The sequence below is a fragment of the Streptomyces alanosinicus genome, assembly GCF_014650595.1.
Lineage (GTDB): Bacteria > Actinomycetota > Actinomycetes > Streptomycetales > Streptomycetaceae > Streptomyces > Streptomyces alanosinicus.
In genome coordinates this window covers 1-57,472 of the sequence record NZ_BMVG01000042.1, presented here as the reverse complement: position 1 = coordinate 57,472, position 57,472 = coordinate 1, and the positions used below count along the sequence as shown (strand labels likewise).

Below are 57,472 nucleotides of genomic sequence, written 5' to 3'. Positions count from 1 at the left end.
CATCCCCGGCGCCGCCCCGATCGACCAGACCCTGATCGCCGACGACCAGAACATGTACCTCTTCTTCGCCGGTGACAACGGCAAGATCTACCGGGCGAGCATGCCGATCGGGAACTTCCCGGGCAACTTCGGCTCGTCCTACACAACGGTCATGAGCGACACGACGAAGAACCTCTTCGAGGCGCCCCAGGTCTACAAGGTCCAGGGCCAGAACCAGTACCTCATGATCGTCGAGGCCCGGGGTGCGAACGAGCAGCGCTACTTCCGCTCCTTCACCGCCACCAGCCTGAACGGTCCCTGGACCCCGCAGGCCGCCAGTGAGAGCACCCCCTTCGCGGGCAAGGCCAACAGCGGCGCCACCTGGACCAACGACATCAGCCACGGTGACCTGGTCCGCAACAACCCCGACCAGACCATGACCATCGACCCCTGCAACCTGCAATTCCTCTACCAGGGCAAGTCCCCCACCGCGAGCGGCCCCTACGACCAACTGCCGTGGCGGCCTGGCCTCCTCACCCTGCAGCGCTGACCGACCCCACCGAAACGACCCGGGGAACCGCCCTTGACATGCGCTGACGCCCGCTGACCACGCGGCCCGCGGGTTTTCCGCGTCACGGAATCGGGTTCGACGGGTCATACACCGTCCGAACCCACGTACGTCTTCACCGAATGATCACTGTTACGCTTCCGGATCTCCGTCCGGGCACACCCTCCGGATGTTCGCATGTCATTCCCATGACACTCACAGAGTCGCACCGAGAAGAGGTCGCCCGTGGGCACAGTCGTCGACGACGCCGCCTCGGTGGAGTTCCATGCCTTCTTCGAACGCCACTACGCCGAACTCGCCCGATTGGGAGGCCTGTTGACCGGTGAGGCGGACGCCGCCGACGATCTGGCGGCGGATGCGCTGCTGGCGCTGTGGCACCGCTGGGACCGGGTGCGCGCGGCCGACCATCCGGTGGCGTACGCGCGGGGCGTGGTCGCCAATCTGGCCCGCACTCGGATCCGCGGCGCGGTGCGCGAGCGCCGGCGGATCGCCCTGTTCTGGTCGCATCGCGAGGAGCGGACCGAGAACCCGGACGTGGCCGGGGTGGTGGACGTCCAGGAGGCGCTGCGCAGGCTGCCGTTCCGTAAACGGGCGTGTGTGGTGCTCCGGCACGCGTTCGACCTCTCGGAGAAGGACACCGCGCTCGCCCTCGGGGTGTCGGTGGGTACGGTGAAGAGCCAGACGTCCCGGGGCATGGCCGAACTGCAACGGCTGCTCGGCACCCAGGGTGCGGAGCGGAAGGTGCACGCGGCGATGACCCGGGGCACCAGCGAGAGCGGAGGAAGGAACCGATGAGGCAGCAGGACGTGCACGACGAGCTGCGCGCCCGGCTGCACGAGGCGGCCGGGGCCCATGAACCCGACCGCGCGCGCATCCTGGCCCGCGTGGAGCGCGGCATGGCCGCGCCGTCCCGCCCCGGCCACCGGGCCACGCGGCCACCGCTGTTGGGCTGGGTACGGCTGGTCAGCGCGACCGCGGCAGTTGCCGGAGTGCTCACCGTCGGCGGGTACGCGGTGGCGTCCGCGGTGAAGCACCGCCCCCCGACGCAGGACCGTACGGTCGGCGCCTCCCCCACGCCCCGCACCTCACCGGACGCCACCGCGAGCCGTCCGCCCGCCCGCACCGCCGCCCCGGCGCCCGGTGCGGGCACCACGCAGCCGTCCGGTGCGCCGAGTACCGGTCGGTCGCCGAGCGCCGGGGCCTCCGCCCAGCCGCCCGCGGCCCACGGCGCGCAAAGCGGCCCGCTGTGGTCGGACGGCTCCGTGGACCCGCACAGCAACGGCTTCTGGTCCCAGAGCGATGTCACTCTCAAGACGACCAAGCAACTCACCGCGCTCACCGTCCAGTTGAAGATCTCTCAGACCGGCGGCGTGTCCTCCACCGGCGCCTGGCGCTCCCTGCCCCAGACGGACTTCACCCAGACCGTCCAGGAGCAGAACGGCTTCCTCGTCTACACCTGGACGCTCAAGGACGGCCGTACGGTCCCGGCGGGCCAGTGGGTCTTCGCCGGGCAGTACAACCACCAGCAGGGCGGCCGGGACGCCAAGGACGACAGCTACACCGTCACGGGGACGGCCGACGGCCACGCATACACCGTGGGCGGGGAGTTGGCCACGCAAACGAGCGCAGGCGGGGCCTCCTAGAGTTCTGCTCTTTGGCCTGCGCGTCTCGCTTGCGGCGGCGTCCCCATCATGATCGAAACCACGAAAGTGCCTTCTGAACTGGGGCGATGAGGCTTGTCCAAGGTCCCCGTCCGCCCAGCGGGAAGGCACTTTCCGCGTGCACACTACGGGGTCACGTCCCCGGCTCGCCGTCTCCACCGACGGTGGACGTGAACTGCTCGGCCTGGTCCTGGACATCGATGCCACCCTGGTGACCTGCCGCTCCGAGAAAGCGAACGCCGCGCCGGCCCACAAGCACGGCTTCGGCTGCCACCCGCTGCCGTGCTTCCTGGACAACACCGGCGAGACCCTGGCCGGCCTGCCGCGACCGGGCAACGCCGCGGCCAACACCGCCACCGACCACATCAGTTGCTCGATGCCGCGCTCGCCCAGATCCCCGAAACCCACCACCACGGCACCGACATCCTCATCCGCGCCGACAGCGCCGGATCGGCCAAAACCTTCCTGACCCGCATACGAGCCCTGCGCCCGGCGGCATCCGCGCCTCCTTCTCCGTCGGACGGCCCATCATCGAGCCCGCCCGCCGGGCGATCCGCTCCCTGCCCGGCTCCTTGCCGCAGCTGGTGCTCGATCGACTGGAACAGCCTCGCCGCTGTCGTCGCCGCGCCTGTTGTGGATCACGCAAGAAATAGCCCTGTGGGCAACCGCACTGTGCGTTGCTGGTGCAGTTGGGGGAGTGCTCGGGGCGGTCTACTTCGGCTGGCGCTACATCCGCTCACGCAGGGATTCGCAGTCATGAACTGCTAGGACCGTTGCCGTTCGCGAAGCAAAGCCAAAAGTGCCCCTCCGGTACTCACGCCTGAGCACCGGAGGGGCACCTTTCACGTTTCCTTCAATTTCTACGGCGTGGACATCTTCGCCACCGGCTGGGTGCGTCTACTTGAGAGGCGTGCCACCCGAGTTGTGGTACGCGATCGTCTTGTTGATCAGGTTTCCGCCGTCGGTCTCGACCCCGGTCTGTTCCTGCTGGCCCGCACCGAACAGGAGGCCGGCGATGTGTGCGTCCGCCACCTGGTCCATGTGTCCGAAGAACCAGTCGACCTTGTCGTCCTTGTAATGGTTGAGGGTGTTGTTCTGCGCCATGTTGCCCACGGGGATCTGCCACAGGACCACCGGCTTGCCCACCGACTCGGCCATCGTCTTGTAGAACTTCAGCGCGGCAGCGGCCTTCTGGTCGTTCCAGTAGGTGTCACGGCCGCCGTGCTCCGGCAGCGCGTACCAGCCCGCGTCGCGGTCCGACACGTCGGTGGCCAGGAAGTCGGCGTTCGACGCGCCGAGGTCCTTGTAGTCGTCGACGCACTTCTGGACGTCGTTCTGCCAGTCCCAGCAGGTCAGGTGGAACCCGGCGCCCGTGTTCGGCGCGTACTTGTGCGCCATCGAGATCAGGCAGCGGGACAGGCCGGCGGCGCTGTTCTCCTGCGATCCGCAGTCCGTCGGATTCGAGGCCGTGACCTGGGCGGCGACCTTGTGCGGGTTGCCGAGCGACCGGACGTAGCCCCAGAAGTCGGGCTCGATGTCGATCATGTCGTGCGAGTTGCCGATCTTCTGGAGGAAGAAGCGGTAGTCGTTCATGTAGCGGGTGAGCAGGTCGGTCCTGTTGATGGCGACGACCTCGCCCGGACCGTCGCCCTGGCCCGCCGCATCCCCGAGGTCGCGCAGCGAGTACCAGGTCCAGAAGTTCTTCTGCGGGCGCGGCTTGCCCTGGTACGTCGCCTTGGCCACCTTGGCGTCGCCGTAGGTCACGTAAAAGCCGGGCGCCGTGGTGTCACCGGTCCAGCAGCCCCACCAGCTCGACCACTCGGCCTTGCAGCGCGATGCCGTGTAGTAGTCCGAGGAGGGCGCGGGCTGGCTGTGCACATAGGCGTACCGCACGTCGAACGGCGCGGCGGCTGCCGAGGCATCGGACATCGAGCCACCGATGAGCACCCTGTCACTGCCCATGAAACCTCTCGCCGAGCTGCCGCCACCGGCACCGCCACCGGCGGCCGGAGACGACGCCGAGGCCGACGGCGACGGCGAGTGGGTACCGCTCGGCGCCTGGCCTGTCGGAACGCTGCCGCCGGGCGTGGTGGGCGCGGTGGGCGTGGGGGTGCCCTCGACGCTCCCGGCCGGGACGAGCTTCCACTCCTGGTTGGCGCCGCCGCTGTCGCGGTTCTGGGCGACGCGGCCCCCGTCGGCCTTGGAGCCCTTCTGGACCTCAACGGCCATGCCGCTGAAGCGGTTGATCAGACGCACGTAGCCGTCCGACGACTTCTCCAGGTGGAACTGCTGGTTGGCGCCGTTGTGGTCGCGCCACTGCACCATGGCGGAGCCGGCGGTCTTCGACCAGCCGTAGTCGTCCAGCACCTTGCCGGAGTTCCGGTTCTGCAGCCGGTAGTTCCCGTCACCCGAGTCGATGAACCGCCACTGCTGGTTGGTCCCGCCGTTACGGCCCCACTGCACCACCGCCGCACCGTCGTACGTGGCGTAGGAGAGGCCGTCCAGCACCTCGCCGCTGTTGCGGTTGACCAGTACGTACCAGCCCTTCGTATCCACGACTCCCGCTGAGGCCGTGTTGACCAGGGCCACGGAACCGCCCACGACAGCCAGGCCGACGGCCGCCCACAGACTCCGACGCTGGTACAGCCGACGGCCACGATGCCCCTGCCGTCGCTCCGGAGCGGCTGAGCGGAACGACAGGCGACCACGGCGACGACGGTGGGCGCGACCGCCGCCGGGCGACGCCTCCGACGACGCGGATGGGCGAGGAAACATTTCGGTGCTCTCTTTCGGCCGTTGCCTCTGACCGGACCACCTGGTCCGGACAACACCCAGTTGCCACCGCCGCCGCAAAGGTTGCCCCGGACCGCGAGAATTTTTTCGGCCGCCCCGCACCGCGGCACCGGCCGCACAGCACTCCCCACCGAGCCGGGGCGCGGGCCGGTTGATCCTGGCCGACCGTTGAAGGCGGTTGAGGACGAGCGTTTCCAGGCGGTCGAGGGAGGGCTCAGCGTGCGCTGACCTTGATGGTGCTGGTGGCCTGCGCGGGTTCGGTGCGGGCGTCACCGCCGAAGACCGCGGTGAAGATCGTGTTCCTGGTGACCTTGTAGGTGATGACGAGCTTGCCGGCGCGGTCCACCGCGGCGGCCCGCACCAGCTTCTTCGCACCGCCCGCCGGTTGCGCGTAGACCGAGACCTTGCGCTCCTTCCACGTCCTGCCGAGCTTGGCGGTCAGTGTGGCCTTCTTCCCCGATGTGACGGTCTTGCCGTTTCCGTCCAGGGTCAGCGTCGTCCTGTTGCGCGGGACTTTGACCGTGGCGGTGACGGTCGCGGGGGCATGCGTGGCGTCGCCGGGGTAGTGGAGGGTGTAGGTGACCGTGCCGCCCGCGGCCGGGGTGTCCTCGATCTCGAACTCGCCGTCGCGCGACAGCCACACCGTGTGGGTGCCGAGCGACTTGCCCTTGGGTGAGGCGAGGTCGGTCCGTGTCACCTCGATCGGCAGGGTGTCGGGAAGCCGGGGCAGGGTGAGGTCGAATTTGCCGGTCAGGGTGAGCTTCTGGTCCAGCGGGGACTTCGCGGGCGCGCTGACACTGAGCTTGGTCATCGCCTTGGTGGCGTCGTCGAACGACCGCAGAACGAGGTTCTTCCCGCCCGCGCCGTCGCTGGTGAGGATGAACAGCTTGCTGCTGTCGGGTGCCCAGGCCAGACCGTGCGGCTGCACGGTGTTGTAGTCGCCGGTGCTGATGAACCGGGTCGCGCGGCTGTCTCCCGGCCGGTAGACGTAGGTGTCCACGTCCTTGCCGTACCGGACCCCCACGGCCAGCGCGCCGTTCGGGGCGTACTGGACGGCGTTCGGCTCACCCTGGATCTCCAGGGTCCTGGTGTCCTGGCCGCCGGAGAGGTCGGGGCGGAGGTGCGTCACGAAGTCGTCGACACCGTCCGCGGTGACGATCTCCTTCCCGTCCGGCGAGACGGCGAGGTCCTCCTGGCCGCCGAGGCTGTCGGGCATGATCTGCTTGCGGTAGGCGAGCTTCCGCGCCGTACCGGAGGAGACGTCGTAGACGGCGAGTTCCTCCGGGGAGCGGTCCTTGTTCCCCGCGACGAGGACTCCCTGGTCGCCGCCGGGGGCGGTGGTCAGCTGCGGTGCCGACTCCCAGGGCACCCCGCCCGACTGGTTCAGCGTGACGCCCGGCTTGGCAGCGGAGAGGTCGAGGAAGCCGATGTTGCCCCCGCCCTGGGCGTACGCGCCATAGCCGAACCAGAGCTTGCCGCCGGCGAAGGCCAGGTCCAGCGGGGCGGTGTGCGCGCCGGTGGCGTAGCGGGCGGTCTCCTTGAGCGTGACCGTGTCGACAGCGGAGATCGCGTCGGCGTCGGGCAGGGCGACGTAGAGCGTGGACGAGTCCTCGCTCAGCGCCATTCCGGTGCCGCTGGTCTCGGCGGTTATCCGGCCCACGGTCTTGCCCGTGTAGTCGGCGACGACGACGGAGTTGGTCTTCGGGTCGCTGATGAAGACGTGGTGGTGGACCCCGTCCACCACCATCTCGCCCCGCGGCCAGTCCGCCGAGATGGGCAGCGTCGCACTGCTGTCCGCGGCGGCGGTCTGGGTGCCGGCCCCGACGAGGCAGACGGATCCGAGCAGGATGGCGAGCGCCGCCGTTCCCGTGACGGCGGTACGAGAATTGGCATGACGAACACGCATGGTGTTGTGTCCCCGTTCACAATGTGCCCGGCCGGTGTTGCGATGGCCGGAATCGGTCGATGACGAGGTTATGTCATGCCTGGTACATGGAGTGCGGGCCCGTCCCGTCCCCGCGGTTACGTCCCCTCTGCGCATGAGGAGGCATCACCGACGTCGGCATCTCAGGGTGACGCCGGGTACCGCAGCATCGACAAAGCCGACAAGGAGACCGGGCAATCGCGGAGCCTACTCAGCGCTTAGTAGCTGAAACTCGGCCATCGGCATTCGTGGCCTATACGCCTATCTTCACTTATGGTGCGGCTCTTTGAATTTCCGGCTGGATGGCATGTGTAAGTGCCACCCAGCCGGACACAGGCTCTCTCACCGGCGCACGAGCCAGTCAACTGCTATTCACCACCTTTCTGCTGGCCGCGATGAGGCGCAGCGCCCTCGACGGAGCCATCCGAGGCACCGTCAGTGGTGATGGCAGTGGTGATGGCAATGGCCATGATGGTCGTGGTCGTAATCGTGGTCGTGATCGTGGCAGTGACTATCGCCGGTGCTGGGACCAGGGTCGGAACCCAGGTCGGAACCGTCGAGAGCGGGATCCGGGGCGGACTTGCCCGAGCCGGAGCTCCCCGAGCCGGAGCCCAAGTCAGAACCGCTGAGGGCGGGATCTGGGCCGGACTTGCCCGAGCCGGTGCTGCCTGAGCCGGAACCGCCCAGAGCGGGATCCGGGCCGGACACGCCCGAGGCCACCGAGTGAGGCATCGGAGAGGCCATTGCCACGGATGCCGGCAGGATGATGCCTCCAGCGATGGCGACCGAGGCAATACCGACTGCGAGACTGAAGCGTCTCCGCCTTGTACGGTCGACGTTTTCAACGCTACTTTCGCGGTTCATGATTTTCTCCCAAAAGTGAGAGGAGTTGTGTGACGAGTCCCATTAATTGGGGGCGCCATTTCCGGGCGGACCGATTACGGGCCACCGGAAATCTTCGACCAGGTAATCGAACGGATGTTCCGCATTGAATTCCGCCCCGGCCTGCTGCCTCGTTTCCTTTACTCGGCGAGGCTCGCATTTCCAGTAGGCCCGCGTGGTGCAGCTGCCGTCATGTTCCGAAGCTTCGGGACTTGACAAAAGGCAATGCGTCGGAATCGCCGGCCGCCCGAGTCTGGTGATGATCCGTCGATGGCGGAGCATGCCCAGCCCTGACCATCTCGCTTTCCGTAGCTCAGGCAGAACGGGGCGCCAGGCTCAGTTGGGGTCCATCCCTCGCGAAGGGCCAGGCCGACGGCGCGGGCGACGTCGGAGGGCAGCACGGGCTTGGGTCTCTGCATGCTCCACCGCGAACGAGCAAGGCTTCCATGCCAGCGCCTGAAAGTAGGTCGGCCTGCGTCGCAGCCGCCATCGGGTGCGAGCGAGCAAGCCGGCGTACTGACGACCAGGCTTGAAGGTGTGAGCCGTCGAATCGAAGGACAAGGGCGGATATTTTCTTGATCGAATCGATGAACCTAAGCCGAAACCGGCTTCTGACCTTTGAAGTTGCGATCCTGATTCGTGGTGGTCACAATCAACCCACCAGGCCCGCAAGGGCATTGAACGCAGGAGGCCACCCGCGTGTCCGTAGGAAGAGGCGCGGGTGGCCGATGGCCCAAGACAGGACCGGTTCAAGTATGAAAGATCGCTGGAGGCAATTCCAGGCACCCGCCCCGGCGGCGGGCGTGAGCATTGTCTACGTCTTCGCGCTCCTGGCCGGAGTGATCTTGATTTGCTCTGGACGGGCGTCGGTGCCGGAGGCCACCGGGTTTGTCACGCCCTTCCTCCTCGTCCATGAGCGGATGGTCTCGAGAGCTACGGATCAGAAGGTCATGCCCTCGGCGTAAGTGATCCGATGGCATCGCCGGCTTGGCGGCGAAGTTGGGCCAGCGGCCCACCGGCGGCGGCGAGGCGTGATCAGCTTGAGGTGCGGAGTCCATCATCGCCAGCGCCATAGCCGTCCTCGGAACCCTGCTCGGATCGGGGATCACTCTGGTGTTCCAGGAGCGCACCACCGACAGGGGCCGTCAGTTCACCCGCCGTGAAAAGCTTCGGCAGGAGCGACTCGATGCCTACTCCGCCTATGCCGGCGCGTTGGTCAACTACCGGCGCTGCCTGGTCCATCTCTGGTTCTGTGAACACGAACAGCCACCACCGGAGGACCCCGACGCCGTGCGCATCCGCGCCTACGACCTGCGCTCCACCGCCCAAGAGGCGCTGTTCCGGGTGCAGATGCTCACGGATGACGAGACCCTGAGCCAAGCCGCGGAAGACGTACTCGCAGACATCACGACGGTGTCCAAAGCTGAGAGCAGGGCCGAATACGGCGCGCTCAGGGCACAGACCCGTGACCACATCAGCCGACTGGTCAGCGCGGCCAAGCAACGCCTTTGAGCCGTACCTCCGGGCGTCAGGCGTTCCTGGACCCGGGGGCGGCAGGCGAAGTACTCGACGACGCGGCACGAGTTCGTCGTAGCCCACGTCGTTGGGGAAGGTGGTCAAGCCGAAGGGCGTGGGCTGGAGAGCTCGGCATACGCGCGGGCCATACGGCCGGGCCATACGGCCGGGCATGCCGCGCAGGGTCTCGGAGGCCGTCGAGATGCCGAGTGCCGGGAGGAACTGGCCGGCCGTGGCCTTCGCGGCGGCCAGGTCGACACCGTCGGGCTCATGGACGACCCGCAGGGCGGGCCGCCCTGGTGTCATCTCGTCCTCGTTGTACCGCTCTGTTCGGGCGGTGGCGCCGTTCGGGCGCTCGGTCGTGTCAGCCGCCGCCGATACCCAGGGCGGTGAGCAGCACCAGGACGAGGGTGACCACGGCGAGCAGACCGTGTGCCAGCACGACCGATACCGGGAAGTGCCGTTCGGCGGGGACGGATCCTTCGGCTCCCGGGCCCGCGGCGGCCGTGGCCGAGGCCGCAGCCGTGGCCGAGGCCGCAGCCGTGGCCGAGGCCGAGGCCGCAGCCGCTGCCGCTGCCGCTGCCGCACGGACGGTGGCGCGGTCGCGGTGGACCGAGATCCAGCGGGCCAGCATCACGAAGCCCAGCAGCGCGACCGGCAGCAGCAGGCCGAAGGCGGTCCAGGCCAGGGCACTCTTGTCGGCCACGACGTAGGTGATCCAGACCACCAGCCCGAGCGCGGCCAGGGCGAAGTGGCCGAAGACGACGGGGGCGGGGAGGCGGCTGGTGCCGGTCTGCTGCTGGCGGATTCCGCCACGTCGGATCCAGGTGCCGAGCATGTAGAAGCCGCCGAGAGCGGTGACCACCCAGGTGATCAGTGCGGCGATGTCCATGGGGAACTCCGAAGGGGACGGTGGTGAAGGCGGCCGGAGGACACCGGTCGCCGTGGTGGGGAGGGCATGCGCGAGCCGGTACCCCCGGTCAGACGGTCGAGGGGGTGGCGTTCTGGCCGCGGCCGGGGGTGTATCCCTCGGCCTGGGTGTTCTCGTCGGCGACCCGGACGCCGTAGCGGTAGGCGAGCTTGCCGCCCAGGAATCCCGAGACGCCCAGGACGGCCACGCTGAGCGCGGACAGGACCAGCCTGCCGATGCCGACGCTGCCGCCGTCGGCGTAATCACCGTGACGCCACAGGAAGTTGACGACGTAGGCGGCGGTCACCAGCAGGTTCAGCGTCATGTGGACCAGGGCGGTGCGGAAGGCCGGGGTGCCGGCCGGAATCGCGAACAGGTCGAGGAACCCGACCATGGCGGCCGACAGCGCACCGATCACCCCTACGGCGATCAACCACTCCGAGGTCCCCTTCCACCCGCTGGCCGCGAAGGCCCCGGAGCTGGTGTGCGGCATGAACCAGGCTTTCCTGTCCGGCTACCTCCACGGCCTGGAGGTCAACGGGGTGCGCGCGGTCCTGGCCCCCGAGCCCGGGGAGTGCTGCGTACGGCTCGGCCCGAGCGACACCGATCACGATGACGAGATGACACCGAACCCCTGACAGGACGACGGCCGGCCGCCCGCGCGAGCCACCGCCAAGCTGCACGACGCCGCCCCAACACGGCCACCACGGCAACCGCCGGAGCCCTTCCGCGGCTTCCCGTCCTCGGTGCCGGCTCGATCCCGAAGATCTGCCCCCACATGTCGGCTCGTCTGTTGAACTGCCCAGCCGGACCCTGCGTACCAGTCACTGCGGGCGGCACCGTGCCGCCTGGCGTACTGCCGGTAATGCCGGTACTGCCGGTACTGCCGGGGAAACGGGGCGGCGGGCACGCGCCTGCGCAGGTTGCACCGTGCGGCGACCGCGATTGGCGGGGTGCGGCGACCGCGGTCGGCGACGTGTGGCGCACGGTGCCCAGAGGGAGGGTCGAACGATTTCAGTGGATTCGAGCCGTCCGGTCAGCAGCGCTCTCGATGCAGCCGCGTCAGCGGGACGGGGGAAGGGGACGAGCGGACCACCCGTCCGTCGGCAAGTGCCGGGGTTGGTCCGTCGACAAGTGCCGGGGCTGGACGGCCTTCGCGGCCTGGCGGCACTGTATGTGGTCCTGTTCCACTGCTGGTTGTACAGCTTCCCGGGTTTTCCCGACAGTTCGGCGCCTGCGTGGCTGAACGCGCTGATGTTCGGGCGCCTCGCCGTCGTCTTCTTCCTGATACTGTCCGGCTTCTCCCTGGCGATCTCTCCGGCGCGTCACGAATGGCGCTCGGGCGGCGTCACCCGGTTCCTGCGCCGGCGCGCCTGGCGCATCCTGCCTCCGTATTGGGCAGCGCTGGCCATGAGCCTGATCATTTCCTGGCTCGTGGTACCGGCTTCGCACTACGGACAACCCACCGGCACATCAATCGTGGTGTACGGCCTCGTCGCTCAGGACATGTTTACCGCCCCGACACCGAACGGCGCCTTTTGGTCGATCGGAGTGGAGGCCGAACTCTATCTCTTCTTTCCCCTTCTCCTGTTTGTACGGCGCCGTTTGAGTGCGGTGGTGCTGGTCGCGTGCGTGGCACTACCGGTGATCGCCCGTGGGTTGATGGCTGCGGATGCGTCTCCTGTAGAGGGCAACAAATGGCTCACTCCGCATCTCGCTCCCGTGTTCGTTGCGGGCATGATAGGAGCAGGAGTCGTCGTTGCGTCGGACAGAGTGCAACGCCTGCCATGGGCATGGTTCGCCGGACTCGCCGCCATGCCCGTCCTGGCTCTGGGCCTCATCCAGGGTTCTGTGTGGACAGTGCGGCACTACTTCTGGGTGGATCTCGCTATCGCTCCCGCAATGACGATGCTGCTTGCCGCGGTTGCCACCGGCAGGCCCGCCATCCTCGTACGGCTCCTGACCACACGACCCATTCAGAGTCTTGGTGGCTTCTCCTACAGTCTCTACCTGATCCATCTGCCGATCGTCATGGCCGTGATTCACGGAGTGGCGCCGCGTTTTGTATCGCCCGGCCTGCCCACATTCTGGTTCACGCTTTTCCTCGCCCTGCCCGTTGCGGTGCTTGCGGCGTGGCTGTTCTCCAAGATCTTCGAGACGCCCTTCAAGCGGAACAGATCCTGGAAATCCTTGGTCGCAGCTTCAGGTTCAGATTCAGGTTCAGCGAGCAGGGCGATGGTCAAGACTACGTCATGTGATATCAGCGGCTGAGAATTCGGTGAGTCCCCCGACGTACCAAGGGAGTACGTAGATGCCACTCCCGACGAAGGGTGTTCCCTTGCGACGCGTTGTCCTTGCCTCGGCTGCGGGGCTCGTCTCCGGTCTCTTGCTGGGAGCGTGCGGCTCTTCGAATGACAACGCGTCCGACACCATGCCCGGCAGAGCCACCCCGGCCGTCACGGCCGCGTCGGTTCCCGCGACCTCCACACCGGCCGCTGGCGGAAACTCCGGGAGCGGACGCATGGCCATGACCACCATGGTGATGGCCAAGGCGGTGAAGGGAACAGGCGGTATCGTCACCGACGACAAGGGGATGACCCTGTACCGCTATGGCAGGGACCAGGCGCATCCGTCCAAATGGACGTGTGCCGGTTCATGCACGCGGACCTGGATGCCCGTCATCGTGGAGGGCCCCGTACAGACCTCGGGTGTTGAGGAGAGCCTTCTCGGCACGGTCCACCGGAACGGCATGAAACAGCTCACTCTCGCCGGCTGGCCGCTGTACCGCTACGCGGGCGACACAAAGGCCGGCCAGATGAACGGCCAGGGTAAAGACAAGGAGTGGTACGCCATCACTCCGTCCGGCCGGAATTCCGTCATAACGGGCTGATGCCCACCGGCTGGGCAGGCGGTTGCCGCCGCGATCACGGACAACGTGTCCTCGCGAGGGCGACGTCCGACGCGTCAACCGGGGATCATGTCGCCGATCATCTCGATGGCGATCATCCACATCGGCTGGGCGCCGGTGCCGAAGGCCGCGGCAAGCGCGTAGCCGAGGGCCGCGTCCGTCGCGTTCGGACCGGCGTCCTCCCGCCACTCCACGAGGACCCGTCCGTCACCGCTGGAGGAGAAGTCCCCTACATGCCGTCCGTCCCGCAGCAGCCGGCTGCCCGGGATGGAGTCGGGCACCAGCCGCCGGGCGTGACCCGCGTGTCGGACGTCGACGCGGTACGAGCGCCGGGTGAGCCGTCCCCTGGCCGGGGTGACGACGGCTTCCTCGCCGTCCACGGTCAGGATGAGCAGTGTGCCGTCGCGGGTGCCGATCGGGATGTGGTCGGCGACGTCGGTCCCGGCGGCACGGCGCAGCACGACCCGGGGCACCGACTCCCCCTCGACGGTCACCTCGCCCTCCCGTGAGTCCAGACGGACGGTGATCTCACCGAAGAGGTCGTCCTCCACCACGGTCTCCACCACGGTCTCGACGACGGGTTCCGGCGCCGGGTCCTCGTCCTCGGCCTTCCGGTCCTCGTGCGTGGTGCGGTCGGGCGAGGGGGCCGGGTCCTTCGGCATACGGGGCTTTCCTTTGCGGTTGCGGTCTGACGGATGGTCAGTACGTCAGGCGGTACGGCGTCGCGAACGCCGCACGTCAGGGGAACGGACCAGGGCGGCGGTCACGTTCCCGTGGCGGTCAGCTGCTGATCGCCGCCCCACTCCCGAGCCGGAGCGAGTCGGGGTGCGGGGACTCTCCGGTGCGGGAGCGCACGACACTGGGCCGGGAGCGCACGGAACTGGCCTGGGAGCGGCGGCAGCCACACCACCAGCGGGACATACCCACCCAAGGAGGGTGAACCTTGCAGGGCGCCCAGGTGAACACCTCTCACCCAGGTCCCAAGTTCCACATGATGCCCTCCTGGGCGGGCGCTGGAAGCACCACCTGGACGTCTCCGCCGACGGATCCCTGTACCTCAACGAACCGCACGACGCTCGGGCGGCCCGTGCCGACCGCGATCTTCCTGGCCCTCAACGGCATCGTGCTCTTCGTCACCGAGAAGCTGCGCCGCGGCGGCACAGGTCGCAGGCGGGCGGAGGGTGCCGTCACGCCGGACGAGCAGCATCTGAGCCCCGACGAGCTGTCGGACCTGCGGATCACCCGGATGACCATCCGCCAGGCCGTGACGATCGGCGCGGCCCAGATCCTCGCCCTCATCCCCTGACCAGTGCCGTGCGCTCCCGCACCAGAGAGCGTCCCCGTACCCCGGCGGCGACGCACGGCAGGAAAGGCCCCTGGGCGTTCCAGGCCCCCCTGGTCGACGTACGCAAGGATTCCGCCGACCGGGCCGCTGGCCGCGTCTCCGCCCGGACCAGGGCGTGCCTTCCGCGCCCCTCATCAGTACACCGGCAGGTGTAACGCTTGCTACATTCCATGATGTGGCGAACAAGGAACCGGTAAACCGCTGGCTCGTCCTCGTGATCAGACTGCCCGCCCAGCCGTCACGGCACCGTGTGGGCGTCTGGCGAGAGCTGCGCAGGATCGGTGCGCTCTCGCTCGGCCAGGGCATCTGGGCCGTGCCGGACGTGCCGGTCTTCGCGGACGGCATCGCGCGGGCCGTCGCGCTGACCGAACAGGGCGAAGGCCAGGTCGTCACCTTGAACGCCGCGGGGCGTGGCCCCCAGGACGCCGTCCGTCTCCAGGAGATGTTCGGTGCCGCCCGGTCGGCGGACTGGGCCGAGTTCCTGGCCGACTGCGGCAAGTTCGAGGCGGAGATCGCCAAGGAGATCCGCATCGCCAAGTTCACGCTGGCCGAGTTGGAGGAAGAGGAGCAGTCGCTGGAGCGGCTGCGGCGCTGGCACCGGGACCTGACGGCACGCGACGTGTTCGGGACCCCGGAGGTGGCCGAGGCCGGCGATCGGCTCAAGCGGTGCGTGGCCGCCTGCGAGGACTACGCCGAGCGCGTCTTCGCCGCCCTGCACCAGGCACCGGAGACAGAGACGGAGACGGAGACGGAACAGTGAGTACAGCGCCGGCGCAGCAGTCGGCTCCTGCCAGGCACATGTGGCCGCTGTACGCCGCCGGCTTCACCACCGCTTTCGGCGCGCACGGCATCGCAGCCAACCTCGGCGGCCACGCCCGGGGCACGGTCACCTCACTGCTGGTGCTCGGCGGACTCCTGGCCCTGTACGACGGTGCCGAGGTGCTGCTCAAGCCGGTCTTCGGCACCCTGGCCGACCGCATCGGCGCCCGGCCCGTGCTGCTCGGCGGACTCGTCGCCTTCGCCGCCGCGTCCACCCTGTACGTCGTCGCGGACAGCCCCGGCTGGCTGTGGGCCGCCCGGCTCGGTCAGGGCGCCGCGGCCTCCGCGTTCTCCCCGTCCGCCTCCGCGCTGGTCGCCCGGCTCAATCCGGCGGCCAAGCACGGCCGGGCCTTCGGCAGTTACGGCTTCTACAAGTCGATCGGCTACACCCTCGGCCCGCTGCTGGGCGGGGTGCTGGTGTGGGCCGGGGGACTGCGGCTGCTGTTCGCCGTCCTGGCCGTGCTCGGCGCGGCAGTCGCCGTGTGGGCCGCCCTCGCCGTACCCGTCGTACCACCGCTGCCCAAGGCCCGGCAGACGGTCCTCGACCTCGCCCGGCGGCTGGCCGACCCGTCGTTCCTCGTCCCGACCTCGGCGCTGGCCGCGGCGACCGCCGCCCTGTCGGTCGGGGTGGGCTTCCTGCCGGTCTCGGGCCGGGCGGCGGGCCTGGGCACGGTCGCCACCGGTGCCGCCGTGTCCGTGCTGGCCGCCTGCGCGGCCGTCGTCCAGCCCCGGGCGGGGCGGGCGCTCGATCACGGGCGGCTCACGACCCGTACGGGCATCACGGCGGGACTGCTGCTCACCGCCGCCGGAATGGGCTGCGCCACGCTGCCGGGCCTGACCGGCATCCTGCTCGGCGCCGCCCTGATCGGTGCCGGAACCGGTCTGATCACCCCGCTCGGCTTCGCCGCCCTCGCCGCGAGCACTCCGGCCGAACGGCTCGGGCAGACCATGGGCGCCGCCGAACTCGGCCGCGAACTGGGCGACGCGGGCGGCCCGTTGCTCGTCGCGACGGTCGCCTCCCTCACCACCCTGACCCACGGCTACGCCGTACTCGGCGCCCTCCTCGCCCTCGGCCCGGTCCTCACCCTCGGGCGGCGCCGTCTCGCCGGGGGGTGAAGCACCGCCTTCCGATCAGGGCGGGGGAAGGGACGAAGCCTTCGCCGGCGGGCCCGGGGCTGTGCCGCCCGCCAGCGGCAAGCCCAGCCCCGGTAGAGCGGCCGCTCACTCGGACACGATCCCCCGGGAAGGGCGGTCAGCGTGTGTGCAGCCGCGCCGCGGTGGTGTGCGCGTGCATCGCGGCCTCGAACAGCCGCTCTGTGTCATGTGCCGTGACGGCCAGGCTCGCGCAGCAGGCCAGCATCAGGACGACGAACGCCGCCACCATCATGTCGGGGCGGCGCAGCGGCGGAGCCAGCAGTGCCTGGACGCGTCGGGGCACCGGCCCGCCGGTCGCGGACAGCGCCGCCTGCTTGGGCCGCCCCGACGCCAGCGCTGCCCGCGCGATCGCCCTGGCGACCAGCCGCCGGTCCCCCGTCACAGCCCCGGCTTCCTCATCGGCCCAACGCTCCACGGCAAACGCTCCCGCTCGCTCCAGCGGCCGCAGCAGCGGATCGACCGCCGCCGTCAGATGCAGCACCAGCGAGAACAGATGGTGCCGATGCCGTAGATGCGCCCGTTCATGGGCGAGCAGAGCGTGCCGCTCCGGGCCGTCCAGCAGCCGCAGCATCCCGGACGAGACGACCACCCGCCCCGGCATGCCGAGCACGGCGAACGCCGCCGGCACCGGATCGTCGACCACGGCCAGATCCCCGCCCGCCGCGATGTGCCGGCACTCCCGCCAGGCATCGACCAGCGCACGTCCACGGCGCCAGGACGCCGCGGTCAGGCTCACCACCACGAGCAGGACCACCCCGGCGCACACCGCGGCCGTCTTCCGGCTCACCGGATCCTCCGCCGCCAGCGCACGCACCGACCACGGCCCTTGCTCCGCCACCAACGGCACCTGGCCCACCGCGGTGAACGCCAGAATCGCCAGCTCGGTGGCCCACGTACCGGCCGCCACGACCGCCGCGCACACCATCGCCCACGCACCCGCGCGCGGGGGCATCCGACGCCCCACCCACGGCGCGACCAGCGCCAGCACCGCGCTCACCAGCAACGGCAGATACATCGGCACCGGCCAGAACACGCCTTACCCTCGGTCAGGATGGTCGCCGTGCAACAACTGCTCCAGCAGCCGCTCGTCGTCCGACGACAGATCCGAGACGAACCGGGCCAGCACCGCCGCACGGTCCCCGCCCTCGTCCAGCAGCGAGTGCATCCCCGCCGCCGCGTGCCCGGCCTGGTCGTCCACGGGTGCGTAGACGTAACTGCGCCCTGCCCGCTGCCGGGTCACCATGCCCTTGTCGCCCAACCGCGTCAGGATCGTGAGCAGCGTCGTGTACGCGGCGTCGGGCACCTGTTCCTGGACCACTGTCGCCGGCACCGGGCCGCCGGCCGCCCACAAGGCAGCCAGCACCTCGCCTTCCAGCTCACCCCGCGCACGGCGCCGGGCCTCCCCCCGGCCGTCCTCACCGCCTGCCACCCGGCACCTCCCTCACCGTCCGGCCAGGTCATCTTCGACCGCTCAAACTACTACGAGACGTAGAACCGCGGCCATCCCGATCGCGAGCCCAGAGGTGTGGGTCCGCACGTACCGCCGGGTGACGGCGGAAGGGCGGGCGGGTCAGCAGCCAGGCCCAGGTAGCCGCCAGCAGCGGGCGGATGTGTTCGGCCGCGCAGTGGGTGGCGCCCGGCACGATCCATACCGTGGTGTTCCGGAGGGCGGCCAGGCGAGCGGTGTCGCCGCGCGGGATGAACTGGTCGTGCGCGCCGTTCACGGCCAGCAGTGGCACGCAGTTGTGCACGTCGCCCGCGTCATCCGCGTCCTCCACGTCGTCCACACGATGGTCCAGCAGTCCCTGGCGGCGCAGGGAGAACGCGGCCAGCATGCCGTCGGTCTCGGCCGCCTCCGGGAGGGCGGCCAGGCCGAGGGCGTTGCCCAGGATGCCCGGCATGCCGTACGGGAGGGCGAGTACGTCGATCGGCTCCTCGGGCTCGCCCGCACCGGTCGGCCCGCCGATGTCCACCGCCGCGTCCACCACGCCCCGCAGGGCCAGTTTGACCGCCCAGTGGCCCCCGAAGCTCAGGCCCAGGTAGGCAACGGGTTCGCCCGGCCGCCAACGTCGTATCTCACCGACGAGCGCGGACAGGAGAAGGTCGCCGTCCGGGGTCAGCGGGCCCGGCGCCTCGCCGGTGCCGGGCATGTCCACGGACACCACCAGGAGACCTGTCGCCAGCGCCGTCGCCACGGCCATGCGGTGCAACTCGACCTTCCAGGTGTCGACCCCGCCCGACAGCACCAGCACGCCGGGGCGGCGTCGGCGGCGTCGGGCCATGAGGTGAACGGGGAGGGAGACCATGCCGCCGGCCAGCCGCAACTCCACGGTCCCGCGCGCGATGCGGGGACCTTCCATGGCTTTCGGGCACGAGGGGAGCACCGGGAGACGACGGCCGGCGATCACACGTGCGTAGGCGGCGCGCTGACGCTCGTACGCCTCGTGCCGTTCGGGTGTGGCCAGGGCCGGGAAGCGGGCCGCGCCCCAGATCTGGGCCGCGCTCAGCCACTCCCCCGCGGCCTCCGCCTCCTGGGCCAGTCGCGCCCAGACCGGCACCCAGCCTCGCGGACCGGTCCCCCACATGTCGGTGATACCGGCTCGGGCCCGGGCGACGGTCCGGGCGGGAATGCCCCAGGCGGCGAACTGGCGGGAACGTTCGTCGAAGAGTTCGGCGGGAGCGATGTCGAACGTGAACATCACCCTAGAGTGGGTGCGTTCCCCGGTCTGGACAACTCGCATTGGACGGCCCGTGCCCCCACCCGCCACACCCCGCAAAAGGCCACGTCAGCAGCGGTCTCAGGAGACCTACGACGCCATCGTCGAGGCCGCTGCTCAGCTTTTCGAACGGGACAGCTATGCGGGGGCGACGACGAACCGGATCGCTGAGCGCGCCGGAGTGTCCGTCGGATCCCTCTACCAGTACTTCCCGAACAAGGATGCGCTGCTCTACGCCATCGGGGAACAGCACATACGGCACCTGCGGACCGAACTCGCGGAACTGACAACGGAGTTGCGCCGCACCATGCCCTCGCTTCCGGCATGTGTCCATGTGCTGGTGAAGGCCCTGGCCGACCTGCACCTGGCCCGCCCCCGGATGCACCGGCTGCTGTACGACCAGGCCCCGCGCCCGGCGGAGGCCGCCGCCCAACTGCGCGGGTTCCAGCGGGACATCGCCGCCGAGGTCGAGTACCACCTGCGCCGACTGGGCGTGGGCGGCCCCGCCCCGGACCTCACGGCGATCCTTCTGGTGCAGGGCGTGGAGGCACAGCTGCACGGGGCACTGCTGGACCCGCCGCGGGGGCACACGATCGAGGAGGTGAGACAGACGGTGGAGGCCCTGTGCCTGAAGGCCCTCACCCCATGACGCCCTCCGGCACTCCATGGTGCCCTCCGGGAGGGCACACCTCTCGCCCCGGAAGTGGAAGTGCCTGCGAACGGGCCTGCCTGGGCACCCCGTTGAGCCCTCAACCGGACGGGTGACCCCTCGCACGGTCAGGGGATCAGAGACACCGACGCGCGGTATCGGCGCCTCCGTCCCCGGGGCGGCAGGCCCTAGTCTGATCCCGTGAGGCAGACAGGCGCTGGGAAGGACGAGCGGCGATGACGCCCCTGAGCACCGGGGACCCGGAGTCCATAGGCGGGTACACCCTCCTCGGCCGGCTCGGGGAGGGCGGCATGGGAGTCGTCTATCTGGGAGTCTCCGCCTCGGGACGGCAGGTCGCGGTCAAGCTCGCGCGCGGATCCTATGCCCAGGAAGAGGAGTTCCGGACGCGCTTCAGGCAGGAGATCGCGGCGGCGCGCAGAGTGAGCGGCGCCTTCACCGCGCCCGTCGTGGACGCCGACCCGGACGCCGACCGGCCATGGATGGCGACGCTCTACGTGCCGGGGCTCAACCTCGCCGAAGTCGTGGAGAAGAACGGCCCACTGAGCCGGCGGCAACTGCGCGCGCTGGGGCTGGGGCTCACCGAGGCGCTGCGCGACATCCACCGGGCGGGCCTGGTGCACCGGGACCTCAAACCGCGCAACGTCCTGATGACCGAGGACGGGCCGCGCGTCATCGACTTCGGCATATCGCGCGCTTCCGACAACCAGAGCCTCACCACGACCGGGCGGATGATCGGCACTCCGCCCTTCATGTCGCCGGAACAACTGGCCGCTCCCCGAGACGTCACCCCGGCCTCGGACGTGTTCTCGCTGGGGTCACTGCTGGTGTTCGCGGCCGTCGGCACGGGACCGTTCGACGCCGACAGCCCGTACATAACCGGCTATCAGGTGGTGCACGGGACCCCGGACCTCGACGGGGTACCCGAAGCGCTCCTGGGCATCGTCCAGCGCTGCCTGGACAAGGACCCGGCCGCACGGCCGGAACTGACGGACATTCACCGCATGCTCCAGGCGCTGCCGGAGTCGTCCGACGTCACCGAGTCCCCGAGGACCGGGCAGTCCGTGAGGTCCGGGCAGTCCTCGAAGACCGGGCAGTCCGCGAAGCCCCGGCGCCGCCGAGCACGGATGCTGCTCACCGGCCTCGGCGCGGCGCTGGCCGTCACGGGGCTATGTGTCGGGGTGGGTGTCCTCGTGTCCGGTCCGGACGCGACCACCGCCTCCGAGGCAGCCGCCACAGCCACCGCCCGTGCCGCGTCACTGCCCGACGGCTGGCGGCCGTGGCGCACGCAGCTGCGGTACGACGTGAAGGGTGTCCCGCTCGACTACGACAGCCCCGGATGCGTGGCGGAGGCAAGCGCCCTGTTCTGCGGCGGTACGGGCTTCACGGTCGCCAGGATCGACGCGGCCTCCGGCCGTACCCTCTGGCGGACCGGCACCCGCCCCCAGGGGGCGCAGCCGATCGGCGTTCGCGACGGTCTGGTCTATGTGTACGAGGATCCGGACGACCGGACCAGGCGCGTGCTGGCCCTCGACGCCGCCACCGGGCACCGGCGGTGGCAACACGACATCAGCAAGTCCGAGGACGCGGTCCTGTACGACGGCGGGTTGCTGACCCTGTCTCCCGGCCAATCGTCGTTCGTGGCCTACGGGCCCTCCGGCAGGGAACTGTGGCGGGCGCCCTCGCCGGAGGAGTACTGCACTCCGTCGGCGCTGGGAGGCGTCCCGTATGCCCTGTGCTCGCAGGGCACCGAGCCCGGCCAGGCGCCGGTCGAGCTGAGGAAGCTCGTACCCGGCAGCCTGGCCGGAACCGCCACGCTGCCCACGAAGGCGGAAGCGCTCGGCGCTGTCGGCGGGCAGCCTCTGTTCCTCGCCCCTCAGACCGCGAAGGACGTGTACGAAGCCGGGTACGAACGGCCGTACAACGCGCTGCTGCGGGTGGCCCCGGAAACCGGGCAGGTCAGGCGGATACCGCTGGCACGTCCACTGACCGGCGCGGCCACGCTGGTGGACGGTGTCGTCTACTTCGTCCGGTCCGACGGGTCGGTCACCGCGGTGTCGGCGGACAGCGGCAAACAACTGTGGCAGAAGGTGACGGACGTGGAGAGTCTGTCCGCGCCCGCGGTGTCAGCGACGTACAAGCGGGTCTATTTCTCCAACCGCTTCGGCCGTCTGCTGGCACTGGACAGCGGCAACGGAGCGGAGATCTGGAGCACCTCCGCACTGGACGATCCCGGGGACAAAGCGCAGGACTATCCGCCGCGAGTGCTGCTCGTCAAGGACGCGATCGTGGCGACGGCCGGCGACACGGCCTTCTCCCGGAGCCCGCACGGACCCACCTGACCGGCCGAGGCAGCGGACCCACCTGACCGGCTGAGGCAGCGGCGGTCCGGTCCCGGCGTACACCGGAGTTCCTACGGCGAGGGCTTCCGTGCCCCTTGAACCCAGTGCCACGCCTCGGCGAACAGCTCGGGCAGGGTGCGGGTGGGAAGGGGAGGCGGGTTCTCCAGCCGGCCGTTGTAAGAGCGCTGCACCCCGAGCAGTTCCGCCTTCCACGCCTCCATGGGCTGGTAGGGCTTGCCCGCGTGGATCCACTCACCCGGCAGGAACAGCTGACGGCCCGCTCGGGCACGCTTGTCCTCGACGACCAGGCCGCGCTCGACCAGCGCGGCACCGGCCTTCTGGTGCCGGGCGGCCTTCCAGCCGTTCCACAGGCGGATGTTCCGGTCGCTCGGCGCGCGCAGGGTCAGCAACTGCAGATAGAGCGCTGCCGCGTCCTCGTCGACGCCGAGTTCGTCGACGACCTGGCCCAGCACGTCGGGCGCGGAGAGCACCGGATTCGTCTCGTACGACCCGGAGGGAAGCGAAGCGCCCTCGATCCTCTCGACGATGCGCGCGCAGGCCGGCCCGCGCAGCCACTCGACCAGCTCGACCTCGGGGTCGTAGCGGGAGTCCGCCCGGGCCGCCAGCAGCGTCCGGGAGCGGTCGTCGTCCCCGTAGAACGCCGGGCGGAAGTACAGCTCGGGCTGGGACCGCGCGCCTCTGCGGTCGACGGTGCCGTCGACGACCACGGTCAGCCCGTCATCGACGCTCGCGACGTCCAGCGGCTCCGGGCCGGCGTAGGGACGCGAGCCGAACCGGTCGTGCGCATCGGCGACCGTATGCCCCGCCGCGTGGCTGAGACTGCCGGCATCCAGCAGCAGGCCGGGGTGGTCCAGCCGCTCCCGCAGCGCGCGTACGAGGCCGGGTGCTCCGGCGCGTACCGGGTCACCCGCGGGGAGCTCCGCGTAGACCCAGAAGAGGTTCGGTACGACCGTACGCAGGGTGTCCTCGAAATCGACGAGGTCCCAGCCCTCGGCGGTCGGGAAGGGTCGGAACTCACTGTTCCGGATCCAGGTGTCGAGGTTCGAGCCGAGACCGCGTATCGCGGCGTGGTCGGTGAACGCCGCGCAGAAGCGGCCCGCGGACAGCCGGGACAGCTGCAGCTCGACGGCCGCGTCGAAGGTGCGCTGCGGGACCAGGGTCCGCCGGCCGTACCGCTCCCGCCACGACCACGCGATCCGCTCCGCCACCGCGCGCATGCCCTGCGGCTCCCACAGCTCGGCGGGGTCCGCGGGCAGCACGTCCGCCACCAGCTCAAGGCGGTCCGGCGAGCCCATCCGGCCGGGCTCGCGGACGCCGTCCTCGATCTCGGCCACCTTGAGCCGGTGGATCTTCCGCTCCCTGTCGTCGAGGCGCGGGAGATACCCGCACGCGAGCATCCCCGCCAGCGCGAAGGACGCCGCCGCTCGGCCCATCCCCGTGCCCTCCCTCAGCACGGCCACCGCGTCGAGGTCCCACGGCACCGGCCCGCGCTCCCGGACGAGCTCCACCAGTCGGCGCACCTGCTCGGCGCTGCCCCATCCCCCGCGCGGGACGTCGGTCACCTCCTCGATCGCCCCCAGGCCCGGCGGATCCCCCTCCCCCGTCCGCAGGTCGACGAACGTCCGCAGCCCGCCGGCGGCCCAGCCGACCGCGACGGCCGCCCCTCGCTCGTCCCGGACGGCCTCGGGGGCTCCCTCGGCCACCCGCACCAGACCGGTGCGCATACCGGCCCGCGAACCGGCGAAGGGGCTGTCCGCCCAGATCTCCAGCAGCGCGAGCAGAGGCCGGCGCCGCTCATCGCGCGTGGGCTCCACAGCGGCACGCAACGCCACGGCGCCGATACGCCCGATGAACCGTGCCCAGGACCCCTCCCCGGCCCTTCCCGGACCCTCGTCCGGTGTGGCCGGCGTCCACGTCCCGGCCAGATAACGCCCCGTACGCTCGATACCGGCCAGCGCCCCCTTGCCGCTCCAGTACCCCAAGCCGTCCACGAGCCCGTCCAGCGCGGCCGCCACACGGTGATCGTCCAGCGTCACGACCTCAGCCCGCGCCGCCAGCAGCTCACCTGCCGTCATCCCGTCTCCCCGTACCGCGCTCGAACGCTCCATGGGGAGATCATGGCGTACGGGTCTGACAACGGAAGGGTGCCTGAGCGTCGGCGACAAGGCCGGGCGTACGACAAGGGCGTCGCTTTCCCGACTGGCCGGATGCCACCGGTGCCGTCTCGTTCGCCCTGCCGTCACCGGCGTCTTCATGTAAAAGTCTCAGGCGCAACCAACTCGCAGCGACATGTCAACGGCAAGGAGCAACGATGGGGGACGGGGGATCCCGGTGGCGGCTCGCGGTGCCGGCCGGCGGTGACACGCTGCGGCAGGAGCGGCTCACCTGGGACCTGCACGACAGGCTGCGGGAGGTGGACGGACTGGTCGTCGGATTCGCCGACGACGACCAGCCCGCCGGGCCCGGTCACAAGGGTGCGGGTGTGGGTGACGTCGCGCTCTGGGCAACCACCGCGACCGCCGTCGCCCGCCCCGTTTCCCGGATCCTGATCACGCTGATCAAAGAGTGGTGCGCCAAGGAACGCCACCGCCAGGTCGAGGTCACCCTCGAAGGCAGCTCCCTCACGATCACCGGCCGTCCGGACGCGGCTCAGGAGCATCTCGTCCGCGAATTCCTGGACAAGGTGCATCTGGACAAGGCGCACGGGGACAAGGTGCACGGGGACAAGGTGCACGGGGACAAGGTGCACGGGGACGAGGGCGACGGGCCGGGGGACGTCCGAGAGTGACCCGGCTGAACAAACGCCATGCTCTGCTGATCGGTACCGAGCACTACGACGACGACCGTTTCGGTCCGCTGCCCTCCACCCAGGCGGACGTGTGGGGACTGCGTCAGGTCCTGCAGCACCGCAGCATCGGCGGCTTCGGCTCCGTACGGACCGAGACGGATCTGACAGCCGACGACATGCGGCAGGTCATCGCCGAGTTCCTGGAGGAGCGCGAACCGGACGAGTTGGCTCTGCTGTATGTGTCCGGGCACGGCGTGCGGCGGGCGCGGGACGGCGGGGAGTTCTCTTTCGTCGCCAAGGACACCGCCTTCGACAGGGTCGCGGAGACCGGTGTCAGCGCCGGCTACGTCAACGAGCGGCTGGAGCAGTGCGTCGCCCCCCAGAAGGTGGTCATGATCGACTGCTGCCGCAGCGGTGGCTTCGCCGTGGGACTGCGCACCTCGGACCGGCGGCCCGCCGGATCGGTCGCGAAGTCCGGCGAGCCGGCTCCCCTGACCAGCCGAGGCGTGTACGTGCTGTCCTCCTCCCGGGCCGGCGAGGACTCCTACGCCGATACGGCCGAGGGCGCCGAGGTGAAACCGTCCGCTTTCACGGCCGAAGTGATCGAGGCCCTGCGAACGGGCAAGGTCAGCAAGGACGGCGGCGGCGATGTGTCCGTGACCGACCTCTTCCACTACGTCAACCGGCGCATGCGGGCCCAGGGCGGCCGCCAGGTGCCCGTGCACTCCGCGCTCGGCGTCGACGACCGCATCGTCCTCGCCGACTGCCCGTTCGGAAGCGCCCCGATCCTCCTCCCGCTGAGTGGCCGGCCCGCGCCCCGGCCGACGGACCCCGCGCCCGTCCGGGCCGTCAAGTCGGGCCGCTCGCAGCCGACCTGGACCGACCTCCTCGACTACTACCGCGAGTGTGTGCTGTCCGACGAGACCGAGACGCCGCTGCTGGACGTGCGCGACGACAGCCTGTCGTATGTGTGTCTCTCCGGTGCAGAGCGTTTCCTCACCGGCGAGGTCGACGACGACGGGTGCGTGGCCCTCCCCGCGGAGGCGGCCTCGCTCGTCGAATCGGCCACGGAGCAGGAGGCCGAACTCTGGGCAGGCTATCCGGCCGTGGTCGTGACCGGGCCGCGCGCGGAACGCCCGTGGCGGCACCCCAAGTTCGCGCCCCTGCTGATCCGGCGGGTCGAGATCGTCCAGGGAGACGGTGGGGCACGGCTGAAGCCCTACGGCCCGGTGCAGCCGCACCCCCGTCTGGCCAGGGACTGGCTGGGCGACGAAGAGGCCGCCCAGCTCGCGGAGACCTACCAGCCCACCTGGCACCGAGGCCAGCACGACCGTATGGCCGTCGACGCGGGCAACCTGCTCACGCAGGAGTTCGAGCTGCCGTGTGTGCAGGAACTCCGGCCCGACGAACTCGTCGATCGCATCGACATCCACACGCCCGGCCATGGCGCCCGCAACACCGCTGTGCTCTTCACCGCCCTGCCCTCGACCGCCTTCACGAAGCAACTGCTCAAGGACTTCGCGGATATCGCGAAGATGACGGACCGGATACCGGAGACGGCACTCTCCGCCCTGTCACCGGACACGGCGGAACGCACCCGCGCATACACCCTGACGGATCCCGCGCCCACCCACCTGGTCACCCCGCTCGCCTGCAACGAGGCGCAAACCGCTGTCCTGCGCTCCGCGATGACCGAGCGCCTCACCGTGGCCACCGGCCCACCCGGTACCGGCAAGAGCCAACTGGTCGCCAATCTCGTGGCCACCGCCGTCGCCGACGGCCAGACGGTCCTGGTGGCCTCCACCAACAACGAGGCTGTGGACGAGGTCTGGCGCCGCTGCGAGAACCTGGTCCCCGGCAGTGTCGTACGCACGGGATCGTCGAGCTACGCCGAGACGGAGGCAGGCGCCCTACACGCTCTGCGCACCATGCCGGAGGCGGCCTCCAACGTGACCACGGCAGCCATGGGCGTCGACATGGCCGCCGGCCGTCTGACCCGGGTACGCCAGGACCATGCCCGAACCGCGAAGGCCGAGCGGGAACTGCGCGAGGCGGGTGCCGCGCGCGAGGAGCACGCCGATCGGCTCGGACTGCCGGTCGCCGACCTCATGGCTCTGCTCACCGGCTCAGACCGTCCGGACCGGCTCGAAGGCAAGGCCCGCCGGCTCGCCCGCAGACGGCTCCTCGGCCAGTGGTCACGCGGCCGTTTTCTGCGCAAGGCCGGCCTGCGCGCCTATGAGGGCGATCCCGTCGACGGCTGTCTCGCGCTCGCCGGATTCCTGGCGGCCCAGGAAAGCTGGCGCCACCTGCACCGGCAGGTGGCCCATGTAGACGACACCGACATGGCGACGACGCTCCGCGATGCGGACAGCGCCGTACGGACCGCGTCGCACACACTCCTCGACAGCGTGGTCCGCGGTCATGCCCGCAACGGGCGTCAGCGCATCCTCGCTCTGCTGCGTGCACGGGACGACAGCCGGACCAGTGACTGGCCCGCGATGCGGGAAGTCCTGGGCCGAGCCCACGGACAGAAGGACAGGCCCGCCGTCGCGGGCTGGGCCGTCACCAGCCTGTCCGCCCGCCGCTTCCCCCGGGACCCCGCGCTCTTCGACCTGGTCGTGGTCGACGAGGCCAGCCAGTGCGCGGTGCCACACATCCTGCCCCTGCTGTTCCGGGCCCGGCGCGCGCTGGTCATCGGCGACGCCATGCAGCTGACGCACATCGTCAAGACCGGTCCGGAACGCGAGGCCCTCATCCGGCGTCGCACCGGGCTGCGATCGGACTGGCTGGAGAAACACCGTCTCGCCTACCGGCGCCACTCGGCCTTCCACGCGGCCGAGCGCTCTGCCGGAGGCACGCTTCTCCTCGACGAACACTTCCGCTGCCACCCGGACATCGCGTCCATCTCCAACAACCTTTTCTACGACGGTGGATTGACCGTTCTCACGGACACCCGGGTACGGCCCTCCCTGGACCGCCCCGCGCTCATCTGGTCCCACGTCGCGGGAAAGGCCGGACGCTCCCCCTACGGCAGTTCCTGGGTGAACGGCGACGAGATCCACAAGGTGGACGCCAGCGTGCGCTACCTGCTGGACCAGCTGCCCGCCGAGGCCACCGTCGGCGTCGTCACGCCCTTCAAGGCACAGGCGGACGCTCTCCGCGACCGGTTGAGCCGGTACGACCAGGAGCGCCTGCGCGTCGGCACCGTGCACACGTTCCAGGGCGGTGAACGCGACGTCATGGTGTTCTCCCTGGTCGCCGGCGAGGGAATGCGCGCAGGAGCGGTCAGCTGGGTCGAGCGCCAGCTCAACCTGTGGAATGTCGCCATCACCCGGGCCCGCACCCACCTCATCGTGGTGGGGGACAGAGAGCGGTGGGGGCAGCAGGGAGGCATCGCCTCGGCACTTCTGGAGGCAACGACCGACAGCGGTCCCCGTACCGGTGAAGGCGACGGGAACGACCTCCTCAAGCGGCTCTACCAGCGGCTTGCCCGCAGGCCGGGAACGACCGTCGTCCTCGGCGAGAACGTGGCAGGGCACCCGGTCGACGCCCTTGTCAGGGACGCCGGCGCCACCACGGACAGCGCCGTCCTGCTCGACCCGGGACCGGAGGAGGACGGTGACGCGGCCCGCCACCTGCGGCTGATGCTGCACCGCAGAACGCTGGTGGACGGCGGCCCACAGGGGGGTGCGGCCATCCGCTACCCGGCCTGGAGGCTGTACGACACCGACCCGGACCGATGACCGCCGACCTGGCTGTTCACACCCCGGCATCTGCCGCGACTCGGTAGGCCGGGCCCCGGGCGCCCAGGACCCCGGGGATGCCCTGCCACAGGGACGCACCGTTCTCCCGCTCCCACCGCGCTGTCGCCCGGGACCGCGCCCACTGGGTCACGGTGACGGGCACCAACATGACGGGCGGCATCAGCTCGCGCGACACGAGGGCGATGCACACCATCCAGCAGACCGCCGCCCCGACGAGTCCGGCCGTACGCCGCAGCGACAGCCGTCGCGCCGCATCCTGGCCGGCGCACGGTTCTCCGGCGGTGTCGATCCGCGCGGCCTGCTCGTACCTACGGCGGAGCCGGGCAGGCAGACGGAAACCGAACGGCAGCAACGCCAGGGACACGAGAGCGACCGCAACTGTGCCCACCAGCAGGACCCCCAGCCGGTCAGGCGTCCCGATCAACGCCAGCAACAACCCTTCGGACAGCACCACGCCCGCGCCCATCATCAGCGCGGACGTCCGCTCGAAGTGCACCACCCTTATCAGCCCGGGTCTGGCGTCCCCAGTCATCGTCCCAGCTCTCTGCCCTGACACCCGCACGGGCAGGGAAGATCCAACGCCGTCCGGCACCCGGCGTCAACCGGCCGCGTATCAGAACATGCCCGGACCGAAGCGGTTCTGGTGGCTCGGCTGGGGCCCGACCAACGTCAAGAAAGGCAACGACCCGGCGAGGACCGGAGTCTTCTGTCAGAGCAGCGGCTGACGTGGTCTGCCGGTCGAGGGTGTGGTCGTTAGATTGAGGCGCGCCGACGACTGAACAGGAGTCACCGTATGTCTCGTCGTGTTGCGGTCTACGGAGCGGGCTCCTGGGGGACCGCGTTCTCTCTCGTGCTGGCCGACGCCGGGTGCGAGGTCACTCTGTGGGGACGCCGGCAGGTGCTCGTCGACGCCATCAACGACACCCGCGGCAACCCGGATTACCTGCCGCAGGTCAGGCTGCCCGCGACGGTGCGCGCGACGACAGACCCGGCACAGGCGGCACACGACGCGGACATCGCCGTCCTCGCGGTGTCCGCGCAGAGTGTCCGACCGCTCCTGGAAGCCTGGGCGGGACTGTTCGAGCGCCGCACGGTCTTCGTGTCGCTGATGAAGGGCGTGGAGCTCGGCACCGACAAGCTGATGAGCCAGGTGATCGCCGAGACGACCGGCGCACGAGCCGACCGCGTCGCCGTCGTGTCCGGGCCGAACCTTGCCGGGGAGATCGTCGCGAGGAAACCCGCCGCCAGCGTCGTCGCCTGCCCTGATGACACGACGGCAGCGCTGGTCCGAAGCGCCTGCCACACCCCGTACTTCAGGCCGTACACGAACGCCGATGTCGTCGGCTGTGAACTCGGAGGCGCCGTCAAGAACGTCATCGCCCTGGCCGCCGGTGTCGCCGACGGCATGGGACTCGGCGACAACGCGAAGGCCGCGCTCCTGACCCGGGGGCTCGCCGAAGCGACCCGGCTCGGCGTCGCCATGGGTGCCGACCCGCTCACCCTCGCCGGGCTGGCCGGTATGGGAGACCTGGTGGCCACCTGCTCGTCGACGCTGTCACGCAATCACACCTTCGGCGCCTGTCTCGGCCGGGGCCTGAGCGTGGAAGAGGCACGCACGCGGACCAGGCAGACGGCCGAAGGCGTCGCTTCGTGCAAGGGCATCACCGGCCTCGGCCGGCGTCACAGGGTCGACCTGCCCATCGCGGAGACCGTGGCCGACATCATCCACCACGGCCGGGATCCCGAAGAGGCCGTGCACACCCTGATGTCACGCACCACCAAGCCGGAGAACCTGCGCAACGGCCGGGCCAGTACGTCTGAGTGACAACACAGGCCTTCCATCGAGTGATGTCAGGTGATGTCCCGCGTGTGATCGCCGGCGGCGGAAAGTCGGCCCGGGGACCGCGTTGCCCGGTCGGGCTCCTCGGCGTTGCTCTGCCGTAGACCTCTATCCGATATCTGAGGAAGTCCGGTTATGCACCACCCTGCCCATATCGCCATGGTCGGCACGCCTTTGGTCGGCCATGTGCTGCCCAGCCTGGAGATCATCCGCGAACTGGTGGCCCGCGGCCATCGCGTGACGTACGCCACCGCCACCACCACCGGTCCCGTCGCCGAGCTGATCACTCCCACCGGCGCCGAACCGGTCGGCATCACATCCACTCTTCCGACCGCCGACCGCGCCTGGCCGCAGGATCCCATCGCCTCCGCCTCCCTCTTCCTCGACGAGGCCATGGCGGTCCTGCCCCAGCTGCGCGCCGCGTACGACGACGACCCCGCCGACCTGTACCTCTACGACATCGGCGCGTACGCGGGCCGTGCGCTGGCCGAGGCGCAGGGCCGCCCCCTCGTTCAGCTGTCCGCGGCGCAGGTGGCCTGGGCGGGCGCCCGGGAGGAGATCGGCGCGGCGTTTGCCCAGCTGCCCGGAGGTCCCGCACACCGGGCGCGGTTCGCCGCCTGGCTGGCCCGGTGCGGTGCGGCGACGACGAACGTGGAGGAGTTCACCGGCCACCCGCCGCGCGTACTGGCCATGATCCCGCGCGCCATGCAGCCTCATGCGGACCGGGTCGACACCGAGGCGGTGACGTTCGTCGGCCCGTGCTTCGACACCGGCCGGGAGCGGGACGGCTGGCTGCGGCCGGCCGCTGCCAAGAAGGTGATGCTGGTGTCACTGGCCGGCTCGGCGAACTACGGACCGCGGGAGACCTACCACCAGTGTGTGGCGGCCTTCGCGGATCTCCCGGGGTGGCATGTGGTGCTGCAGACGGGCAGCAGCGGCGATCTGGCCGAGCGGATTCCCCGCAACTTCGAAGTACGGCCGTGGACAGCGCCGTTGACGATGCTCGAACAGGCAGACGTATGGGTGACACACACCGGGATGGGCAGCAGCAGCCAGGGGCTGCACGCCGGTGTGCCGATGATCGCGGTACCGCACGGGCCCGACCAGAGCCGCCACGCCGACCGGCTGGTCGAACTGGGTGTCGCCCGCCGGATCGACCCCGCGGACGTCACGGCGGCGACGCTGCGTACCGCCCTGATGGAACTCATCGGCGACCCACAGGTCGCCGCGCGCTCGGCATGGCTGTGGTCCGAGGTACGCGCCGAGGGCGGCATCCACCGCGCCGCGGATCTGATCGAAGAACAGCTAGAAGAACAGCTGGCGGGGGACAGGGTGGGCTGATGACACGGGGCGGGCCCGCGACGCTGTGGCGAGCGCGGGCCCGGGGCGGGAGTGTCGGGCGAGGATCTGTCACCGCGTCAGCCAGCTCGTACAGGTTTCACGTGAAACTGTCGGTCATTCGGCCGACAGGACTCTGACTCACCTCATGCTCATGTGGCCCGGCTTGTGCCCGGCTTGTGGTCACGCTGGAGGGCGGCGGCCAGTTGCGTGCCTGGATCGCCGATGGGACGCCGGCGGGACTGTCCGGTCGGCCATGTCGAGATCCCGTCATCCACCCACCTCGGAACGACGTGGAAGTGCAGATGGGGCACGGACTGTTCCGATCCCGGTCCGCTGGCGCTCAGGATATTGACGCCCGAGGCGTCCAGGCCCGTGCGCATGGCTGCGGCCACGCGCTGGACCAGCGTCACCGTTGCGGTCAGGACATCGGGCGGGGTGTCGAACACGTCCGCGTAGTGGCTGGTGGGGACCACGAGCGTATGTCCCGGCGCGAGAGGGTTCAGCGGGGTGAAGGCACAACTCTCCGTCTCACGGGCTACCCAACGTGCGGTGCCTTCATGGATGAGCTGGCAGAAGACGCAGTTCACGCCGCCCAACCCTGTCACAGGGCAGCGTGAACCGGCCATTCGTGATACCGCTGAAGACCGCTATGCGGCTCCGCCGGCAACGCCCCCGGCGATCGCATCGCGGGCCGTACGCCAGTGTCTGGCAGCGCGCAGGCCCAGGAAGGTCAGCAGTCCGCAGGGTGACAGCAGGATCGTGAACACGAGCAACGGGCCCATCAGCAGGGGGGAGAAGCCCAGTCTCCTGCCCTCCAGGTACATCCACTGACCGATCAGCAGATCCCAGGCGATGACCTGTGTCCAGACGGCTCCCGCTCCGTCTGCCAGGGCCACCAGGTGGCGGAAGGTGTCGAGGTCCGGGCTGCTGACCGCGCTCCAGAGTTCGGGGAACACGGGAACCGCGAGCCCGAGATAGACGGCGAGTACGGGCACCACGGTCCACGGTGACCCGGCGATGCGGGCCGTCGGGCCCCACGCCGGCGCGAGGATCATGAGCAGCCAGACCGGTGCCGCCAGCCAGAAGGAGAGCGCGAAGAGGAATGCGGTCATGGCCTGAGTTCCTTCGGCACGGAGGCGAACGATCCGTACGTGCCCAGAGCAACTGCCGTCAGGATCAGGCCGGCCGCCCCCCACATCGCTTCGTCCGGGGCGGTCAGCGGCCGGCCGCGCAGGGCCTGCCAGAGGACCAGGGCGAAGACGGCCGCGTAGGCCCCCGAGGCGAGCAGTACCAGGCGCAGCCGGAGCCGGTCGTCGGCGAGGCGGGCGAAGCGCGGGGCGAGTCCGGTCAGCACCATGACCAGGGCCGGCAGGAGTTGCAGCGCGTGCATCCCGACGAAGTGCGGGACGCGTAGATCGCCGCCGGTCGTGGACCAGCCGGTCAGGGGCATCGAGGGGCCGCCGTCCGGCACGCCCACGCTGTGCGCGCCGATCACCTTGGAGACGCCGCGGCGCTGCCCCGGTGCGGGCCGGGTCATCAGGAAGCCGACGGCGGCTCCGGCCAGGGCCAGGACGAGGCCGCAGCGCATCGCCCAGGCGGCCGCGCGGTCGGCGATCCGGGCGCGGAGCAGCAGCACCGCGACGACCAGCGTGGCCGCCCACAGGATGGCGACGGTGACGGCCATCGTGTTGTAGAGCGCCGTGTCGAAGGGTGTCTCGTGGTTGAAGTGGCTGCGCTTTCCCCGCGCGGCCTGCCCCGTGATGATCACCATCTCGACGAGACCCGTCACCGCGACGACGGTCCCCGCCCACCAGCCCACGCGCCGGCCACGGCGCAGGAACGAGAGCATCCAGGCCAGCGAGAGACAGTACGCCACGAACGAGACCGAGAACTTGAACGGCTTGGCCCAGACCGGCGCGCCCACGAGGACCCGGTCGTCGACGAGGAGTCCCACCGCGGACATGACCGCCGTCACCGCCATCGCCGCCGAGAACAGCACCAGCGGTCGATGCCATGACCGATATGAGTCCAATGACAGATATGGCGGCCGTGATCGGTATGGCCGCTGCGAGGACATCCGTAAGGAATTCATGACCACCCCCAAAGTGGATAGCGGAACTATCCGCTATCCGATAGCGCCACTATCTATCATTGGGTGGCGGGTCGGCAAGGGGCCGGCGCGGTGGGCATGACGAAGGCCGAGGAGTGAACCGGCAGTGCGCGTTGGGGAGTTGAGCCGGAAGACCGGAGTGCCGGTGCCGACGATCAAGTACTACGTCCGTGAGGGCCTGCTGCCCCCGGGCGAGCTGACCAGCCGGAACCAGGCGAGCTACGACGAGACGCACGAACGCCGGCTGCGGCTGATCCGCGCCCTGCTCGACGTGGGCGGCATGCGGGTGGCCGAGATCGCGGACGTACTGGCGGCCCTCGACGACCCGGAGCGTCCCCTGCACAAGGTGCTCGGCGCCGCGGCGGACCGGGTCGGCGGCGCGAGCGCCGCGTACGACGACGCCGAGTCGGCGGCGGCCCGCGGCATCGTCGCCGACCTCGTCTCCCGGCGTGGCTGGCGGGCGCAGGCGTCGAACCCCGCCGCCGTCGAACTGGCCGAGGCCCTTGCCGCCATGGCCCGGTTGGGCCACGGGGCGTTCGCCGACGTGCTCGACGACTACGCCGATGCCGCCGAGCAGGTCGCCCGCGCCGACCTCGGATACCTGGACCGGCAGGTGGCGGTCGAGGACATGGTGGAGGGCATGGTGGTCGGGACCGTGCTGGGCGAGGCGGTGTTCGGCGCCCTGCGGCGGCTCGCCCATGTGGACGCCTCGGCGAGGCGGTACGGCGAGGACTAAGAGGACTAAGGGGAAGCCCTGGTGGGAAACCCCGGGTCAGGCCGCCGCGACTGCCTCCAGCGGGCTCAGCGCGGCTGCCCGGCGGGCCGGGACCGTGGCGGCGAGGGCGCCGGTCGCGAGGGACAGCAGGCACACGAGGAGCAGGGTTCCCCACGGCAGGGACAGCGAGTACCGGTCCATCGCGCCGTTGGCCAGTGAGCCGACCGCCCAGGCGGCGAACAGACCGCCGGCCAGGCCGAGAAAGGTCCCGAACGCGGCGACGGTGACCGCTTCCAGACGGATCATCCGGCGGACGGCCGCGCGCTCCATGCCGAGGGCGCGCAGCGCGCCGATCTCGCGGGTGCGTTCGGCGACCGACATGGCCAGGGTGTTCACGATGCCGAGTGCGCCGATCACCGCGCCGATGACGAGCAGCCCGTACATCACGCTCAGCAGGTCGGCCATGGTGCCGGCGGCCTCGTCGACGAGCTGCCGCCGGTCCTGCACCTTCAGCAGCGGGCTGTCGCCGACGGCGGTGCGCAGCCGCTCCTCGGTGGACGGGGACACCGCGCCGGTGTCGGTGCGGACCAGGATCCGCTGGACGGAGCCGGGCAGGAAGCTGTCCTTCGCGACCTCGGTACGGGCGCCGAGCGCGTCGTGGGCGATGGGGTTGTCCTGGTACACGCCCACGACGGTGTACGTCTTCGGCTGCTGCTCGCGGCCGATGGTGGCCGTCAGCCTGCTGCCCGTGGCCGTACGGGTCTCCCGGGCGGTGGTCGCCGAGACGGCGATCCGGCCCGGCCCGAGACGCTCGGCGGAGCCGCTGACGAAGTCGAGCCGCATGACGTCGCGCACGGTACGGGGGTCGACGCCGGAGATGTCCCGGACATGGCCGCCGGTGACGAGGGTGGAGTCCGTGACGGCGGTCGCGGTCCGTACGCCGGGGGCGTCGGCCACCCGTCGTACGGCGGCCGGGTCGATGCCGGTCGTGGTGGTGCGGGCGCTGATCACGTAGTCGGCGCCGAGCCCCGCCGCGGCCTGGCGGTCGAGGGCCTGTGCGGTGGAGTTGCCGAGGGTGGCGAGCCCGGCGACCAGCGCGGTGCTGATGAGGAGGGTGGCGGCGGTGGCGGAGGTGCGCCGGGGGTCGCGCAGCGCGTTGTCCCGGGCGAGCCGGCCGGTGATCCCGAAGCGGCCGGTCAGCCGTCCGGTCAGGTGGACGACGGGGACGGCGAGCAGCGGCGCGAGGACGATCAGGGCGGCGGCCAGGAGCGCGCAGCCGAGCATCGCGCTCCGCAGGTTCTCCTCCGAGGCGTCCTTCGTTCCGGTCAGCGACACCAGCCGGACGACGCCGAGGACGAGGAGAGCGAGGCCGCTCACGGCGCGGATCCGGGACCAGCCGGCGGCGGGCGGCTGGTCCGCCGTACGCATCGCCTCGACGGGCGCGACCTTGGCCGCCCGGCGGGACGGCAGCCACGCGGCGAGCAGCGTGACGCCCACGCCGACGCCGAGCGCGGCCATGACCGGGCGCGGGCCGATCACCAGCGGGCCGTCGGGCAGCGCGTTCTCGCCGGTGCTCAGGACGGAGGGCAGCGCCGAGGCGATGCCGAGGCCGAGCAGGAAACCGGCGGCCGACGCGAGAAGGCCGACGGCCAGGGCCTCCAGGAGGACGGAGCGGGAGATCTGGCGGCGCGAGGCGCCGATCGCCCGCAGCAGCGCGATCTCACGGGTGCGCCGGGAGACGAGCATGGTGAAGGTGTTGATGACGAGGAACGAGCCGATGAACAGCGAGACCCCGGCGAAGACCAGCGGCAGCTTCGCATAGCCCCGGGTCAGGGTGTCGACGAGGACGGCCTGCTGGGCGGCCTGGGCGGCGCCGGTGGTGGCCTCGGCCCGGTCGGCCGGGAGTACGGCCGTGACCCGGTCTGCGAGTTGGGAGGCGTCGGTGCCGGGCGCGGCGGACAGGTCGATGCCGGTGTAGTGGCCCGGGGACGCGAACAGCCGCTGGGCGGTCGCCCGGTCGAACAGGGCGAGGGTGCCGCCGGCGGTCACCCGGGTGTCGGTGGTGGTGACGATGCCGACGAGCCGCTTGGTCATGACCGGGCCGTCGGTGGCCAGCGTGACCGTGTCGCCGATGCGGAAGTGGCCCGCGGCCGCGGTGCCGCTGTCCACGGCGAGTTCACCGCGGTGCGCCGGGGCCCGGCCCTCGACGACCGGGTAGCGGCTGTCCTTGCCGTCCGCACCGGGTACGTAGGCGGCGGCCTGGTTCGCGCCGGTACGGACCCGCAGCGGGGTGCCGTCGGCCGCGTTCAGGGCGGCGGAGCCGTCGACGGAGGGGCGTACGGCGGCGACCCCCGGCACGCGGGCCAGCTTGCGGGCCAGCGCGTCGGTGAGCACGCCGCTGCGCGGATCGCCGGCGCCCCCGGACGCGGGCTCCTTGCCGGTCACGGTGACCGCGACACCGGCGAAGTCCTTCGAGGCGGCGGCGCGGTGGGCCGCGGCGGTGGAGTCCGCGAAGACCAGGGTGCCACTGACGAACGCGACCCCCAGGCAGACGGCGAGGACGGTCATGATCTGACGGGCCTTGTGCGCCAGGACGTTGCGCAGGGCTGTTCTCAGCATGGGTGGCTCTGGCTTTCGTAGATCCGAAGAAAATCGAAGATTCGAAGAATCGAAGATGCGTGGAGAGGGGTCAGCTGGTGCGCGACCGGGTGTCGAACGTCCTCATGACGTCGAGGACCCGGTCCGGGGTGGGGTGCACCATCTCGTCCACCAGGCGGCCGTCGGAGAGGAAGACGACGCGGTCGGCATAGCCGGCGGCGACGGGGTCGTGGGTGACCATGACCACGGTCTGGCCCAGCTCACGCACCGAGTCGCGCAGGAAGCCGAGGACCTCGGCGCCGGCCCGGGAGTCGAGGTTGCCGGTGGGTTCGTCGCCGAAGACGATCGCGGGCCGGGACACCAGGGCGCGCGCCACCGCGACGCGCTGCTGCTGTCCGCCGGAGAGCTGGGCGGGCCGGTGGTCCAGGCGCCCGGCGAGGCCGACCGTGGAGACCACGCGGTCCAGCCATTGCCCCTCGGGCCGGCGTCCGGCGATGGCCGAGGGCAGGGTGATGTTCTCCAGCGCGGTCAGCGTCGGCAGCAGGTTGAACGCCTGGAAGACGAAGCCGATCCGGTCGCGGCGCAGTCGGGTGAGCTGCCGGTCGCCGAGCGTGCTCAGTTCGGTGGTGCCGATGCGTACGGAGCCTGAGCTGGGCGTGTCGAGACCGGCGGCGCAGTGCATCAGGGTGGACTTGCCGCAGCCGGAGGGGCCCATGATCGCGGTGAACTCGCCCTCGCGGAAGGCGATGCTGACCCGGTCCAGGGCGACGACCCGGGTGTCGCCGCTGCCGTAGACCTTGGTCAGGTCGGTGGTGGCGGCCGCGATCCCCGGCGCCGTGTGCAGCGCGTGTGGGGCAAAGCGGTCGACGGGGCCGGCGGGGTAGACGGGGTCGGCGCTCACGGGGACTCCTCTTCGGGTGCGGAACGGTGCACTCCGAAGGGTGTCGGGGGAACGTATCGGGGTCTGAGCCCGTGTGTATCGGCTGCCGCGCCGCTTCGTAGCAGTTCTGTAGGGGCAGCTCTGCGGGGGCAGTTCTGCGGGGCGGCGGGCGGCGGTCAGCCCGGCACGCCCGGCGGTCAGTCCGGCAGGCGCAGGGTGGCGACGGCGCCGCCGTCGGGGGCGTTGTCCAGGCGCAGTTCGGCGCCGAGCAGCCGGGCCTGTCCCAGCGCGATGGTCAGGCCGAGGCCGTGGCCCGTGCCGCGCTCGCCGGCGCCGGTGTGGAAGCGGCGCGGGCCGTCCCGCAGCAGCTCCTCCGGGAAGCCGGGGCCGTGGTCGCGTACGACGACGGTACGGCCCTCGACGGTGACCCGCACCGGGCCGTTCCCGTGCCGGTGGGCGTTGCCGACGAGGTTGCTGACGATCCGCTCCAGGCGCCGCGGATCGGTCTCCACGCTCTCCCCGCGCCCGGCGTCACCGGCGTCAATGTCGTCACCGGCGCCGCCGTCGACGGTGACCTCGGTGTCGAGGCCGGTGCGGGCGACGGCCTCGGAGACGACGGCGCCGAGCGGCACCCGGGCGCGCACGGGCTCTTCGACGCCGGCGTCCAGGCGGGAGATCTCCAGCAGATCCTCGACCAGACCGCGCAGATCGCGGACCCGGGCCCGCAGCAGATCCTCCGTCTCGCCCGGTGGCAGCAGGTCCGCGGCGGCCAGCAGACCGCCGACCGGGGTGCGCAGCTCATGGGCCACGTCCGCGGTGAACCGCCGCTCGGTGCGCAGCCGCCTGCCGAGGCTGTCGGCCATGAGGTCGACGACGGCGGCGATGTCGGCCACCTCGTCGCGGCCCTTGGTGGGCCCGGTCCGGGCGTCGAGGTCACCGGCGGAGATGCGGCCCGCGGTCTCGGAGACCCGCCGCAGCCTGCGGGCGAGCAGCCCGGCCCCGTAGACCGCGAACGGGGTGGCCAGCGCGAGCGCGGCCAGCGAGGCCACCGTCATGATCAGGTCGAGCCGGCGCAGGGTGTAGAGGTCGCCGCTCATGTTGACCTGGACGGCGAGGACCGGACTGCCCGGGCCGCCGGTCCGCTGGGCGCCCCAGACGCTCGGCCCGGAGTTTCCCTCGACGTGCCCGTCGTAGGCCGTGTGCCGGGCGCCGTCGGCCGGGTGGGCGAGGGGCGCGGGCAGGTCGGCCGGGTCCAGCCGGGCGCCGTCCGCCAGCGCTCCGGTGCGCCGGTAGACGTCCATGGCCGAGTACACGGTGTTGAACGCCTGCGCCTCGGCCCGGTCGCGGATGTCGTGTGCGGTCCACAGGTGCACCAGCACGCCCACCGCCGCCACGACGAGGCAGGCGGTGGCCGCGGCCAGCGCGGCGATCTTCCACCGCAGGGACGCGCGCCCGGCCCACAGCCGCTGATACCGACGCATCCGTCTCAGCGCCTGAACTTGTAGCCGAACCCGCGCACCGTCTCGATCCGCTCCCGGCCCAGCTTCCGGCGCAGCCGCTGCACACACAGGTCCACGACGCGGCTGTCACCGTCCCAGCCGTACTCCCAGACGTCGCGCAGCAGGGTGTGCCGTTCCAGTACGACGCCCGGGTGGGCGGCGAACTCCAGCAGCAGCTTCAGCTCGGTCGGGGTCAGCGCCACCCGGTCGCCGCGGACGGACACCTCCATGCCGGCGGTGTCGATGGTCAGCTCCCCGAAGACCAGCACGTCCCCCTCGGCCGCCGGTCCCTCGCCCCCGGCGCGCTCCGGTCCCGGCACGGGCGCGTACGTCGCCCTGCGCAGCAGCGAGCGGATGCGGGCGACGAGCACGTACGTGTCCACGGGCTTGACCACGTAGTCGTCCGCGCCGGCCTCCAGACCGGCGACGACATCGAGTCCGTCGCCCCGGGCGGACATCATCAGCACCGGCACCAGGCTCGTCTCCCGGACCCTGCGGCACAACCCGATCCCGTCCAGGCCGGGCAGCATCACATCCAGGATCAGCAGGTCGAAGTCCTCGTCCCGGAACAGTTCGAGCCCCGTGAGACCGTCGGCCGCGGCCTTCATCTCGTAGCCGTAGCGCTCCAGCGCGACGCTGAAGGAGCGGCGCATCAGGTCGTCGTCCTCCACCAGCAGCACCCGGACCGGGCGGGAAGAGGACACGGCGGAGGACTCCTGTTCGCGGGTTCGGGCGGCTCGGGCGGCCCATGCGGCCCGGACGGGACGGCTCGGGCGCCTCTTCAGGAACGATACGACAGGCGCCGGAGCCGCCGGCCGAGGCACACAGCGGGCCCGCGGTCAGGCCGCGATCGTGGTGAGCTGTTCGATGCCGTGGCGGTTGCGGAGTTCGACGACGGCCTCGGTGCCGGCCCGGCCGTTGACCAGGCCGGCCAGTTCGCGCAGATAGTCCTCGTGGCCGGCCGGGAAGGACAGGAAGAGCATCCGGGCCTCGGTGTCGGTCGGGTTGGCGAACGCGTGGGGGCAGCCCGGCGGCACGAAGATCATGCTGCCGGGGCCGGCCCGCAGCACGCTCCGGCCGTCGCGGGAGCGCCACTCGCGCCAGTTGTCGCCGCTGATGTCCACCGGTTCGAAGGCGAGCAGGTCGAGTTCGCCCTCCAGGACGTAGAAGATCTCCTCGCCGTGGTCGTGGCGGTGGGCGCCGACGTCAAACCCCGGGGGGACGACGACCTCGAAGGCCGAGTTCAGCTTGGCGTCCTTCGCGGAGACCTTCACCTCGATCTGGAGCCCGCCGATCGTGATCCGGTCGCCCGAACCCGGTTCCATCATCAGTCCGTCGGTCACGTGTGACACCTCTGATGCCTCTGACACCTCTGACACCTTTCCACTGCGTATGTCACTTCTGAAGGTCACTTCTGAAGGTCATTTCTGATTGTTCAGCTGGGGCTGTCGGACGGACAGGGTCTCGGGGCCCTGTCCGTGCCGGGTGGCCGTGGTGACGACGACGGCCATGACGAGTCCGACCAGGGCGAGCAGGGCGCCGAGCCAGACCGGCGAGGTGTAGCCGAGGCCGGCCGAGATGGTGAGCCCGCCCAGGTAGGCGCCGAGGGAGTTGGCGATGTTGAACGCGGACTGGACGGAGGCGGAGACCAGCGAGGCGCTGTCGGGGGCCTTGCTCATGATGAAGGTCTGCATGATCGGGCCGAGGCTGAACCCGGCGACGCCGGCGGCGAAGAGCCCGATGGCCGCGGTGACCTTCAGAGGGACGGCCAGCGCGAACAGCACCAGGACGACGGTCAGCGCGGCCAGGGCGGTGTACAGGCTGGGGATCAGGGCGCGGTCGGCGGCGCGGCCTCCGATGACATTGCCCACGGTCATGCCCACGCCCAGCAGGACCAGCAGCCAGCTGACCGAGGCGGAGCTGAAGCCGCCGGCCTCGGTCAGCAGCGGGGCGACATAGCTGTAGACGGTGAAGATGCTGGCGAAGCCGACGGTGACGGTGCCCAGCGCCAGCCACACCTCGCCGCGGCGGAACACGGCGAGTTCGTCGCGGGCGCGGGTCGGGGCCGCCTTCTCCTGCCGGGGGATCAGCACGGCGATGGCGAGCACGCTGAGCACACCGATGACGGCGACGACCACGAACGCCGAGCGCCAGCCCATCCTGGTGCCGAGATAGGTGCCGAGGGGGACACCCGCGATGTTGGCGAGGGCGAGGCCGAGGAACATCATCGACACCGCCTTGGCGGTGCGGTCCGCGGAGACCATGCCCGCGGCGACGACGGCGCCCACCCCGAAGAACGCCCCGTGCGGGAGCCCGGCCACGAACCGGGTCACCAGCATGACCGGTTCGTCGGGGGCGAGCGCGGTCGCGATGTTGCCGACGGTGAACAGGCCCATCAGCGACAGCAGCGTGGTCTTGGCGGGCAGCCGGCGGGCGGCCAGGGTGAGCAGCGGGGCGCCGATGACCACGCCGAGGGCGTACGCCGAGACCAGATATCCGGCGTCGGGGATGGAGACGTCCAGGTCGTGCGCGATGGTCGGCAGCAGGCCCATCACGACGAACTCGGTGGTGCCGATGCCGAAGGCGGCCAGGGCGAGTGCGGCCAGTGCGAGGGGCACGGGTCCTCCTCCTAGGGACGGGCAGGCGGAAATTTGACGACAGGACCCAGGACCTCTGGGGACGAGCGGTCGGGGAGCTGGGGCGGCGAGGGTCGGTCAGGTGCGGGCCGGCCCGGCCCAGTCGGTCAGGGCGGTGCGCAGGTCCGCGCCGGGGAAGGGTTCGTCACCGGCCCAGGCGAGATGGCCGTCGGGGCGGATGAGCAGGACGGCGGCCTCCGCGCCGTCCGCCCGGGCGGCGACGGCCCGTACCCGGTCGCTCCAGGGTTCGGCGGTGCGTACGGCGGCGGAGGTGCCGGTGAGGTCCAGCAGCAGCGGGCGTCCCTCGCGCAGCAGTTCCGCCAGGCGTACGGTCCCGGCCTCGGTCTTGAGCCGCCGGTCGGCGACGAAGATGCCGACGCGCGGGTCGTCGCCGCCGCCGTAGTGGACGTCGGTGCCGTAGACGGCGTCGGTCAGACGGTTGTTGACGTCGTCGAAGCCCAGGAGTTCGGCGACCAGTTCGCGCAGCGCGTCGACCTGGGCGCCGGGGCGCATCAGGGCGACCTGGGCGCGGGTGTTGTGCAGGACGCGGGCGGCGACCGGGCGCCGCTCGGTGTCGTAGGTGTCCAGGAGCCCGGGGCGGCCCTGGCAGGCGGCCGCGAGCTTCCAGCCGAGGTTCACCGCGTCCTGGAGGCCGAGGTTGGCGCCCTGGCCGCCCGCGGGGAAGTGCACATGTGCCGCGTCTCCGGCGAGCAGGACGCGCCCGGTGCGGTACTGCGCGGCCAGCCGGGTGCTGTCGGTGAAACGGGAGACGAAGCGGACGTCGGTGAACTGGAGGCGCTCACCGGTGATGCGGTGGACGGCCTCGGTCAACTCCTCGATCGTGGGCGGGGTTTCGGGCACGGGGCGGTCCCACTCGGTGGTGGAGATACGGCCGTCGGGCATCCGCATGAACCAGCCGCGCTCGTGCCGCTGCCAGCCCATGGGCAGCCGGTCCTGATCGGTGACCGTGCCGAGGCCCATCCAGCTCACCGTCTGGGGTTCGGTGCCCGGGAAGTCGATGCCGGCGAGCTTGCGCACGGTGCTGCGTCCGCCGTCGCAGCCGACCACATAGCCCGCCCGGATCACGCTGGTGCCCTGTGCGTCGTGCACCGTGACCGCCACACCGCCGGCGTCCTGCGCGAGCCCCACGACCTCGGCGCCATGGCGGACGACGGCCCCGGTGCCGGTCGCCCGGCGGGTGAGGATGGCCTCGGTGGCCTCACGGGAGAGCGCCAGTTCCTGGGGCTGTTCGGTGGTGACGGTGCCACGGCCCAGCACGAAGAGCCCGGCGAAGTGCCCGCGTGCGGAGGTGTTCGCCAGCCGGCGGCGATATTCGTCCAGATTGGCCGTGGCCTTTTCCGCGGCCATGAAATCCGCGAGCAGATTCCGGCGGTCCATTATTTCCAGGGTGCGGGCATGGATCGTCAGCGTCCTCGGCTCGTTGGCCCCGGGCGCGAGACGCTCCACGACCAACGTGGACACCCCGTGCAGACGCAGCTCGCAGGCGAGCATCAGGCCGACCGGTCCACCGCCGGAGATGAGGACGTCGTAATCATTGCTCTGCATATCCAGCACCAGCCTGCCTACCTTGTCCGGAAATTCATACACCGCTGAGCAGCGTCAATTTCCACGGTATCCGCAGGCACGAGCGTCACAAAATGCAATCCTGATAAGGCAGCATTGCGGATGGCGGCAATCCAATTGTTCAGGGGGCGGCCGGGCCGCCGTCGGGGTGCGCCGGGCCGTCGGTCTGCCGGCTTTCGAAGACGCTGCGCACACAGTGCCTGAACCACGTGTGGGTGGGGTCGGCCTGGTGCCGGATGTGCCAGGACTGCGCGACGACGATCGGCGGGAGCTGCAGCGGAATGCGCAGCGTGCGCAGATCGAGCAGGGAGACGGCCTCGCGGCTCAGCCGCTCGGCGGCCAGCCCCACCAGGTCGCTCCGCGCGAGCATGTGCCAGGAGGCGACCCAGCTCGGCACGACGGAGACCACCTGCCGGTGCAGCCCGTACTCGGCGAGGTGGTCGTCGATGGGGCCGGCGAGCCGGCCGCGCCGGGAGACGCTGATGTGCTGGGCCGCGGCGAATCGCTCCCGGGTCACCTCGCCGCGCAGCAGCGGGTGCCCGGCCCGCACCACGGCGCGCACCCGGTCGACCATGAGCCGTTCGCTGTTGACCTCGGCGGAGGCGAAGTCGGCCACGCTGAGCACCAGGTCGGTGGCGCCCTCGCGCAGCTTCGGGGTGCTGTCGCCGGAGTCCTCCGGGACGAACCGGACCGTGACATTGGGGGCCTGGCGGTGGATGGTGCTCAGCAGCGGCTGGGCGAGCGCCCCGATCACCATGTCGTTGGCCTGCACGGTGAAGGTCGTCTTCAGCGAGGTCAGGTCGGGCGCCCCGGTCTCCGCGAACATCCCGTTGGCCTGTTCGACCAGCGAGCGCACCTGCTCCCGGACCGCCAGGGCGCGGGGCGTCGGCACCATCTGGCGGCCCGCGCGGACCAGGAGCGGGTCACCGAAGGCCCGGCGCAACCGGGCCAGGGTCCGGCTCATGGTCGGGGTGGAGGTCCGCATCCGCTCCGCGGCACCGGTGACGCTGCCCTCCTCCAGCAGTGCGTCGAGGGCGGTGAGGAGGTTCAGGTCCACGGATTTCATCTGGCGCAACCCCCGATTATCACGATTGATCTGGACGACAAGCCCCGGGCCGGTTTATTGTACAAGGAAAGTAAATTTCGGGGGTCGAAAATAAGTCAGTCACGGCCGCCGGGTGACTTCCGTCTCACGGTGGATCTTCACAGCGGAGTACGAGGTACCGTTTCGACAGTGCAGCCGATCTGCACAAATCATTCCGTGATGGGCACTCCGCTGCATGGACAACTTTACTGGAAAGGATTTGACCAGGAGCGCCTAGCTCACCAAATGGGGGAAACAAAAAGCATGACAGGCAATGCCGTACGCGAATTCCAGGTGTCTGTTTCCGATGGTCGTTCCCATGCCGGTCCTCGATCCGAACCCGTCTCGAAATGCTCCTGCGGAGCGCCGGTCCACCCCTATGTGATCCTGCGGAACGGTGCCGCCCAGCCCTGCGACAGCCCGGCCGACGGGGACTTAGTCCTGTGGCGGATCCGCAAGGAGCACAGGAAGGATCTCGCACACGTTCCCTGTCTGGTGAACACGTGGGGGTCCGTACTGATCTCGCCGCCGGCGGGCAGGGCCACCGCCGATGAGGCCGATGAGCAGGAACTCCTGGGAGATGTCTCCGACCGGGAGCGGGACATCATGAATGTCCTCTCGCGCGGCTTCACCAACACCGAGATCGCGCGCGAGTTGTTCATCAGCGAGAAGACTGTCAAGAACCACATCAACCGGCTGTTCGCCAAGCTGGGGGCCCGCCACCGGGCCGAGGCCATGGCGATCTGGCTGGGTCTGGCGCGTTCCTCGAAGACGGACGACGACGCGGGTACGGCCGAGGACGAGCGGTGCGGGAGCGAACCCTCCCGCCGTTCCCCGGCCGCACGACGGGGGCGCTGTCACATGACCACGTGACGAAGCCGGAAGTCACATGGCCACGTGACGAAGCCGGAACGGGGGGCGGCGGGCCGCCGCCGCCCTCACGCCGCGGTCAGCCGGGGAAAGAGCGTGGCGGCGGTCTCCCGGGCCACGGCACTCCGCTGCCGCTCGTCCAGCAGGCCCGTGCGATCCAGTTCGCCCTGCCAGCGGTGGACCGGCTCCCGGGGGAAGAACGGCAGATCGGTGCCGTACAGCAGGCGCAGCGGGTCCGCGATACGCAGCAGCGTGTCCAGCTGCCGGGGCAGCACCGGCCCCGCCAGGTCGTAGTACAGCGAGCGCAGCGCGCCGAGCACATCGACCTCGGTGTCCGGATGCATGGCCGCGGTCAGCGCCGCCACCCGGTCGGCGAGCACGCCCAGCGTCGCTCCGGCGTGCGGCACGATCCACCGCACCTCGGGGAAGTCGGCCAGCGACCCCGACAGCACCAGGTCGATGACACACCGGGTGGTGTCGAAGGGGAACTCCAGCAGCGCGCTCGGCGGGCGGCGGACGCCCGGGGCCGGCACGGCCGGCGCCGAGGTCGGGTGCAGCAGCACGGTGGCGCGGCGCCGGGCGAGTTCGGCGAGGACCGGCCGGAACGAGGGATCGCCCAGGTAGCGGCCGTCGTAGTTGGTGAACAGGACGTACCCATGGACCTCGGGCAGGTCCGCCACCGCCGCGATCTCCGCCAGCGCGGCGTCCGTGTCGGGCAGCGGCAGACAGGCCAGCAGGCCGAGCCGGCCCCCTGAGTCGGCGACGAGCCCGGCGCACTCGGTGTTGAACCGGCGGGCCAGGTCCGCGGCCCGCCCGGGATCACCGAAGTTCACCCCGGGGGACGGAATGCCGACGGCCGCGGCCCGCACCCCCAGGCGGTCCATGTCCTCCAGCGCCCCGGCGAGGGACCACGCGGGCAGGCCGGGCATGCCGTCCCGGTGGGCGGGCGGGGCGTCGTGCCAGGCCCGGTCGAAGGAGGGCGGCACCAGATGGGCGTGGACGTCGATCCAGCCCCCGCCGTCCCGCCCGGCGCCGCCCTTCCCGGCCCGGCCGTGGCTAGGCCCCGCCCCCAGGCAGGCGGGAGTTTGAGGACAGGGCCTAGTCGCCATGGGGGGTGCCGTCCGCGTCGACGCCCAGTGCGGCCCGCATGCTGTCCAGCTCCCGTACGGACCAGTGCTCGACGACCTTGCCGCCGGCGATCCGCAGGACGTGCGCGGCCTGCACGCGCATCGTGCGCCCCGTCGGCGGCCGCTCGCCGAACGGGCCGGTGTGGGTGCCGCTGACGATCTCGTACACCAGGACCTTGTCCCCGTCCGCGAGCACATGCTCGGTGCGGATGCGGACATCGGGGAAGGCGGTCTTGAAGCGGACCGCGGACTCCTTGAGGTTCTCCCGCTCGAAGGCGTTACGGCCGAACATCGGGCTGTGGTCGACCAGATCCTCGGCGATCAGCTCGTGGATCACCGGGACGTCGGCGTCCTGCAGCGCGGTGAACAGCCTGCGGGCGATGGCCGCGTTGTCCGTCATCGCCCGGCCCCCGCCCGCTTGCGGGGAGTGGGCTGCCAGCGCACCGGGTCGGGCGCGCCGACGGTGTTCTCCAGCCGGCCCACGCCGTCGATCTCCAGGCGTACGGTGTCGCCGGGCTCCAGCCTGCGGCCCAGCTCCCAGCCGCTGCCGCCGGCCACCGTGCCGGTGCCGATCACCTCACCGGGCACCAGCGGCTCCGAGCGGGAGGCGTAGCTGAGGATCTCCTCGATGCTCCACACCAGCGAGCCGCTGTTCCCGCGGGACCACTCCTCGCCGTTGACGTAGGCGGTCATCGTCAGGTCGGTGAGGTCGAGTTCGTCGACGGTGACCACCCAGGGGCCCAGCGCGGTGGAGAAGTCCTTGCCCTTGGCCGGCCCCAGCCGCCCCTCCATCTCGTGGCGCAGCAGGTTGCGGGCGCTGAAGTCGTCGAAGACGGTCACCCCGAACAGGGCGGTGCGGGCCGTCTGCGGGGTGAGGTCGCGGGCCGGGGAGCCGATGACGAGGCCGAGTTCGAGCTCGTAGTCCAGGTGCTCGCAGCCGGCCGGCCAGACGATCCGCTCACCGGGGCCGACGATCGTCGACGGGTTGATCTTGAAGAAGAGCGGCACCTCGAACCACACGTCGGGGGCGGTGGCCTCGTGGTTCTTGAAGGCGTTGAAGTCCCGCAGCACCGGCGGGTCCACCGGCGCCAGCCACCGCACCTCGGACAGGGGGATACCGAGAGCCGGGTCGGCGTCCCTCAGGACCCGGTCGGCCGCCTCCCGGAAAGCGGGGCCGCTCTCCAGCGCCTCCGTCAGGCTGCCGGGGAACTGTGCGGCGGCCAGCCGCACGGCCCGGCGCGGCGAGGCACCGGCGTCGATCAGCCTGCGCCGCTCCTCGGCGGCCAGGTCGAGCACCGTACCGGTCTCCGGGTGCACCGACACCAGCCGGGGCACCGGCCCGTCGGGGCCGTCCCGCAGTACACGTCCGATCTTCATGTCGCTCTCTTCGTCGAGGAGTTGTCGTACGGAGTTGTCGTGCGCAGTTGTCGTAGGGAGGTGTCGTAGGGAGGTGTCGTACGGCGTCGCCGCACGGAGTTGTCGCCCGAGGCGGGGGCGCGGGCGCGGGCAGGTCAGGCCAGGCAGCGCAGCGGGCGGCCGGCGAAGGCGGTCATCATCGGCGCGATCTCCGCCCGCCGCAGCGGGGTCCCGATCGGCTCGCCGGCCATCTCCGAGTACGTCCGGGCGATGTTGGCGACCAGGCGCTCACTGTCCTGCCATGCGGCGTACGGCCCGAGGTCCACCGCCCGCGCCGCGTCGAGGGGGTTCAGTCCGCGCTCACGCCCGCTGCGGGCCGCGTCCGCCACGAAGTCGAAGTAGTCCTCGGCGGCGTCGAAGACCTCGGGGCCCGCGAGCGGGCCGTGTCCGGGGACCACCACCTCGGGCCGCAGCGCGCGCAGGGTGCGCAGCGCGCTGCGCATCCCGGACAGGGAACCGTCGGTGATGACCGGGGTGCAGCCGTTGAAGATGATGTCGCCGACGAAGAGCACCCGCCGCTCGGGCAGCCACACCACCACATCGCCCAGCGTGTGGGCCGGAGCCACCGGGATGATCTCGGCCGTGAGTCCGCCGAGTTCGAGGGTGAGACGGTCCGCGCACAGCACCGTCGGCGGGCTGATCCGGATGTCGCCCCACTCCACGGTGCCGAAGTACGGTACGACGGCCAGGCCCTCGCTGATGATCTTGTCCCGGCAGTACGGGTGCCCGATGACGGCGGCGTCGGGGAACTGGTAGTTGCCGAAGGTGTGGTCACCGTGGTGGTGGGTGTTGACCACATACCGCACCGGTGCGCCGCCGACCCGGGCGATCTCCTCGCGCAGCCGTGTGGTGCGCCGCTCGGTGAAGCAGGTGTCGACCAGCAGCACGCCCTCGTCCGTGCTGACGACACCGCAGTTGTTGAGACCCCATCCCCAGTCGGGCTGGGTGAAGGCGTGGACGTTGTCGGTCACCGGGGAGAGCCGCCCCAACTCGGCTGTCTGCGCTGTCATGCCGCTCCTGTTCGTACGCCGTCGGCCGGCAGGCGCGTACCGGCGGTGAGCGCCGCGCTCACCCCGGCCACCCGCCTGCCGAGCAGCCGGCAGGTTTCGAGGTCGGACGGGTGCACACCCTCGTCGCCCAGATCGGCGGGGGTCTGCGCACCGGCGCCGAGGAAGATTCCCAGGCGGTTGGGGTCGTTCATGCTGTCGGTGCTCGCGCTGTAGCCGGGCTTGAGGCCGAGGTTGACCCAGTGCATCCCGTGCTGGGCGGCCAGGATGGCCAGTGCCTGCAGCACCTGGAGTTTGTCGCCGCTCAGACAGCCGGAGTTGGAGAAGCCGGCCGCGACCTTGTCCCGCCACGCTCCGTCCAGCCAGCGGCGCGAGGTGGCTTCGGCGAAGGCCTGGAACTCCGAGGAGACGTTGCCCATGTAGGTCGGGCAACCGAAGACGATCGCGTCGGAGGCGTCCAGGAGGCGCCAGCCGTCGTCGTCGACCCGGTCGACCGCGAGCACATGGGTCCGCGCCCCGGTCTGCCGCGCCCCGTCGGCCACGGCGGCGGCCAGGACGGCGGTGTGCCCGTGCCGCGAGTGGTAGGCGACGCTGACCGTCGCTCCCGGTGTCTGTCGTATGTCCGGCATGGTGGGTCTTCCTCGATAGCGGATGGGCGAAGGCCGGTTCGGCGAAGGCGGTTCGGCAGAGTCGGTTCGGCGCAGGCGGGGTGGGCCGCGCCGCTTCACACCCGGGCCGAGCGCCGGGCCGTCAGGGCGTGGGCGAGGTGCTCCAGCAGCTGTGTGCCGCCGCGCGTCCCGCGGGCGGATCCGTACACGTAGAAATCCGGGCGGACCAGTACGCAGTCGGCGCCGAGTTCGGCCAGCCAGTCGCCGTAGGCCCCCGTCACGTCGGTGACCGGGGCGGCCGATCCCGGCGGGCCCACATGGGCGAGGATCACCCCGGCCCGGTCCAGCGCGGCGCGCGGCTCCGGGGCGAGCGAGGTGAAGGCGGAGGCGGCCTCGGCGGAGCCGGCGAGCAGGACGAAGCCATGGCCGACGACCTCGTCGAACATCCCCTGCCGGCCGCCGAGCCGGACCTCGGCCTGTAGGGCCGGCCGGCCCGCCGTCGGGTCCTCGTGGGCGAAGGCCCGCGGCCCGGGGCGCGGGGGCGGGACCGGGGCCAGTGCGGGATCGGCCAGCTGGGCCCGCATCGTGGCGTTGCGCTGCTCGATCCGCTCCGGGTCCGAGGCGATGCACGGCCCGCCGACCTGGCGCGCCTGGTCCATACAGCTCTGGACGTCGTCCTTGCGGTCCGCGGTGAAGGTGTCGAGGACCGAGGCGTCGGCGGCGCCGCGGTACAGCAGGTCCAGCCGCCAGGCCAGCGCCGCGGCGTCCCGCATGCCCGAGCACATGCCCTGCCCGGCGAACGGCCACATGGCGTGGGCCGCGTCCCCGATCAGGAAGCAACGGCCGCGCTGCCAGGTGTCGGCCATCAGCTCGCGGAAGGTGACCACGGGCCGCCGCAGCAGGGTGAAGTCCTCGGGCCCGCCCCACGGGGCGAGCAGTTCCCAGGCCCTCTCCGCGGTGAAGTCCTCGCTCCGTTCGTGGTCGAAGAGCTGGAACTCGAAGCGGCGGTGCGAGGTTCCGAGGCGGAAGAGGCAGCCGGGCCGCTCGGGGTCCAGGAAGTGCCCGTTCTCGAACTCGAAGGACATCGGGTGCTTCTCCTGGACGTCCAGGACGAGCCGGCGGGGTCCGCCGCTGCCGCGGGTGACGGCGATGCCGAGCGCCTCGCGGACGAAGCCGTCCGCGCCGTCCGCGCCGACCAGGTGCCGGGCGCGGACGGTGCGGCGCTCGCCGGTCGCCGTGTCGGCGACGGTCAGTGTCACGCCGTCCGCGTCCTGGGCCAGCGCCACGGCCTCGGCACCGAACTCGACCGTGACCGAGGAGCAGTCCCGCACCCGCCGGTCGACGGCGGCCTCCAGGCAGGGCTGGTAGAAGCTCCAGTGCTCGCGCCAGCCGTGCCGGCCGATACCGCTCCAGTCGAAATGGCGCAGTAGTTCACCGCCGAATGCGGCGGTCCTGGTGTCATAGGTGTCCCAGCACCTGGAGTTCTCACGGATCTCGGCACCGGCACCGATTCTCTCCATGAGCCGCATGATTTCGTCGTCGATATGGATCGCGCGCGGCGAACAGGCGATGCCCGGCTGTTTCTCGAAGGCGACGACCTGGTGACCCGACTGCCCCAGGAGGGCACTCAGTGTCTGCGCCACCGGGCCGTATCCGACCACGGCCACATCACATCGTTGGACCAGCATGTGCACAGCGTTCCATCTGCCCCCTGAGCTGCACAGGGTCTCAGGGCCCAAACCCGCTGACGCAAACACCACGACGTGGCACTGGATGCCATTTGGGTCCGTAGGCCCTTCCTGGTGATGTCGACGCGGCGCAATCATTCAGGAGCACTAAGAAAATTCCCGCAATTCACGACGGTACTGCTGAGGGGATTCGAGCATGCTGCCGCCAAGGCGTGTAGTGATCACCGGAATCGGCGTGGTGGCGCCACGCGGAATCGGTGTCAAGAACTTCTGGGAAACCTTGACCAGCGGGCGGAGCGCCACCCGGAACATCACCGCGTTCGACGCCACCGGATTTCGCTCCCGTATCGCGGCGGAATGCGATTTCCTGCCCACGGAGCACGGGCTCACCCAGGAACAGGCCGCGCGCATGAGCCGGTCCTCCCAGTTCGCCCATGTCGCCGCGCGTGAGGCGCTCGCGCAGTCCGGTCTGGAGGTCACGGAGCGGGTCGCGGCCCGCACGGGCGTGGCACTGGGCAGCGCGGTGGGCTCGGTCCGCGAACTGGACCGCCTCTACCGGGAGATCAGCGGTGACGGCGCCTCCTGGGAACTGGCACCCGAGAAGGCCGGCCCGTATCTGGCGGACTACAACACCCCCAGCTCACTGGTCCGGGAGATCGCCTGGCTCACCGGCGCCCAGGGCCCGGCCGCGATGATCTCCGCGGGCTGCACCTCGGGGCTGGACGCCGTCGGGTACGCCTGCGAGATCCTGCGGGAGGGCAGCGCCGACGTCATGATCACCGGGGCCACCGACGCCCCGATCACGCCCATCACCGTGGCCTGCTTCGACGCGATCAAGGCCACCTCGCCGCACAACGACGACCCCGAGCACGCCTCGCGGCCCTTCGACCGCGACCGGGACGGATTCGTCCTCGGCGAGGGAGGCGCGGTCTTCGTGCTGGAGACCGCCGAGCACGCCCACGCCCGCGGCGCCCATGTCATCGCCGAGGTCGCCGCGTTCGCCGCCCGGTGCAACGCCCACCACATGACCGCGCTGCGCCCGGACGGCCGCGAGATGGCCGCCGCGATCGACTCCGCGCTGACCACGGCGCGGATCGCCCCCGAGGCCATCGACTACATCAACGCCCATGGCTCGGGCACCAAGCAGAACGACCGGCACGAGACGGCCGCGTACAAGCGCAGCCTGGGCGACGCCGCCCGCAGGACCCCGGTCAGCTCCATCAAGTCCGTGATCGGCCACTCCCTGGGCGCGATCGGCTCCATCGAGCTGGCGGCCTGTGCGCTGGCCATCGAGCACGGCGTCATCCCGCCCACGGCGAATCTGCACACCCCCGACCCCGACTGCGACCTGGACTACGTGCCCCTGGTGGCCCGCGAGCAGCGGGTCGATGTGGCGCTGAGCGTGGGCAGCGGCTTCGGCGGGTTCCAGAGCGCGGCCGTACTCGTCAAGGAGGGCGCCCACCGATGAACACAGGGCACACCGCAGCGCAGGAACCGACGGCCGCGGGGCGCGCGGCGACGCACCGTGACGCACTGCCGGTCTTCACCGGTCTGGCCGTCGCCGCCCCCAACGGTCTGGGCACCGATGCCTTCTGGTCCGCGACCCGCAAGGGCGTGGGCGGCATCGGCCCCATCACCCACTTCGACGCCGGCGCCTACCCGGTGCGGGTGGCCGGTGAGATCCACGGCTTCGACGCCAGGGAGCACATCCCCAGCCGGCTCGTCCCGGCCACGGACCGCGCCACCCAGTTGTCCCTGGTCACCACCGCGTGGGCGCTGGGCGACGCGGAGCTGGACCCCGCCGACTTCGGCGAGTTCGACGGCTCGGTGGTCACCGCCAACGCGGTCGGCGGCGTGGAGTTCATCCAGCGGGAACTGCAGAGCCTGTGGAGCAAGGGGCCCCGCTACGTCACCGCGTATATGTCGTACGCCTGGTTCTACGGCGTCAACACCGGCCAGATCTCCATCCGCCACCAGCTCAAGGGCCCGAGCGGGGTGGTCGTCACCGGTCAGGTCGGCGGCATCGACGCCCTCGCCCAGGCGCGCCGGCGGCTGCGGGACGGGCAGCGGTTCGTGGTGGCGGGCGGCGCGGACGCCCCGGTCTGCCCGTACGGCCTCACCGCGGGCATGACCGCCGGGAACCTGAGCACGGGCGAGGACCCGGACACCGCGTACGCCCCCTTCGACCGCTCCGCGCGGGGCCATGTGCCCGGCGAGGGCAGCGCCATGATGATCCTGGAGCCGCTCGGGGCCGCCCGGGAACGCGGCGCGCGGCACATCTACGGCGCCCTCACCGGCTACGGCGCCACCTTCGACCCGCACCCGGCCACCGGGCAGCCCCCGACCCTGGCCCGAGCCGCCCGGATCGCCCTGGACGACGCCGGACTGACCCCGGACGACATCGACGTGGTCTTCGCCGACGGAGCGGCCGAGGCCGCCGCCGACCGGGCCGAGGCCACCGCCCTCGTCGAGCTGTTCGGCCCGCGCCGGGTGCCGGTGACCCTGCCCAAGACCATGACCGGGCGCATGTACGGCGCCGGAGCCGCGACCGATGTCGTCAGCGCGCTGCTCGCCATCCGCGACGGGGAGATCCCGCCCACGATCGGCGGCGGCGACCTCGCCGGGGAGCTGGGCCTGGACCTGGTGACCGGCGGCCCGCGCCCGGCACGGCTGGACCACGCCCTGGTGCTCGCCCGCGGGGACGGCGGCTTCAACTCGGCCGCGGTGGTCTCCCGGGTCCCCTGAGCCACCCGCCGCCCCGGCCCGCACGACCCGCACTACCCCTCCCCAACTCGCCCTTCCTGAAAGGACATTGACATGAACTTCAGCCTCGACGGGCTTCGTACCATCCTCCGCGCCTGCGCGGGCGAGCCCGAGAACGGGGACCTCGACGGCGAGGTCGCCGCGATCACCTTCGAGGACCTCGGTTACGACTCCATAGCCCTGCTGGAGACCCTCTCCCGCATCGAGCAGGAATACGGCGTGGCGGTGGACGAGGCGCCGATGGACGAGCTGACCACACCGCAGGCCCTCGTCGACTACGTCAACAGCCGACTGGCGCGGGAGACCGCCCACGTCTGACCCACGGCGGCGCACCCGGCCGGGTGCGCCGCCCCCGGCCCACTTCTGGCATCCACGCACGGGGGACGACGCATGACGCAGGAATCGCTCAGCGAGCTGATGGACAAACGCCGGGCGGCGATCGACGGCCCGGATCCGCGCGCCACCGAGCGCCAGCACGCCAAGGGAAAGCTGACGGCCCGGGAGCGGATCGGCCTCCTCCTGGACGAGGGGTCCTTCCAGGAACTGGAACAGCTGCGCCGCCACCGCGCCCGCGGGTTCGGGCTGGAGGACAAGAAGCCCTACACCGACGGTGTCATCACCGGCTGGGGCACGGTGTTCGGGCGCACGGTGTTCGTGTACGCCCATGACTTCCGGATCTTCGGCGGCGCGCTCGGCGAGGCCCACGCGGACAAGATCCACAAGCTGATGGACCGGGCGATCGCCGCCGGCGCCCCGCTGGTGTCGCTCAACGACGGTGCCGGGGCCCGGATCCAGGAGGGTGTCACCGCCCTCGCGGGCTACGGCGGGATCTTCCAGCGCAATACCGAGGCGTCCGGTGTCATCCCGCAGATCAGCGTGATGCTCGGCCCGTGCGCCGGCGGCGCGGCCTACAGCCCCGCCCTGACGGACTTCGTGTTCATGGTCCGGGACACCTCGCAGATGTTCATCACAGGCCCGGACGTGGTCAAGGCGGTGACCGGGGAGGACATCACCCAGAACGGCCTGGGCGGCGCGGACGTCCACGCCCGCACCTCCGGCGTGGCCCACTTCGCGTACGACGACGAGGAGACCTGCCTCGAAGAGGTCCGCTACCTGCTCTCGATGCTCCCGCAGAACAACCGGGAGCTTCCCCCCTCGGAACCCTGCGCGGACCCCGCCGACCGGACCACCGACGTCCTGCGCGACCTGGTGCCGGCCGAGGGCAACCAGCCCTACGACGTGCGCGAGGTCGTGGCCGAGATCGTCGACGGCGGCGACTTCTTCGAGATCAGCGCGGGCTGGGCGGAGAACATCGTGTGCGCGCTGGCCCGGCTGGACGGCCAGGTCGTGGGCGTGGTGGCCAACCAGCCGCGGGCCCTGGCCGGGGTGCTGGACATCCACGCCAGTGACAAGGCCGCGCGCTTCGTCCAGTTCTGCGACTCCTTCAACATCCCGCTGGTGACGCTGGTGGACGTGCCGGGCTTCCTGCCCGGCGTGGACCAGGAGCACGGCGGCATCATCCGCCACGGCGCCAAGCTGCTGTACGCCTACTGCAACGCCACCGTGCCGCGGATCTCGGTGGTGCTGCGCAAGGCGTACGGCGGGGCGTACATCGTCATGGACTCGCGTTCCATCGGCGCGGACATCTCGCTGGCCTGGCCGGCCAACGAGATCGCGGTGATGGGCGCGGAGGGCGCCGCGAACGTCGTCTTCCGCCGCCGGATCGCCGAGGCGGACGACCCGGACGCCATGCGGGCCCAGATGGTCAAGGAGTACCGGGCCGAGCTGATGCATCCGTACTACGCCGCTGAGCGCGGCCTGGTCGACGATGTCATCGACCCCGCCGAGACCCGTCGGGTTCTCATCGGTTCCCTGGCCATGCTGCGTGCCAAGCACGTCGGACTGCCGAGCCGCAAGCACGGCAACCCACCCCAGTGACGGCCGGCATGACCGCACAGGAGCCTCTGATCCGCATCGAGCGCGGCACCCTCGACGACGACGGGATCGCCGTCCTGACCGCCCTCCTGCTGACCCGAACCGGACGGAACGACCAGCCGCGGCCCACCTCACGGACCACGCCGGCCCCCCTGTGGAGCGCGGTCGGACCGCACGCCCGCTACCGCTCTCCGGCGAGCTGGCAGCGCTGAACACCCCGGCGCCGAACGTCTCCTTCTTCCCCCCTCCCTCCCCCACGAAAGGCTGACCACGTCGTGCGCAAGGTGCTGATCGCCAACCGTGGCGAAATCGCTGTCCGCGTGGCCCGGGCCTGTCGGGACGCAGGGATCGCGAGCGTGGCCGTATACGCGGACCCGGACCGGGACGCATCGCATGTCCGCGCCGCGGATGAGGCGTTCGCCCTGGGCGGTGACACCCCGGCCACCAGCTACCTGGACATCGAGAAAGTCCTCAACGCGGCAGCGGAGTCGGGCGCGGACGCCGTCCATCCGGGCTACGGCTTCCTCTCGGAGAACGCCGACTTCGCCCAGGCCGTCCTCGACGCGGGCCTGATCTGGATCGGCCCGCCCCCGCAGGCCATCCGCGATCTGGGCGACAAGGTCGCCGCCCGCCACATCGCCCAGCGCGCCGGCGCCCCCCTGGTCGCCGGCACCCCCGACCCGGTGAGCGGCGCCGAGGAGGTCGTCGCCTTCGCCGAGGAGCACGGCCTGCCCATCGCCATCAAGGCGGCCTTCGGCGGCGGCGGACGCGGCCTCAAGGTCGCCCGCACCCTCGAAGAGGTCCCGGAGCTGTACGAGTCCGCGGTCCGCGAGGCGGTCGCCGCCTTCGGCCGCGGCGAATGCTTCGTCGAGCGCTACCTCGACCGCCCCCGGCACGTCGAGACCCAGTGCCTGGCCGACAAACACGGCAACGTGGTCGTCGTATCGACACGTGACTGCTCCCTGCAGCGCCGGCACCAGAAGCTGGTCGAGGAGGCCCCGGCGCCGTTCCTC

Annotated in this window: 52 protein-coding genes (1 of these 52 cut by a window edge); 25 read left to right on the top strand and 27 right to left on the bottom strand. The window is 70.9% G+C overall.

Annotation, left to right across the window (positions count from 1 at the left end; all coding sequences use genetic code 11):
- From IE277_RS39860 to IE277_RS49860, 4 genes are all read left to right on the top strand, one after another.
- Window positions 1-529: part of a non-reducing end alpha-L-arabinofuranosidase family hydrolase coding region (locus IE277_RS39860; protein ID WP_189958620.1), annotated on the top strand (this coding region is incomplete at its 5' end). Its footprint begins 696 nt before the window's first position; the window shows 529 of its 1,225 annotated nt.
- A gap of 243 nt (window positions 530-772) precedes the next feature.
- On the top strand, window positions 773-1,342 hold the full coding sequence (locus IE277_RS39855) for a SigE family RNA polymerase sigma factor (RefSeq protein ID WP_189958619.1): 570 nt from the start codon (window positions 773-775) through the stop codon (window positions 1,340-1,342).
- Window positions 1,339-2,190 carry a hypothetical protein gene (locus IE277_RS39850; protein ID WP_189958618.1) on the top strand — a complete coding sequence of 284 codons (852 nt, stop codon included), beginning with the start codon at window positions 1,339-1,341 and terminating at the stop codon, window positions 2,188-2,190. The genes IE277_RS39855 and IE277_RS39850 overlap by 4 nt, the downstream gene beginning before the upstream one ends.
- Before the next feature lie 136 nt (window positions 2,191-2,326).
- The gene (locus IE277_RS49860; RefSeq protein WP_189958617.1) at window positions 2,327-2,677 is read left to right on the top strand and encodes a transposase; all 351 of its coding nucleotides are present in this window, start codon (window positions 2,327-2,329) and stop codon (window positions 2,675-2,677) included.
- 428 nt (window positions 2,678-3,105) lie between these two features.
- On the opposite strand, the gene IE277_RS39840 is transcribed toward IE277_RS49860, so the two are convergent.
- The gene (locus IE277_RS39840; RefSeq protein ID WP_229882322.1) at window positions 3,106-4,764 is read right to left on the bottom strand and encodes an RICIN domain-containing protein; all 1,659 of its coding nucleotides are present in this window, start codon (window positions 4,762-4,764) and stop codon (window positions 3,106-3,108) included.
- 451 nt (window positions 4,765-5,215) lie between these two features.
- Window positions 5,216-6,907, bottom strand: a complete 1,692-nt coding sequence (locus IE277_RS39835) for a YncE family protein (protein ID WP_189958615.1) — start codon at window positions 6,905-6,907, stop codon at window positions 5,216-5,218.
- A 2,010-nt stretch (window positions 6,908-8,917) separates the two neighbouring features.
- Between IE277_RS39835 and kilB the strand changes: the two genes are divergently transcribed.
- Window positions 8,918-9,319, top strand: coding sequence for a plasmid transfer protein KilB (gene kilB / locus IE277_RS39830; RefSeq protein ID WP_229882325.1), 402 nt, complete (start codon window positions 8,918-8,920; stop codon window positions 9,317-9,319).
- 367 nt (window positions 9,320-9,686) lie between these two features.
- Here the strand turns inward: kilB and IE277_RS39825 are convergent, their stop codons facing one another.
- Window positions 9,687-10,214: a hypothetical protein gene (locus tag IE277_RS39825; RefSeq protein WP_189958614.1), complete on the bottom strand. Its 528-nt coding sequence runs from the start codon at window positions 10,212-10,214 to the stop codon at window positions 9,687-9,689.
- A gap of 88 nt (window positions 10,215-10,302) precedes the next feature.
- The gene (locus tag IE277_RS39820) at window positions 10,303-10,725 is read right to left on the bottom strand and encodes a DUF2231 domain-containing protein (RefSeq protein ID WP_189958613.1); all 423 of its coding nucleotides are present in this window, start codon (window positions 10,723-10,725) and stop codon (window positions 10,303-10,305) included.
- On the opposite strand from IE277_RS39820, the gene IE277_RS39815 reads away from it, so the two are divergent.
- The 3 genes from IE277_RS39815 (at window position 10,625) to IE277_RS39805 (ending at window position 13,122) form a co-directional block, all read left to right on the top strand.
- On the top strand, window positions 10,625-10,870 hold the full coding sequence (locus IE277_RS39815; RefSeq protein WP_229882320.1) for a hypothetical protein: 246 nt from the start codon (window positions 10,625-10,627) through the stop codon (window positions 10,868-10,870). The two genes, IE277_RS39820 and IE277_RS39815, sit on opposite strands and share 101 nt — an antisense overlap.
- A gap of 496 nt (window positions 10,871-11,366) precedes the next feature.
- Window positions 11,367-12,503, top strand: coding sequence for an acyltransferase family protein (locus tag IE277_RS39810; RefSeq protein WP_229882319.1), 1,137 nt, complete (start codon window positions 11,367-11,369; stop codon window positions 12,501-12,503).
- A 250-nt stretch (window positions 12,504-12,753) separates the two neighbouring features.
- Window positions 12,754-13,122, top strand: coding sequence for a hypothetical protein (locus tag IE277_RS39805; protein ID WP_189958612.1), 369 nt, complete (start codon window positions 12,754-12,756; stop codon window positions 13,120-13,122).
- A 74-nt stretch (window positions 13,123-13,196) separates the two neighbouring features.
- Here the strand turns inward: IE277_RS39805 and IE277_RS39800 are convergent, their stop codons facing one another.
- A complete protein-coding gene (locus IE277_RS39800) occupies window positions 13,197-13,802 on the bottom strand; it encodes a hypothetical protein (protein WP_229882318.1) in 606 nt (201 codons plus the stop codon).
- Window positions 13,803-14,227: 425 nt separating this feature from the next.
- Between IE277_RS39800 and IE277_RS48125 the strand changes: the two genes are divergently transcribed.
- The 3 genes from IE277_RS48125 (at window position 14,228) to IE277_RS39785 (ending at window position 16,420) form a co-directional block, all read left to right on the top strand.
- Entirely contained in the window at window positions 14,228-14,446 is a 219-nt protein-coding gene (locus IE277_RS48125) for a hypothetical protein (protein ID WP_229882317.1), read from the top strand.
- 214 nt (window positions 14,447-14,660) lie between these two features.
- Window positions 14,661-15,245, top strand: a complete 585-nt coding sequence (locus IE277_RS39790; RefSeq protein ID WP_189958611.1) for a Chromate resistance protein ChrB — start codon at window positions 14,661-14,663, stop codon at window positions 15,243-15,245.
- Between the two features lie 38 nt (window positions 15,246-15,283).
- Complete coding sequence (locus IE277_RS39785) at window positions 15,284-16,420, top strand: MFS transporter (RefSeq protein WP_189958628.1); 1,137 nt, start codon at window positions 15,284-15,286, stop codon at window positions 16,418-16,420.
- 136 nt (window positions 16,421-16,556) lie between these two features.
- Here IE277_RS39785 and IE277_RS39780 read toward each other — a convergent pair whose 3' ends face one another.
- From IE277_RS39780 to IE277_RS39770, 3 genes are read right to left on the bottom strand one after another with little or no spacing between them, the layout of a single operon-like run.
- Window positions 16,557-17,492, bottom strand: a complete 936-nt coding sequence (locus IE277_RS39780; protein ID WP_189958610.1) for a M56 family metallopeptidase — start codon at window positions 17,490-17,492, stop codon at window positions 16,557-16,559.
- A 3-nt stretch (window positions 17,493-17,495) separates the two neighbouring features.
- Window positions 17,496-17,888 carry a BlaI/MecI/CopY family transcriptional regulator gene (locus IE277_RS39775; RefSeq protein WP_189958609.1) on the bottom strand — a complete coding sequence of 131 codons (393 nt, stop codon included), beginning with the start codon at window positions 17,886-17,888 and terminating at the stop codon, window positions 17,496-17,498.
- A 28-nt stretch (window positions 17,889-17,916) separates the two neighbouring features.
- Entirely contained in the window at window positions 17,917-19,158 is a 1,242-nt protein-coding gene (locus tag IE277_RS39770; RefSeq protein WP_189958608.1) for an alpha/beta hydrolase, read from the bottom strand.
- 52 nt (window positions 19,159-19,210) lie between these two features.
- Here IE277_RS39770 and IE277_RS39765 point away from each other — a divergent pair, with 52 nt between their 5' ends.
- Window positions 19,211-19,825: a TetR/AcrR family transcriptional regulator gene (locus IE277_RS39765; protein WP_229882316.1), complete on the top strand. Its 615-nt coding sequence runs from the start codon at window positions 19,211-19,213 to the stop codon at window positions 19,823-19,825.
- A gap of 236 nt (window positions 19,826-20,061) precedes the next feature.
- On the top strand, window positions 20,062-22,185 hold the full coding sequence (locus IE277_RS39760) for a serine/threonine-protein kinase (protein WP_189958606.1): 2,124 nt from the start codon (window positions 20,062-20,064) through the stop codon (window positions 22,183-22,185).
- Window positions 22,186-22,256: 71 nt separating this feature from the next.
- On the opposite strand, the gene IE277_RS39755 is transcribed toward IE277_RS39760, so the two are convergent.
- Window positions 22,257-24,281, bottom strand: a complete 2,025-nt coding sequence (locus tag IE277_RS39755; RefSeq protein ID WP_189958605.1) for a hypothetical protein — start codon at window positions 24,279-24,281, stop codon at window positions 22,257-22,259.
- Between the two features lie 236 nt (window positions 24,282-24,517).
- Between IE277_RS39755 and IE277_RS39750 the strand changes: the two genes are divergently transcribed.
- Together IE277_RS39750 and IE277_RS39745 are read left to right on the top strand one after the other, a co-directional pair.
- Window positions 24,518-24,994, top strand: coding sequence for a hypothetical protein (locus tag IE277_RS39750; RefSeq protein WP_229882315.1), 477 nt, complete (start codon window positions 24,518-24,520; stop codon window positions 24,992-24,994).
- Window positions 24,991-28,737: a caspase, EACC1-associated type gene (locus tag IE277_RS39745; RefSeq protein WP_189958604.1), complete on the top strand. Its 3,747-nt coding sequence runs from the start codon at window positions 24,991-24,993 to the stop codon at window positions 28,735-28,737. Before IE277_RS39750 ends, IE277_RS39745 begins: the two co-directional genes overlap by 4 nt.
- A gap of 16 nt (window positions 28,738-28,753) precedes the next feature.
- Here the strand turns inward: IE277_RS39745 and IE277_RS39740 are convergent, their stop codons facing one another.
- Window positions 28,754-29,290, bottom strand: a complete 537-nt coding sequence (locus IE277_RS39740) for a hypothetical protein (RefSeq protein WP_189958603.1) — start codon at window positions 29,288-29,290, stop codon at window positions 28,754-28,756.
- A gap of 261 nt (window positions 29,291-29,551) precedes the next feature.
- Here IE277_RS39740 and IE277_RS39735 point away from each other — a divergent pair, with 261 nt between their 5' ends.
- Window positions 29,552-30,583, top strand: a complete 1,032-nt coding sequence (locus IE277_RS39735; protein WP_189958602.1) for an NAD(P)H-dependent glycerol-3-phosphate dehydrogenase — start codon at window positions 29,552-29,554, stop codon at window positions 30,581-30,583.
- A 150-nt stretch (window positions 30,584-30,733) separates the two neighbouring features.
- Complete coding sequence (locus IE277_RS39730) at window positions 30,734-31,939, top strand: macrolide family glycosyltransferase (RefSeq protein WP_373310985.1); 1,206 nt, start codon at window positions 30,734-30,736, stop codon at window positions 31,937-31,939.
- A 149-nt stretch (window positions 31,940-32,088) separates the two neighbouring features.
- Here the strand turns inward: IE277_RS39730 and IE277_RS39725 are convergent, their stop codons facing one another.
- From IE277_RS39725 to IE277_RS39715, 3 genes are read right to left on the bottom strand one after another with little or no spacing between them, the layout of a single operon-like run.
- On the bottom strand, window positions 32,089-32,526 hold the full coding sequence (locus tag IE277_RS39725) for an HIT family protein (RefSeq protein ID WP_229882314.1): 438 nt from the start codon (window positions 32,524-32,526) through the stop codon (window positions 32,089-32,091).
- Window positions 32,527-32,586: 60 nt separating this feature from the next.
- Entirely contained in the window at window positions 32,587-33,051 is a 465-nt protein-coding gene (locus IE277_RS39720) for an ABA4-like family protein (protein WP_189958601.1), read from the bottom strand.
- Window positions 33,048-33,920 (bottom strand): hypothetical protein, encoded by an 873-nt coding sequence (locus IE277_RS39715; RefSeq protein WP_189958625.1) that lies wholly within the window; start codon window positions 33,918-33,920, stop codon window positions 33,048-33,050. The genes IE277_RS39720 and IE277_RS39715 overlap by 4 nt, the downstream gene beginning before the upstream one ends.
- A gap of 268 nt (window positions 33,921-34,188) precedes the next feature.
- On the opposite strand from IE277_RS39715, the gene IE277_RS39710 reads away from it, so the two are divergent.
- Window positions 34,189-34,785 carry a MerR family transcriptional regulator gene (locus IE277_RS39710; RefSeq protein ID WP_373310986.1) on the top strand — a complete coding sequence of 199 codons (597 nt, stop codon included), beginning with the start codon at window positions 34,189-34,191 and terminating at the stop codon, window positions 34,783-34,785.
- Between the two features lie 36 nt (window positions 34,786-34,821).
- On the opposite strand, the gene IE277_RS39705 is transcribed toward IE277_RS39710, so the two are convergent.
- The 8 genes from IE277_RS39705 to IE277_RS39670 all read right to left on the bottom strand — a co-directional run bounded on the left by IE277_RS39705 (window position 34,822) and on the right by IE277_RS39670 (window position 45,027).
- Window positions 34,822-37,383, bottom strand: coding sequence for an ABC transporter permease (locus tag IE277_RS39705; RefSeq protein WP_189958599.1), 2,562 nt, complete (start codon window positions 37,381-37,383; stop codon window positions 34,822-34,824).
- Window positions 37,384-37,453: 70 nt separating this feature from the next.
- Window positions 37,454-38,206: an ABC transporter ATP-binding protein gene (locus IE277_RS39700; RefSeq protein ID WP_189958624.1), complete on the bottom strand. Its 753-nt coding sequence runs from the start codon at window positions 38,204-38,206 to the stop codon at window positions 37,454-37,456.
- A 233-nt stretch (window positions 38,207-38,439) separates the two neighbouring features.
- Window positions 38,440-39,723 (bottom strand): sensor histidine kinase, encoded by a 1,284-nt coding sequence (locus IE277_RS39695; RefSeq protein WP_189958598.1) that lies wholly within the window; start codon window positions 39,721-39,723, stop codon window positions 38,440-38,442.
- Window positions 39,724-39,728: 5 nt separating this feature from the next.
- On the bottom strand, window positions 39,729-40,394 hold the full coding sequence (gene cseB, locus IE277_RS39690; RefSeq protein WP_229882324.1) for a two-component system response regulator CseB: 666 nt from the start codon (window positions 40,392-40,394) through the stop codon (window positions 39,729-39,731).
- Between the two features lie 186 nt (window positions 40,395-40,580).
- On the bottom strand, window positions 40,581-41,069 hold the full coding sequence (locus IE277_RS39685; RefSeq protein WP_189958622.1) for a cupin domain-containing protein: 489 nt from the start codon (window positions 41,067-41,069) through the stop codon (window positions 40,581-40,583).
- Window positions 41,070-41,162: 93 nt separating this feature from the next.
- Window positions 41,163-42,359, bottom strand: coding sequence for an MFS transporter (locus tag IE277_RS39680; RefSeq protein ID WP_189958597.1), 1,197 nt, complete (start codon window positions 42,357-42,359; stop codon window positions 41,163-41,165).
- A gap of 96 nt (window positions 42,360-42,455) precedes the next feature.
- The gene (locus tag IE277_RS39675; RefSeq protein WP_229882312.1) at window positions 42,456-43,943 is read right to left on the bottom strand and encodes an FAD-dependent monooxygenase; all 1,488 of its coding nucleotides are present in this window, start codon (window positions 43,941-43,943) and stop codon (window positions 42,456-42,458) included.
- Window positions 43,944-44,082: 139 nt separating this feature from the next.
- Window positions 44,083-45,027, bottom strand: coding sequence for a LysR family transcriptional regulator (locus IE277_RS39670; protein ID WP_189958621.1), 945 nt, complete (start codon window positions 45,025-45,027; stop codon window positions 44,083-44,085).
- Between the two features lie 399 nt (window positions 45,028-45,426).
- Between IE277_RS39670 and IE277_RS39665 the strand changes: the two genes are divergently transcribed.
- The gene (locus IE277_RS39665; protein ID WP_229882311.1) at window positions 45,427-45,918 is read left to right on the top strand and encodes a helix-turn-helix transcriptional regulator; all 492 of its coding nucleotides are present in this window, start codon (window positions 45,427-45,429) and stop codon (window positions 45,916-45,918) included.
- 65 nt (window positions 45,919-45,983) lie between these two features.
- Here IE277_RS39665 and IE277_RS39660 read toward each other — a convergent pair whose 3' ends face one another.
- From IE277_RS39660 to IE277_RS39635, 6 genes are all read right to left on the bottom strand, one after another.
- Window positions 45,984-47,024 carry an amidohydrolase family protein gene (locus tag IE277_RS39660; RefSeq protein WP_189958594.1) on the bottom strand — a complete coding sequence of 347 codons (1,041 nt, stop codon included), beginning with the start codon at window positions 47,022-47,024 and terminating at the stop codon, window positions 45,984-45,986.
- On the bottom strand, window positions 47,014-47,442 hold the full coding sequence (locus IE277_RS39655) for an ester cyclase (protein ID WP_189958593.1): 429 nt from the start codon (window positions 47,440-47,442) through the stop codon (window positions 47,014-47,016). The genes IE277_RS39660 and IE277_RS39655 overlap by 11 nt, the downstream gene beginning before the upstream one ends.
- On the bottom strand, window positions 47,439-48,419 hold the full coding sequence (locus IE277_RS39650; RefSeq protein WP_189958592.1) for a fumarylacetoacetate hydrolase family protein: 981 nt from the start codon (window positions 48,417-48,419) through the stop codon (window positions 47,439-47,441). The genes IE277_RS39655 and IE277_RS39650 overlap by 4 nt, the downstream gene beginning before the upstream one ends.
- A gap of 134 nt (window positions 48,420-48,553) precedes the next feature.
- A complete protein-coding gene (locus IE277_RS39645) occupies window positions 48,554-49,468 on the bottom strand; it encodes an MBL fold metallo-hydrolase (protein WP_189958591.1) in 915 nt (304 codons plus the stop codon).
- Window positions 49,465-50,094: a flavodoxin family protein gene (locus IE277_RS39640; RefSeq protein ID WP_189958590.1), complete on the bottom strand. Its 630-nt coding sequence runs from the start codon at window positions 50,092-50,094 to the stop codon at window positions 49,465-49,467. The genes IE277_RS39645 and IE277_RS39640 overlap by 4 nt, the downstream gene beginning before the upstream one ends.
- A 95-nt stretch (window positions 50,095-50,189) precedes the next feature.
- Entirely contained in the window at window positions 50,190-51,761 is a 1,572-nt protein-coding gene (locus tag IE277_RS39635) for a bifunctional 3-(3-hydroxy-phenyl)propionate/3-hydroxycinnamic acid hydroxylase (protein ID WP_189958589.1), read from the bottom strand.
- A 196-nt stretch (window positions 51,762-51,957) separates the two neighbouring features.
- Between IE277_RS39635 and IE277_RS39630 the strand changes: the two genes are divergently transcribed.
- From IE277_RS39630 to IE277_RS39605, 6 genes are all read left to right on the top strand, one after another.
- Window positions 51,958-53,229 (top strand): beta-ketoacyl-[acyl-carrier-protein] synthase family protein, encoded by a 1,272-nt coding sequence (locus IE277_RS39630; protein ID WP_189958588.1) that lies wholly within the window; start codon window positions 51,958-51,960, stop codon window positions 53,227-53,229.
- Window positions 53,226-54,506, top strand: coding sequence for a beta-ketoacyl synthase N-terminal-like domain-containing protein (locus IE277_RS39625; RefSeq protein ID WP_189958587.1), 1,281 nt, complete (start codon window positions 53,226-53,228; stop codon window positions 54,504-54,506). Before IE277_RS39630 ends, IE277_RS39625 begins: the two co-directional genes overlap by 4 nt.
- Window positions 54,507-54,578: 72 nt before the next feature.
- On the top strand, window positions 54,579-54,842 hold the full coding sequence (locus IE277_RS39620; protein ID WP_189958586.1) for an acyl carrier protein: 264 nt from the start codon (window positions 54,579-54,581) through the stop codon (window positions 54,840-54,842).
- Window positions 54,843-54,941: 99 nt separating this feature from the next.
- Window positions 54,942-56,462 (top strand): acyl-CoA carboxylase subunit beta, encoded by a 1,521-nt coding sequence (locus IE277_RS39615; RefSeq protein WP_229882323.1) that lies wholly within the window; start codon window positions 54,942-54,944, stop codon window positions 56,460-56,462.
- 8 nt (window positions 56,463-56,470) lie between these two features.
- Window positions 56,471-56,671 carry an acyl-CoA carboxylase subunit epsilon gene (locus IE277_RS39610; protein WP_189958584.1) on the top strand — a complete coding sequence of 67 codons (201 nt, stop codon included), beginning with the start codon at window positions 56,471-56,473 and terminating at the stop codon, window positions 56,669-56,671.
- Window positions 56,672-56,734: 63 nt separating this feature from the next.
- Window positions 56,735-57,472 (top strand): ATP-binding protein (locus IE277_RS39605; protein WP_308433463.1); only part of this gene is annotated, 738 nt, incomplete at its 3' end.

Coding starts and splice junctions, on each gene's coding strand:
- IE277_RS39620 (WP_189958586.1), top strand. CDS start 54,579: ATGAACTTCAGCCTCGACGGGCTTCGTACCATCCTCCGCGCCTGCGCG.
- IE277_RS39715 (WP_189958625.1), bottom strand. CDS start 33,920: ATGGCGGTGACGGCGGTCATGTCCGCGGTGGGACTCCTCGTCGACGAC.
- IE277_RS39670 (WP_189958621.1), bottom strand. CDS start 45,027: ATGAAATCCGTGGACCTGAACCTCCTCACCGCCCTCGACGCACTGCTG.
- IE277_RS39660 (WP_189958594.1), bottom strand. CDS start 47,024: ATGGCGACTAGGCCCTGTCCTCAAACTCCCGCCTGCCTGGGGGCGGGG.
- IE277_RS39805 (WP_189958612.1), top strand. CDS start 12,754: ATGGCCATGACCACCATGGTGATGGCCAAGGCGGTGAAGGGAACAGGC.
- IE277_RS39645 (WP_189958591.1), bottom strand. CDS start 49,468: ATGACAGCGCAGACAGCCGAGTTGGGGCGGCTCTCCCCGGTGACCGAC.
- IE277_RS39815 (WP_229882320.1), top strand. CDS start 10,625: ATGGCGGCCGACAGCGCACCGATCACCCCTACGGCGATCAACCACTCC.
- IE277_RS39655 (WP_189958593.1), bottom strand. CDS start 47,442: ATGACGGACAACGCGGCCATCGCCCGCAGGCTGTTCACCGCGCTGCAG.
- IE277_RS39850 (WP_189958618.1), top strand. CDS start 1,339: ATGAGGCAGCAGGACGTGCACGACGAGCTGCGCGCCCGGCTGCACGAG.
- IE277_RS39730 (WP_373310985.1), top strand. CDS start 30,734: ATGCACCACCCTGCCCATATCGCCATGGTCGGCACGCCTTTGGTCGGC.
- IE277_RS39705 (WP_189958599.1), bottom strand. CDS start 37,383: ATGCTGAGAACAGCCCTGCGCAACGTCCTGGCGCACAAGGCCCGTCAG.
- IE277_RS39785 (WP_189958628.1), top strand. CDS start 15,284: ATGTGGCCGCTGTACGCCGCCGGCTTCACCACCGCTTTCGGCGCGCAC.
- IE277_RS39610 (WP_189958584.1), top strand. CDS start 56,471: ATGACCGCACAGGAGCCTCTGATCCGCATCGAGCGCGGCACCCTCGAC.
- IE277_RS39625 (WP_189958587.1), top strand. CDS start 53,226: ATGAACACAGGGCACACCGCAGCGCAGGAACCGACGGCCGCGGGGCGC.
- IE277_RS39750 (WP_229882315.1), top strand. CDS start 24,518: ATGGGGGACGGGGGATCCCGGTGGCGGCTCGCGGTGCCGGCCGGCGGT.
- cseB (WP_229882324.1), bottom strand. CDS start 40,394: ATGCGCCGCTCCTTCAGCGTCGCGCTGGAGCGCTACGGCTACGAGATG.
- IE277_RS39820 (WP_189958613.1), bottom strand. CDS start 10,725: ATGCCGCACACCAGCTCCGGGGCCTTCGCGGCCAGCGGGTGGAAGGGG.
- IE277_RS39615 (WP_229882323.1), top strand. CDS start 54,942: ATGGACAAACGCCGGGCGGCGATCGACGGCCCGGATCCGCGCGCCACC.
- IE277_RS39800 (WP_229882318.1), bottom strand. CDS start 13,802: ATGCCGAAGGACCCGGCCCCCTCGCCCGACCGCACCACGCACGAGGAC.
- IE277_RS39675 (WP_229882312.1), bottom strand. CDS start 43,943: ATGCAGAGCAATGATTACGACGTCCTCATCTCCGGCGGTGGACCGGTC.
- IE277_RS39685 (WP_189958622.1), bottom strand. CDS start 41,069: ATGATGGAACCGGGTTCGGGCGACCGGATCACGATCGGCGGGCTCCAG.
- IE277_RS39640 (WP_189958590.1), bottom strand. CDS start 50,094: ATGCCGGACATACGACAGACACCGGGAGCGACGGTCAGCGTCGCCTAC.
- IE277_RS39735 (WP_189958602.1), top strand. CDS start 29,552: ATGTCTCGTCGTGTTGCGGTCTACGGAGCGGGCTCCTGGGGGACCGCG.
- IE277_RS39755 (WP_189958605.1), bottom strand. CDS start 24,281: ATGACGGCAGGTGAGCTGCTGGCGGCGCGGGCTGAGGTCGTGACGCTG.
- IE277_RS39760 (WP_189958606.1), top strand. CDS start 20,062: ATGACGCCCCTGAGCACCGGGGACCCGGAGTCCATAGGCGGGTACACC.
- IE277_RS39770 (WP_189958608.1), bottom strand. CDS start 19,158: ATGTTCACGTTCGACATCGCTCCCGCCGAACTCTTCGACGAACGTTCC.
- IE277_RS39650 (WP_189958592.1), bottom strand. CDS start 48,419: ATGAAGATCGGACGTGTACTGCGGGACGGCCCCGACGGGCCGGTGCCC.
- IE277_RS39835 (WP_189958615.1), bottom strand. CDS start 6,907: ATGCGTGTTCGTCATGCCAATTCTCGTACCGCCGTCACGGGAACGGCG.
- IE277_RS39695 (WP_189958598.1), bottom strand. CDS start 39,723: ATGCGTCGGTATCAGCGGCTGTGGGCCGGGCGCGCGTCCCTGCGGTGG.
- IE277_RS39635 (WP_189958589.1), bottom strand. CDS start 51,761: ATGCTGGTCCAACGATGTGATGTGGCCGTGGTCGGATACGGCCCGGTG.
- IE277_RS39740 (WP_189958603.1), bottom strand. CDS start 29,290: ATGACTGGGGACGCCAGACCCGGGCTGATAAGGGTGGTGCACTTCGAG.
- IE277_RS39630 (WP_189958588.1), top strand. CDS start 51,958: ATGCTGCCGCCAAGGCGTGTAGTGATCACCGGAATCGGCGTGGTGGCG.
- IE277_RS39720 (WP_189958601.1), bottom strand. CDS start 33,051: ATGACCGCATTCCTCTTCGCGCTCTCCTTCTGGCTGGCGGCACCGGTC.
- IE277_RS39825 (WP_189958614.1), bottom strand. CDS start 10,214: ATGGACATCGCCGCACTGATCACCTGGGTGGTCACCGCTCTCGGCGGC.